The sequence below is a fragment of the Streptomyces sp. NPDC058375 genome (assembly GCF_042723425.1).
Lineage (GTDB): Bacteria > Actinomycetota > Actinomycetes > Streptomycetales > Streptomycetaceae > Streptomyces > Streptomyces durocortorensis.
This window is the reverse complement of sequence record NZ_JBHXJG010000011.1, coordinates 1-55,179: the sequence shown is the minus strand read 5'-3', so window position 1 is coordinate 55,179 and position 55,179 is coordinate 1. Positions and strand designations below refer to the sequence as shown.

The 55,179-nt window shown below is 71.3% G+C and carries 47 protein-coding genes and 3 pseudogenes; 30 read left to right on the top strand and 20 right to left on the bottom strand.

Translation table 11 applies throughout. The features are described 5' to 3' along the window. The first annotated feature begins 126 nt into the window (after window positions 1–126). Together ACFWM7_RS03915 and ACFWM7_RS03910 are read left to right on the top strand one after the other, a co-directional pair. Window positions 127–1,962 carry a glycoside hydrolase family 3 protein gene (locus ACFWM7_RS03915; protein WP_383254704.1) on the top strand — a complete coding sequence of 612 codons (1,836 nt, stop codon included), beginning with the start codon at window positions 127–129 and terminating at the stop codon, window positions 1,960–1,962. Between the two features lie 125 nt (window positions 1,963–2,087). After that, a complete protein-coding gene (locus tag ACFWM7_RS03910; protein WP_383254701.1) occupies window positions 2,088–2,792 on the top strand; it encodes a hypothetical protein in 705 nt (234 codons plus the stop codon). Window positions 2,793–2,841: 49 nt separating this feature from the next. Here ACFWM7_RS03910 and ACFWM7_RS03905 read toward each other — a convergent pair whose 3' ends face one another. From ACFWM7_RS03905 to ACFWM7_RS03895, 3 genes are all read right to left on the bottom strand, one after another. Next, window positions 2,842–4,326, bottom strand: coding sequence for a S28 family serine protease (locus tag ACFWM7_RS03905; protein ID WP_383254697.1), 1,485 nt, complete (start codon window positions 4,324–4,326; stop codon window positions 2,842–2,844). A gap of 116 nt (window positions 4,327–4,442) precedes the next feature. Then, on the bottom strand, window positions 4,443–4,808 hold the full coding sequence (locus tag ACFWM7_RS03900; protein ID WP_383254709.1) for a hypothetical protein: 366 nt from the start codon (window positions 4,806–4,808) through the stop codon (window positions 4,443–4,445). 215 nt (window positions 4,809–5,023) lie between these two features. Beyond that, window positions 5,024–8,755, bottom strand: coding sequence for an ABC transporter ATP-binding protein (locus ACFWM7_RS03895; protein ID WP_383254695.1), 3,732 nt, complete (start codon window positions 8,753–8,755; stop codon window positions 5,024–5,026). Window positions 8,756–8,940: 185 nt separating this feature from the next. Here ACFWM7_RS03895 and ACFWM7_RS03890 point away from each other — a divergent pair. The 3 genes and pseudogenes from ACFWM7_RS03890 (at window position 8,941) to ACFWM7_RS03880 (ending at window position 9,769) form a co-directional block, all read left to right on the top strand. After that, window positions 8,941–9,326, top strand: a pseudogene (locus ACFWM7_RS03890) (type II toxin-antitoxin system RelE/ParE family toxin). Then, window positions 9,326–9,484, top strand: coding sequence for a hypothetical protein (locus ACFWM7_RS03885; RefSeq protein ID WP_383254692.1), 159 nt, complete (start codon window positions 9,326–9,328; stop codon window positions 9,482–9,484). Before ACFWM7_RS03890 ends, ACFWM7_RS03885 begins: the two are co-directional and overlap by 1 nt. A gap of 24 nt (window positions 9,485–9,508) precedes the next feature. Beyond that, window positions 9,509–9,769, top strand: a complete 261-nt coding sequence (locus ACFWM7_RS03880) for a helix-turn-helix domain-containing protein (protein ID WP_383254690.1) — start codon at window positions 9,509–9,511, stop codon at window positions 9,767–9,769. A 14-nt stretch (window positions 9,770–9,783) separates the two neighbouring features. Here ACFWM7_RS03880 and ACFWM7_RS03875 read toward each other — a convergent pair whose 3' ends face one another. The 3 genes from ACFWM7_RS03875 to ACFWM7_RS03865 all read right to left on the bottom strand — a co-directional run bounded on the left by ACFWM7_RS03875 (window position 9,784) and on the right by ACFWM7_RS03865 (window position 14,340). Beyond that, window positions 9,784–11,466 carry a thiamine pyrophosphate-binding protein gene (locus ACFWM7_RS03875; protein ID WP_383254688.1) on the bottom strand — a complete coding sequence of 561 codons (1,683 nt, stop codon included), beginning with the start codon at window positions 11,464–11,466 and terminating at the stop codon, window positions 9,784–9,786. Continuing rightward, window positions 11,463–12,452 carry an agmatinase gene (speB, locus tag ACFWM7_RS03870; RefSeq protein WP_010062894.1) on the bottom strand — a complete coding sequence of 330 codons (990 nt, stop codon included), beginning with the start codon at window positions 12,450–12,452 and terminating at the stop codon, window positions 11,463–11,465. The genes ACFWM7_RS03875 and speB overlap by 4 nt, the downstream gene beginning before the upstream one ends. A gap of 394 nt (window positions 12,453–12,846) precedes the next feature. After that, window positions 12,847–14,340: a sodium:solute symporter gene (locus ACFWM7_RS03865; RefSeq protein ID WP_383254684.1), complete on the bottom strand. Its 1,494-nt coding sequence runs from the start codon at window positions 14,338–14,340 to the stop codon at window positions 12,847–12,849. Window positions 14,341–14,444: 104 nt separating this feature from the next. Here ACFWM7_RS03865 and ACFWM7_RS03860 point away from each other — a divergent pair, with 104 nt between their 5' ends. The 13 genes from ACFWM7_RS03860 to ACFWM7_RS03800 all read left to right on the top strand — a co-directional run bounded on the left by ACFWM7_RS03860 (window position 14,445) and on the right by ACFWM7_RS03800 (window position 30,450). Next, window positions 14,445–16,004: a PucR family transcriptional regulator gene (locus tag ACFWM7_RS03860; RefSeq protein ID WP_383254682.1), complete on the top strand. Its 1,560-nt coding sequence runs from the start codon at window positions 14,445–14,447 to the stop codon at window positions 16,002–16,004. A 53-nt stretch (window positions 16,005–16,057) separates the two neighbouring features. Next, window positions 16,058–16,909 (top strand): GNAT family N-acetyltransferase, encoded by an 852-nt coding sequence (locus ACFWM7_RS03855; protein ID WP_383254679.1) that lies wholly within the window; start codon window positions 16,058–16,060, stop codon window positions 16,907–16,909. A gap of 85 nt (window positions 16,910–16,994) precedes the next feature. Continuing rightward, window positions 16,995–17,288: a hypothetical protein gene (locus ACFWM7_RS03850; protein ID WP_383254677.1), complete on the top strand. Its 294-nt coding sequence runs from the start codon at window positions 16,995–16,997 to the stop codon at window positions 17,286–17,288. Window positions 17,289–17,456: 168 nt separating this feature from the next. Then, window positions 17,457–18,800, top strand: a complete 1,344-nt coding sequence (eccD, locus tag ACFWM7_RS03845; RefSeq protein ID WP_383254706.1) for a type VII secretion integral membrane protein EccD — start codon at window positions 17,457–17,459, stop codon at window positions 18,798–18,800. Window positions 18,801–18,858: 58 nt separating this feature from the next. After that, window positions 18,859–20,001: a MinD/ParA family protein gene (locus tag ACFWM7_RS03840; RefSeq protein ID WP_383254675.1), complete on the top strand. Its 1,143-nt coding sequence runs from the start codon at window positions 18,859–18,861 to the stop codon at window positions 19,999–20,001. Next, window positions 19,998–23,990, top strand: coding sequence for a type VII secretion protein EccCa (gene eccCa, locus ACFWM7_RS03835; RefSeq protein ID WP_383254673.1), 3,993 nt, complete (start codon window positions 19,998–20,000; stop codon window positions 23,988–23,990). The genes ACFWM7_RS03840 and eccCa overlap by 4 nt, the downstream gene beginning before the upstream one ends. 67 nt (window positions 23,991–24,057) lie before the next feature. After that, window positions 24,058–25,482, top strand: a complete 1,425-nt coding sequence (locus ACFWM7_RS03830) for a DUF6177 family protein (protein WP_383254670.1) — start codon at window positions 24,058–24,060, stop codon at window positions 25,480–25,482. A 134-nt stretch (window positions 25,483–25,616) separates the two neighbouring features. Next, a complete protein-coding gene (locus ACFWM7_RS03825; protein ID WP_383254669.1) occupies window positions 25,617–25,949 on the top strand; it encodes a hypothetical protein in 333 nt (110 codons plus the stop codon). A 56-nt stretch (window positions 25,950–26,005) separates the two neighbouring features. Continuing rightward, complete coding sequence (locus ACFWM7_RS03820; protein WP_200718665.1) at window positions 26,006–26,317, top strand: pore-forming ESAT-6 family protein; 312 nt, start codon at window positions 26,006–26,008, stop codon at window positions 26,315–26,317. Between the two features lie 76 nt (window positions 26,318–26,393). Further along, on the top strand, window positions 26,394–26,819 hold the full coding sequence (locus ACFWM7_RS03815) for a DUF6507 family protein (RefSeq protein WP_383254667.1): 426 nt from the start codon (window positions 26,394–26,396) through the stop codon (window positions 26,817–26,819). Further along, window positions 26,816–29,335 (top strand): hypothetical protein, encoded by a 2,520-nt coding sequence (locus ACFWM7_RS03810; protein ID WP_383254665.1) that lies wholly within the window; start codon window positions 26,816–26,818, stop codon window positions 29,333–29,335. The genes ACFWM7_RS03815 and ACFWM7_RS03810 overlap by 4 nt, the downstream gene beginning before the upstream one ends. Then, a complete protein-coding gene (locus tag ACFWM7_RS03805; protein ID WP_383254663.1) occupies window positions 29,332–30,084 on the top strand; it encodes a hypothetical protein in 753 nt (250 codons plus the stop codon). The genes ACFWM7_RS03810 and ACFWM7_RS03805 overlap by 4 nt, the downstream gene beginning before the upstream one ends. 51 nt (window positions 30,085–30,135) lie before the next feature. Beyond that, on the top strand, window positions 30,136–30,450 hold the full coding sequence (locus ACFWM7_RS03800; RefSeq protein WP_383254661.1) for a hypothetical protein: 315 nt from the start codon (window positions 30,136–30,138) through the stop codon (window positions 30,448–30,450). 9 nt (window positions 30,451–30,459) lie between these two features. Here the strand turns inward: ACFWM7_RS03800 and ACFWM7_RS03795 are convergent. Both ACFWM7_RS03795 and ACFWM7_RS03790 read right to left on the bottom strand, forming a co-directional pair. Beyond that, window positions 30,460–31,046, bottom strand: a pseudogene (locus ACFWM7_RS03795) (DUF1707 domain-containing protein). Window positions 31,047–31,179: 133 nt separating this feature from the next. Beyond that, window positions 31,180–32,604 carry an FG-GAP and VCBS repeat-containing protein gene (locus ACFWM7_RS03790; RefSeq protein WP_383254659.1) on the bottom strand — a complete coding sequence of 475 codons (1,425 nt, stop codon included), beginning with the start codon at window positions 32,602–32,604 and terminating at the stop codon, window positions 31,180–31,182. Between the two features lie 199 nt (window positions 32,605–32,803). Here ACFWM7_RS03790 and ACFWM7_RS03785 point away from each other — a divergent pair, with 199 nt between their 5' ends. Then, window positions 32,804–33,709 (top strand): class I SAM-dependent methyltransferase, encoded by a 906-nt coding sequence (locus tag ACFWM7_RS03785; protein WP_383254657.1) that lies wholly within the window; start codon window positions 32,804–32,806, stop codon window positions 33,707–33,709. A 42-nt stretch (window positions 33,710–33,751) separates the two neighbouring features. Here ACFWM7_RS03785 and ACFWM7_RS03780 read toward each other — a convergent pair whose 3' ends face one another. Next, the gene (locus ACFWM7_RS03780; protein WP_383254655.1) at window positions 33,752–34,453 is read right to left on the bottom strand and encodes a GPP34 family phosphoprotein; all 702 of its coding nucleotides are present in this window, start codon (window positions 34,451–34,453) and stop codon (window positions 33,752–33,754) included. Between the two features lie 194 nt (window positions 34,454–34,647). On the opposite strand from ACFWM7_RS03780, the gene ACFWM7_RS03775 reads away from it, so the two are divergent. Further along, a complete protein-coding gene (locus ACFWM7_RS03775) occupies window positions 34,648–35,574 on the top strand; it encodes an alpha/beta hydrolase (RefSeq protein WP_383254652.1) in 927 nt (308 codons plus the stop codon). Here the strand turns inward: ACFWM7_RS03775 and ACFWM7_RS03770 are convergent. Further along, window positions 35,534–35,761: pseudogene (locus ACFWM7_RS03770) on the bottom strand (GNAT family N-acetyltransferase); the annotation flags it as partial. The gene ACFWM7_RS03775 and the pseudogene ACFWM7_RS03770 sit on opposite strands and share 41 nt — an antisense overlap. 225 nt (window positions 35,762–35,986) lie before the next feature. After that, window positions 35,987–36,652 (bottom strand): NIPSNAP family protein, encoded by a 666-nt coding sequence (locus ACFWM7_RS03765; RefSeq protein WP_383254650.1) that lies wholly within the window; start codon window positions 36,650–36,652, stop codon window positions 35,987–35,989. A 72-nt stretch (window positions 36,653–36,724) separates the two neighbouring features. On the opposite strand from ACFWM7_RS03765, the gene ACFWM7_RS03760 reads away from it, so the two are divergent. Next, window positions 36,725–37,756 carry a helix-turn-helix transcriptional regulator gene (locus ACFWM7_RS03760; RefSeq protein ID WP_383254647.1) on the top strand — a complete coding sequence of 344 codons (1,032 nt, stop codon included), beginning with the start codon at window positions 36,725–36,727 and terminating at the stop codon, window positions 37,754–37,756. Here ACFWM7_RS03760 and ACFWM7_RS03755 read toward each other — a convergent pair. Next, window positions 37,717–38,061, bottom strand: a complete 345-nt coding sequence (locus ACFWM7_RS03755) for a hypothetical protein (RefSeq protein ID WP_383254645.1) — start codon at window positions 38,059–38,061, stop codon at window positions 37,717–37,719. The genes ACFWM7_RS03760 and ACFWM7_RS03755 overlap by 40 nt on opposite strands. A 133-nt stretch (window positions 38,062–38,194) precedes the next feature. Here ACFWM7_RS03755 and ACFWM7_RS03750 point away from each other — a divergent pair, with 133 nt between their 5' ends. Together ACFWM7_RS03750 and ACFWM7_RS03745 are read left to right on the top strand one after the other, a co-directional pair. Continuing rightward, entirely contained in the window at window positions 38,195–38,995 is an 801-nt protein-coding gene (locus ACFWM7_RS03750; protein ID WP_383254640.1) for a helix-turn-helix domain-containing protein, read from the top strand. Beyond that, window positions 38,988–39,209 carry a DUF397 domain-containing protein gene (locus tag ACFWM7_RS03745; RefSeq protein ID WP_383254638.1) on the top strand — a complete coding sequence of 74 codons (222 nt, stop codon included), beginning with the start codon at window positions 38,988–38,990 and terminating at the stop codon, window positions 39,207–39,209. The genes ACFWM7_RS03750 and ACFWM7_RS03745 overlap by 8 nt, the downstream gene beginning before the upstream one ends. Window positions 39,210–39,254: 45 nt before the next feature. Here the strand turns inward: ACFWM7_RS03745 and ACFWM7_RS03740 are convergent, their stop codons facing one another. The 4 genes from ACFWM7_RS03740 to ACFWM7_RS03725 all read right to left on the bottom strand — a co-directional run bounded on the left by ACFWM7_RS03740 (window position 39,255) and on the right by ACFWM7_RS03725 (window position 42,895). Then, a complete protein-coding gene (locus ACFWM7_RS03740) occupies window positions 39,255–41,645 on the bottom strand; it encodes an excinuclease ABC subunit UvrA (protein WP_383254635.1) in 2,391 nt (796 codons plus the stop codon). 128 nt (window positions 41,646–41,773) lie between these two features. Beyond that, entirely contained in the window at window positions 41,774–42,187 is a 414-nt protein-coding gene (locus ACFWM7_RS03735) for a VOC family protein (RefSeq protein ID WP_383254633.1), read from the bottom strand. Window positions 42,188–42,197: 10 nt separating this feature from the next. Further along, the gene (locus ACFWM7_RS03730) at window positions 42,198–42,617 is read right to left on the bottom strand and encodes a helix-turn-helix transcriptional regulator (protein ID WP_383254631.1); all 420 of its coding nucleotides are present in this window, start codon (window positions 42,615–42,617) and stop codon (window positions 42,198–42,200) included. 65 nt (window positions 42,618–42,682) lie between these two features. Next, window positions 42,683–42,895: a hypothetical protein gene (locus tag ACFWM7_RS03725; protein ID WP_383254629.1), complete on the bottom strand. Its 213-nt coding sequence runs from the start codon at window positions 42,893–42,895 to the stop codon at window positions 42,683–42,685. 225 nt (window positions 42,896–43,120) lie between these two features. Here ACFWM7_RS03725 and ACFWM7_RS03720 point away from each other — a divergent pair, with 225 nt between their 5' ends. The 3 genes from ACFWM7_RS03720 to ACFWM7_RS03710 all read left to right on the top strand — a co-directional run bounded on the left by ACFWM7_RS03720 (window position 43,121) and on the right by ACFWM7_RS03710 (window position 46,239). After that, window positions 43,121–44,278 (top strand): acyl-CoA dehydrogenase family protein, encoded by a 1,158-nt coding sequence (locus tag ACFWM7_RS03720; protein ID WP_383254627.1) that lies wholly within the window; start codon window positions 43,121–43,123, stop codon window positions 44,276–44,278. 17 nt (window positions 44,279–44,295) lie between these two features. After that, entirely contained in the window at window positions 44,296–45,180 is an 885-nt protein-coding gene (locus ACFWM7_RS03715; RefSeq protein ID WP_383254625.1) for an acyl-CoA thioesterase, read from the top strand. A 90-nt stretch (window positions 45,181–45,270) separates the two neighbouring features. Beyond that, window positions 45,271–46,239, top strand: a complete 969-nt coding sequence (locus ACFWM7_RS03710; RefSeq protein ID WP_383254624.1) for a cation diffusion facilitator family transporter — start codon at window positions 45,271–45,273, stop codon at window positions 46,237–46,239. 84 nt (window positions 46,240–46,323) lie between these two features. Here ACFWM7_RS03710 and ACFWM7_RS03705 read toward each other — a convergent pair whose 3' ends face one another. The 4 genes from ACFWM7_RS03705 to ACFWM7_RS03690 all read right to left on the bottom strand — a co-directional run bounded on the left by ACFWM7_RS03705 (window position 46,324) and on the right by ACFWM7_RS03690 (window position 49,298). Continuing rightward, window positions 46,324–46,758 carry a YdeI/OmpD-associated family protein gene (locus ACFWM7_RS03705; protein ID WP_383254622.1) on the bottom strand — a complete coding sequence of 145 codons (435 nt, stop codon included), beginning with the start codon at window positions 46,756–46,758 and terminating at the stop codon, window positions 46,324–46,326. A 75-nt stretch (window positions 46,759–46,833) separates the two neighbouring features. Further along, a complete protein-coding gene (locus ACFWM7_RS03700; RefSeq protein WP_383254620.1) occupies window positions 46,834–47,634 on the bottom strand; it encodes a phosphatase in 801 nt (266 codons plus the stop codon). A 281-nt stretch (window positions 47,635–47,915) separates the two neighbouring features. Further along, the gene (locus ACFWM7_RS03695) at window positions 47,916–48,581 is read right to left on the bottom strand and encodes a GPP34 family phosphoprotein (RefSeq protein ID WP_383254618.1); all 666 of its coding nucleotides are present in this window, start codon (window positions 48,579–48,581) and stop codon (window positions 47,916–47,918) included. A gap of 99 nt (window positions 48,582–48,680) precedes the next feature. Further along, window positions 48,681–49,298 carry a TetR/AcrR family transcriptional regulator gene (locus ACFWM7_RS03690; RefSeq protein ID WP_383254616.1) on the bottom strand — a complete coding sequence of 206 codons (618 nt, stop codon included), beginning with the start codon at window positions 49,296–49,298 and terminating at the stop codon, window positions 48,681–48,683. 118 nt (window positions 49,299–49,416) lie between these two features. Between ACFWM7_RS03690 and ACFWM7_RS03685 the strand changes: the two genes are divergently transcribed. The 4 genes from ACFWM7_RS03685 to ACFWM7_RS03670 are packed head-to-tail and all read left to right on the top strand — an operon-like array spanning window position 49,417 to window position 55,145. After that, the gene (locus ACFWM7_RS03685) at window positions 49,417–51,039 is read left to right on the top strand and encodes a carboxyl transferase domain-containing protein (RefSeq protein WP_383254614.1); all 1,623 of its coding nucleotides are present in this window, start codon (window positions 49,417–49,419) and stop codon (window positions 51,037–51,039) included. 7 nt (window positions 51,040–51,046) lie between these two features. After that, complete coding sequence (locus ACFWM7_RS03680) at window positions 51,047–53,002, top strand: acetyl-CoA carboxylase biotin carboxylase subunit (protein ID WP_383254613.1); 1,956 nt, start codon at window positions 51,047–51,049, stop codon at window positions 53,000–53,002. Beyond that, window positions 52,999–53,970 (top strand): hydroxymethylglutaryl-CoA lyase, encoded by a 972-nt coding sequence (locus ACFWM7_RS03675; protein ID WP_383254612.1) that lies wholly within the window; start codon window positions 52,999–53,001, stop codon window positions 53,968–53,970. The genes ACFWM7_RS03680 and ACFWM7_RS03675 overlap by 4 nt, the downstream gene beginning before the upstream one ends. 8 nt (window positions 53,971–53,978) lie before the next feature. Beyond that, window positions 53,979–55,145 (top strand): acyl-CoA dehydrogenase family protein, encoded by a 1,167-nt coding sequence (locus ACFWM7_RS03670; protein WP_383254610.1) that lies wholly within the window; start codon window positions 53,979–53,981, stop codon window positions 55,143–55,145. The last annotated feature ends 34 nt before the right edge of the window (window positions 55,146–55,179 follow it).

Here is a 55,179-nt window from a genome sequence, read left to right as displayed (position 1 = left end):
GGTCCGGCCCCCTCCGCCCGTTCGCGTACGGGTCGTGACGCGGGCGGCCCGGACTCTTGACCGGAAGTTACTTTCCCTATAAGCGTACTTCCTTGGAAGTTTCTTTCACCCCGGGAAGGAGCTCACGTGCCCCACCGCACCTCAAGACGCACCCTCCTCACCGCCACCGCCGCCGCCACGGCGGCCGCGGCGACCGGCGCCCTCGCCGCCGCCCCCTCCGTCGCATCCGCGCACTCCACGAACGCCTCCACCGACCGCCGGCTGCGGCAGATCATCGCCGGGATGAGCCTGGAGGAGAAGGTCGGCCAGCTCTTCGTGATGCGGGTCTACGGGCACTCCGCCACCGACCCCGACCAGGCCGACATCGACGCGAACCTCAAGGAGATCGGGGTCCGTACGGGCGCCGAGCTGATCTCCACGTACCACGTCGGCGGGATCATCTACTTCACCTGGGCACGCAACACCCGCGACCCGCACCAGATCGCCGACCTCTCCAACGGCCTCCAGCGCGCCGCGCTCGCCGGGCGTCCCCGGGTGCCGCTGCTCGTCTCCACCGACCAGGAGCACGGCATCGTCTGCCGGGTCGGCGAACCCGCCACGCTGCTGCCCGGCGCGATGGCGCTCGGCGCGGGCGGCTCGCGCTCCGACACCCGGCGGGCGGCCTGGATCGCGGGCGCGGAGCTGGCCGCGCTCGGCATCAACCAGAACTACGCGCCGGACGCCGACGTCAACGTCAACCCGGCCAACCCGGTCATCGGCGTACGGTCCTTCGGCTCGGACCCCGACGCGGTGGCCGACCTGGTCGCAGCGCAGGTGAAGGGCTATCAGGGCGCGGGGGTCGCGTCGACCGCCAAGCACTTCCCCGGCCACGGCGACACGAACACCGACAGCCACACCGGGCTGCCCGTCATCAACCACACCCGCGAACAGTGGGAGGAGCTGGACGCCCCGCCGTTCCGCGCCGCGATCCGGGCCCGTATCGACTCGATCATGACCGCGCACATCGTGGTCCCCGCCCTCGACCCGTCCGAGGACCCGGCCACGCTCTCCCGGCCGATCCTCACCGGCATCCTCCGCGAGGAGCTGGGCTACGACGGAGTGGTGGTCACCGACTCGCTCGGCATGGAGGGGGTGCGCACGAAGTACGGCGACGACCGGGTGCCGGTCCTCGCACTGCTGGCGGGCGTGGACCAGCTGCTGAACCCGCCGAGTCTCTCCGTGGCCTGGAACGCGGTGCTGGAGGCGGTCCGGGGCGGCGAGATCAGCGAGGCACGGGTCGATGAATCGATCCTGCGGATCCTGCGGCTGAAGAGCGGTCTCGGCCTGTTCCGGGATCCGTTCGTCGGTCACCGCGACGTCGAGCGTACGGTCGGCAGCCGCGCCCACCGGGCCGCCGCCGACCGGATCGCCGAGCGCACGACGACCCTGCTCGCCGACCCGGGCGCGCTGCTGCCGCTCTCCCGGCGCACCCATCGCAACCTGCTGGTGGTGGGGGCCGATCCGGCATCGCCCTCCGGGACGACGGGCCCGCCGACCGGCACCCTGGCCCATGCCTTCGGCGAACTGGGCTTCACCGCACGGGCGTTGTCCACCGGTACAGCCCCGAACCAGGCGAAGATCGACGAGGCGGTCGCCGCCGCCGCGGGCAAGGACGCGGTGGTCGTGGCGACGTACAACGTCACGGCGAGCAGCTCGCAGCGCACTCTGGTGACCGCGCTCGTGGCGACCGGCGTCCCCGTCGTCACCGTCGCGATCCGCAACCCGTACGACATCGCCCACCTCACCGGGGCCGGTGTCGCGGCGAGCCTCGCCGCGTACTCCTGGACCGATGTCGAACTGCGCGCCGCCGCCCGGGTGATCGCGGGCCGCGCCGAACCGGAGGGCACCCTGCCGGTCCCGGTGCAGCGCGCGGACGATCCGACGCAGGTGCTGTACCCGGTGGGCCACGGACTGTCGTACTAGCCCTACGGCGACCGGGCGGCCCGCCATCCGGCCGCCGACGCAAAGCACCCCCGCACCTGGCGTGGCCCCCGCTCCGGCGGGCCGCGCCGGGTGTACGTCTTTACTGACGTATTGGGGGGTTTCTCATGGATGAGCACATGTCCTCGGGGGCCCGGAGCCGGCGGCCCACCCCGTTACCGGCCCGGCCCCCGGCCGGGGTGCCGGTCCGCGTCGCCGTACCGGCCCGGGTCGCCGTCCTGGCCGTGGCCGCCGCCGCGGCCGCGCTCCTGCTGACGGCCTGCTCGGCCCCGGGCGGCGGAACGGTCAGCGACGACCGGGGGCCCGTCCCCGCCCAGCCCGGCCCGTCACCGTACGGGGTGGTGTTCCTCGGGCCCGGGGACTGCAGCTCGCGGGGCCCCGTGATCCGGGAGGTGTTCTGCCGCAGCGAGAAGGCCGCGGCCACCGTCCTCGCCCGGCACCTCGGCACCCCGTCGTCGGGGCCGCCCTGCCCTGACCCCACCGACTTCGTCCTGCACGTCTCCGAGACGGGCGCCGGGGCCCGTTCCCGGCTCACCACCGGTTACGCCTGCATGCGGAACCTTGAGCCCCCGCACCCGGGCGACCCAGGGCAGGGCGGCGGCCCGCTGACCGTCGTCGGCGACTGCGTCACGGCCTCCCGCGCGGGCGAGGTCACGGAGACCGCCTGCGCGGACGCGGGCGGCCGCGCCCCGCGCTACCGGGTGGAGTCGGCGGTGCAGCGGCGGGACCGGTGCCCGGGCGACACAGACCTGTTCGTCTCCCTGCGCGGGGACAAGCCGGTGGGCTGCGCCCGCCGGGCCACCGGATGGTGACGGTGACCGACGGGCACAGCCGACGGGAGCGACCGGCCGAAGGGAGCGGCTACGGGCGCAGCGTCGCCTCGCCGCGCTCGATCTCGCCGTTGCGCTGGTCCAGCTTCGTGTCGAACTTCGCCAGCGGCTTCGCCTTCGCCGGGTCGTCCTGGACGGCCGCCGGGGCGACGCCCGCCCAGCGCAGGATGTCGGCGGTGGCCTTCGCCTTCTGGGCCTCGGGGAGACCGGAGACCTTCGAGCCGTGGTTGCCGCCGGGGACGGTGTGGACCGCGCTGTCCTTCGCGCCGCGGCCGAGGCGGAACGGCTCCGCGCTCCACGGGTCGTTCTGGCCGTTGACGTACATCATCTGCCGGGCGTTGTGCTTGACCCAGCGGTCGATGTCCCGCATCGCGCCCCGGTCGAACTTCATCGGGATGGAGCGGGGCACGAAGTTGCGCGGCGGCTGGTAGCCGTAGCGGCTCAGGTTGCCGAGCCAGGGCTGCTTGATGTCCGGCGACCCGAGCTGCGTACCCGCCTGGTAGTAGTACGGGGTGTACGTCTCCAGGCCCTGGTCGACGTAGGCGGAGAAGCCGGAGATGGCGTCGACGGAGTTCCAGATGTCATCGTCCGTGGCCTTCTTCGCGTCGGCCGGAATGTCCACGCAGTCGGCGAGCAGGCTGTACTGCCAGAAGGCCCACCCGTAGTCCATGACCGTGGCCTCGTAGGCGCGGTCCATGGAGCCGATGGTGTTGAAGGTCCAGCCGTTGGCGGCGGCCTGTTCCTTGTACTTCTTCTGGAGCGGGGCCCGGCGGATCAGCGCCTCGCGCTGCACCCCGGCGAGCTTGTCGCGGCACTCCTTGGTGCCGACCTTGCGGAAGAACCGGTCGTACGCCGAGTCCTCGTCGTTGTTCACGTCGTTGGGCGCGACGTAGGCGACGACGCCGTCCATGTCCTTCGGGTAGAAGCGCTCGAAGTACGTGGCGGTCATGCCGCCCTTGGACCCGCCGGTGGCCAGCCACTTCTTGTCGTAGATCTTCTTCAGCGCCGTGAACACCCGGTGCTGGTCGCTGGCGGCCTGCCAGATGTCCAGCTTGGACCAGTCGGCCGGGGCCGGGCGGGACGGGGTGAAGTAGCGGTACTCCAGGGAGACCTGGTTGCCGTCGATGATCTGCGTCGGTTCGCTGCGGCTGGGGTTGGTGGAGACGTTGTAGCCGCTGGTGAAGAAGACCGTCGGGCGGCTCACGTCCTTGTGCAGCAGGGTCAGGCGCTGCTGGAACGTGCCCTTCGACGGGCGCCGGTGGTCGACCGGCTGGGTGTAGTCGAGGACGAAGTAGCGGTAGCCGGCGTACGGCTTCTCCTCGATCAGGCTCATGCCCGGGATCGCCAGGATGCGGTCCTTGATGTCCTCGGTGCTCGCTTCGCTGCCGAGGGCGGCTCCGCTGCTCCGCTTCGCGGCCGGTTCCGCGGCGGTGGCCGCACCGGCCGAGGCCCCCGTGGCTCCGACCGTGCCTATGAGCACGGCGAGCGAGAGAACCCCTGTGAGTGACTTGCGCATGCACGCTCCCCTTGATTCACAACAGTCGCCGTGAACTTATCGGGGCAACACACGCCACGCCAGACCCGGTTGTCCGTGTGAGTGGTCAATGTCGGCAAACGGGGCCGACGGAGGTGTCAGCAGAGGATCCAGCCGGTGGAGACGGATTTCCTGCCGATCGCGCCGCCGGCCCGGACGCAGCGGTTCAGCGCGTTGACCGTGACCGGGCCCGCCATCTTCGTGTACGAGCCCTTGTCGGAGACCGCACGACCGCCGCGCGCCTGGAGCGTGACGCTCATCGTCCGCCGTTTGCCGGGCTTCTTGGCGACGGTCACCGCGCAGACGTGGGCGCGGCTCTTGTAGACGCGCAGCTCTCCCGTGGAGAACCCGACCGTCTTCGCGGGCCGGCCGGAGCAGCCGGAGGCGGCCTGCGCGGTGCCGGGGACGGCGAGGAGGGGGACGAGTCCGGCCAGCAGGGGCAGGACGAGGAGGCCGACCAGCAGCAGCCGTCGCCGGCGCCGCACCGGTTTCACCGCTCCGGCCGGTCCCGCGGCCCCGTCCGGACCCACCGGCCCCACAGTCCTGTCGAACACGTTCGCCCCCACCTGACATCTGTACGCCCATGCGTCCCTGGCTACGACGCAGCAGACCCGCGAGAGGTTGCACGGCACGGGTGTCCGGCCCCGGCGGGCTCGGTGGGCCGCCCCGGGTGCCCCGATCAGGCCGCCGCCGGCTCGTCCTCCCCTATGCCCTCGCCGATGAAGGTGCGCCACAGCCGGGCGTACTGCCCGTCCAGGGCGAGCAGCTCGTCGTGCGTGCCGTCCTCGGCGACGCGTCCGTGGTCCATCACCACGACCCGGTCGGCGCGGGCGGCCGTCGTCAGCCGGTGGGCGACCACCAGCGTGGTCCGGCGGCCGGTGAGCCGGTCGGTGGCCTGGTTGACCAGGGCCTCGGTGGCGAGGTCGAGGGCGGCGGTCGCCTCGTCGAGGAGCAGGACGTCCGGGTCGACCAGCTCGGCGCGGGCCAGGGCGATGAGCTGGCGCTGTCCGGCGGAGAGGTTACGGCCGCGCTCGGCGACCTCGTGGAGGTAGCCGTCCTCCAGCGTGGCGATCATCTCGTGCGCGCCGACCGCGCGGGCCGCGGCCTCCACCTGGGCGTCGGTGGCGTCGGGCAGCCCGTAGGCGATGGCGTCGCGGACCGTACCGGCGAAGAGGTACGCCTCCTGCGGGACGACGCCGAGACGGTGCCGGTAGGCGGTCATGTCGAGCCGGCGCAGGTCGGTGCCGTCGGCGGTGACCCGGCCGCCCGTGGGGTCGTAGAACCGGGCGACCAGCTTGACCAGGGTCGACTTGCCCGCCCCCGTCTCCCCGACGAAGGCGACGGTCTGCCCGGCCGGGATGTGCAGGTCGATCCCGGTGAGGGCCTCCTCCTCGTCCCCGTAGGCGAAAGAGACGTCCTCGAACGCGATCTCGCCGCGCAGCGAGAGCACGTCGAGCGGCTCGTCCGGGTCGGCGGTCGAGGTGGGCTCGCGCAGCAGCTCCTGGATGCGGCCGAGGGAGACGGTGGCCTGCTGGTAGCCGTCGAAGACCTGGGAGAGCTGCTGGACGGGGGCGAAGAACAGGTCGATGTAGAGGAGGTAGGCGACCAGGGCGCCGACGGTCAGCGTGCCGTTGTCGATACGGCCCGCGCCCACGATCATCACCGCGGCGGCGGCGACCGAGGCCAGCAGCTGGACGAAGGGGAAGTAGACGGAGATCAGCCACTGGCCGCGTACCCGGGCCTGGCGGTAGCTGCCGCTGCGCTCGGCGAAGCGGGCGGCTCCGTCGCGCTCGCGGCCGAAGGCCTGGACGATACGGAGACCGGCGACGGACTCCTGGAGGTCGGCGTTGACGCCGCTGATGCGGGTCCGGGCCAGTTCGTACGCCTTGACGCTGCTGCGCCGGAAGAAGACGGTGCCGATGATCAGGACGGGCAGGGTGGCGAAGACGACCAGGGCGAGCTGGATGTCCAGGACGAGCAGCGCCACCATGATCCCGAAGAAGGTGACCACGGAGACGAACGCGGTGACGAGCCCGGTCTGCAGGAACGTGGAGAGCGCGTCCACGTCCGTCGTCATCCGGGTCATGATCCGGCCGGTCAGCTCGCGCTCGTAGTAGTCGAGGCCGAGGCGCTGGAGCTGGGCGAAGATCTTCAGGCGGAGCGAGTAGAGGATCCGTTCGCCGGTCCGGCCGGTCATTCGGATCTCGCCGGTCTGTGCCACCCACTGCACGAGCACGACGACCAGCGCGATCGCGGAGGCCGCCCACACCGCGCCGATCGAGATCTGGCTCACGCCCTCGTCGATGCCGTGCCGGATCAGGACCGGCAGCAGCAGCCCCATGCCGGCGTCGACGGCGACGAGCCCGAGGCTGATGAGCAGGGCCGCGCCGAAGCCGCGCAGCAGCCGGCGCAGCCCGTACGAATCCTCCGGGCGCACGGCGGCGGCCTCGTCGACCTCGGGGGTGTCCGTGGCGGGCGGCAGCGCCTCGACCTGGGCGAGCAGTTCGGGGGTGGCGGGCATGCCGGCGACGGTGGTGTCCCGCTCCTCCTCCTTGCGGATCCACAGCTCGGGGGTGATGCCGCGTTCCGCGTCGGACTCGGCGTCCAGCTCCTCCTGGAGGGCACGGTCGTCCTCGGGGCCGGCCTCGGCGCGCGGCGGCCGGTGGCCGGGCGAGGTGGCGCCCAGCTCGTCGGGGTCGGTGAGGAGGCGGCGGTAGAGGGCGGAGGTGCGCTCCAGCTCCTCGTGGGTGCCGATCGCGGCGAGCTTCCCGCCGTCGAGGACGGCGATGCGGTCGGCGAGCTGGAGGGTGGAGCGGCGGTGGGCGATGAGGAGGGTGGTCCGCCCCGCCATCACCTGCTTGAGCGCCTCGTGGATCTCGTGCTCGACGCGGGCGTCCACGGCGGAGGTGGCGTCGTCGAGGAGGAGGAGCCGGGGGTCGGTGAGGATGGCGCGGGCGAGGGCGACGCGCTGGCGCTGGCCGCCGGAGAGGGTGAGCCCGTGCTCGCCGACGGTGGTGTCGTACCCGTTCGGCAGGTCGGAGATGAACCCGTGGGCCTGGGCGGCGCGGGCGGCCGTCTCGATCTGCTCCTGGGTGGCGTCGGGAAGGCCGTAGGCGATGTTGGCGCGGACAGTGTCGGAGAAGAGGAAGCTGTCCTCGGGGACGAGCCCGATGGCGGCGCGCAGGGAGGACTGGGTCAGCTCGCGGACGTCGTGGCCGCCGATGAGGACGGCCCCGTGGGAGACGTCGTAGAAGCGGGGCAGCAGGAGCGAGACGGTGGACTTGCCGCTGCCGGAGGCGCCGACGACGGCGACGGTCTCGCCGGGTTCGACGGTGAGCGAGAAGCCGTCGAGGACGGGCCGCTCCTCGTCGTAGCCGAACGTGACGTCGTCGAACTCGATCCCCGCCGGGGCGTCGGCGGGCAGCTCCTTGGTCCCGTCCGTCATGGAGGGCTCGGTGTCGATCAGCTCCAGGACGCGTTCCACACCGGCCCGGGCCTGCTGGCCGACGGTGAGGACCATGGCGAGCATCCGGACCGGGCCGACGAGCTGGGCGAGGTAGGTGGAGAAGGCGACGAACGTGCCGAGCGTGATCTCGCCCCGGGTGGCCAGCCAGCCGCCGAGGGCGAGCATGGCGACCTGGCCGAGGGCGGGCACGGCCTGGAGCGCGGGGGTGTAGCGGGAGTTCAGCCGGATGGTGCGCAGCCGCCCGGCGAACAGCCGTCGCCCGACCTCGCGGAGCTTGCCGGTCTCCTGGTCCTCCTGGCCGAACCCCTTGACGACCCGGACCCCGGAGACGGCCCCGTCGACGACTCCGGCGACGGCGGCGGCCTGGCTCTGGGCGTACCAGGTGGCGGGGAAGAGGCGGGTGCGGGAGCGGCGGGCGATGAACCAGAGGGCGGGGGCGACGGCGAGGGCGACGAGGGTGAGCGGGACGGAGAGCCACGCCATGATCACCAGGGAGATGAGGAAGAGCAGCACGTTCCCGATCGTCATCGGGAGCATGAACAGCAAGCCCTGGATCAGCTGGAGGTCGCTGGTGGCCCGGCCGACGACCTGCCCGGTGGACAGTTCGTCCTGGCGCTTCCCGTCGAGCCGGGTGATCGTCGCGTACATGTCCGTACGCAGGTCGTGCTGGACGTCCAGGGCGAGCCGGCCGCCGTAGTAGCGGCGGATGTAGGTGGCGATGTAGACGAGGACGGCCGCGCCGATGAGCAGCCCGGTCCAGACGGCGAGGGAGCGGGTGTGGTCGGTGACCACGTCGTCGATGATCACCTTGGTGATGAGCGGCACGAGAGCCATGACGGCCATGCCGGCGAGCGACGAGCCGAGGGCGAGTACGACGTTGCGCCGGTACCGCCACGCGTACCCGGTCAGCCGCCGGCCCCACCCCTGTTGCTCTGCGCCCGTCACGCGTCGCCTCCTGCTTCCCAGCTCTCCGACCTGATCTTCCGGAAGGCACCAACACGGTGGGGAGCGGATTTCATCCCTCCGCAACAAAAGGGGGCCGTGGCAACCGTCCGGGCGGGACCACTCTTCCGGATGACTGCGCGAAGAAGGCGGCCGCCATACGCTGAAGCGTCTATACGTTCCGATATATAAATACGCCCTATGTGATCGAGATCGAACCGAGGTTCGGCTGTGGCTGATGAATCTGCCGTACCACGACTTCCTTGTGGTCGAGCACGTCGCCGAGCTGGTGCGGGAGCGCCCGACGACGCTCGGGGAGCCGTACTCCCGGCACCTCGGCGACGGCGTCCGCGAGCTGCGGTTCAGCCTCGGCCGCCGGGGTGCGACCCGGATTCCCTACTGGCTCGCGCCGGATCGCCGGATCGTTCTGCTTACCGTCTTCCGCAAGACCCGACAGCGGGAGACGGCCGAGGTCGCCCGCGCCAAGCGCGCCAAGGTGCTCTGCGAGACCCAGCACCCACCGGCTCATGATGTGTACACGCGCACAGCCGACGAGGGGAAGGAGAAGCGGTAATGGCCAGCCACGCACGCTGGAAGCTCGCCCGCGACGGGAAGGCCGCCCAGGGGATCGCCGAGGACCCCGAGGTGGAGCGGCGGCGCGAGGAGATCTCTCTCGCGTTTGACCTCGGACAGGCCGTGTACGACCGCCGGGTCGCCCTCGGCCTCTCATAGACCGAGCTGGCCCGGCGCGCCGGTATGACGCAGCCGCAGGTCTCCAAGCTGGAGCTCGGCGGCACGGTTCCCACGGTGCCTCTGCTGGCTCGGCTGGCCCGTGCCATGGAAGCGATGTTCCGGATGGAGCTGTTCGGGAGCAGCATCCGCGTGACGTTCAACGATCTCGACGGGAACACGCCGGAGAAGGCCGGCGCGGCGCCGCCCTCCACGGAGCACGGGTCCACCACCGAAGCGGAGGCGGACACGGGCACGGGCACGGAGAGGGCGGCGGCCACGGGCTGATGGGTCTGACCCGCCTACAGGTGCGTCGGCTCGAACATCCGCAGCAGCGCCGGGAGCACCACGACCGAAGGCCCCGGGGCCGCCAGGGCCTTCGACAGGTCGGCGGCCAGCGACTCCGGGCTGGTCCGGACGGCGGGCACGCCGAAGGACTCGGCGAGGGCGACGAAGTCCGGGCGGGACAGCTCGGTGCCGGTGGTCTCGCCGAAGGTTCCCGTCATGTACTCGCGCAGGATGCCGTAGCCCCCGTCGTCGACGATCAGCCAGGTCAGCGGCAGGTCGTACTGGCGCGCGGTGGCCAGCTCCGCGATGGAGTACATCGCACCGCCGTCGCCGGAGACCGCGAGCACGGGCTTCGTCGGGTCGGCGGCAGCGGCCCCGATGGCCGCCGGGAAGCCGTAGCCGAGGCCGCCCGCTCCCTGGGCGGAGTGCATGGTGTTGGGAAGCCGGGCGTCGAACGCGGACCAGGCCCAGTACGCCAGGATCGTCATGTCCCAGAAGCTGGGCGCGGCGTCGGGCAGCGCCTCGCGGACGGCGGCCAGGACCTGCTGTTCCAGGGTGAGTTCCTGGGCCTCGATCCGGACCCGTACCTTCTCCAGCACCGTACGTACGCGCTCGGCGGCGTCCGGGTCCTCGCGGCGCTCGACGGCCTCCAGGAGGTCGGACAGCGCCTCGCGGGCGTCGGAGTGGATGCCGAGGGCGGGGTGGTTGGACTCCAGCTTCCCGGCGTCCGCCTCGATCTGGATGACCCGGCCGCGCGGGCGGAAGGTGTGGTAGTTCGAGGAGAGTTCCCCGAGGCCGGAGCCGACGACGAGCAGGACGTCCGCGTCCTCCAGGAAGTCGGTGGTGTGCCGGTCCTCCAGCCAGGAGCGCAGCGAGAGCGGGTGCTCCCAGGGGAACGCGCCCTTGCCGCCGAAGGTGGTGACGACGGGGGCGTCGAGCTTCTCGGCCAGCGCGCGCAGCTTGCCTGAGGCGTCGGAGCGTACGACTCCACCGCCCGCGATGATCACGGGGCGCTCGGCGTTCGACAGCAGGTGCGCGGCGGCGATCGTCAGCTCGGGGCGCGGGTAGAGCTCGCGCGGGGTGGCGTCCATGGCGCTGACGGCGGGGAGAGTCGTCTCGGCGAGCAGCACGTCCTGCGGGATCTCCACCCAGACCGGCCCGTGCGGGGCGGTCAGCGCGGACTCCCAGGCGGCGGCGATCGCGGACGGGATCTGCGAGGCCGCGCGCACGGTGTGCACGGACTTCACGATGTCCCGGACGGAGGCCTGCTGGTCACGCAGCTCGTGGAGGTAGCCGTGCCGTCCGCCGCCGAGCCCGGCCGTGGGGATCTGGCTGGAGATGGCGAGGACGGGCGCGGAGGCGGCGGCGGCCTCCTGGAGCGCGGCGAGCGAGGTGAGCGCGCCGGGCCCGGTGGAGAGGAGGAGCGGCGCGACCTCGCCGGTGATCCGGCCGTACGCGTCGGCGGCGAACCCGGCGTTGTTCTCGACGCGGAGTCCGACGTACCGGAGGGAGGAGCGGCGCAGCGCGTCGAACATGCCGAGCGCGTGCTGACCGGGCAGCCCGAACACGGTGGTCGCGCCGAGGCCCTGGAGGGACTCGACGACGAGGTCACCGCCGTTGCGGCCGGCCGGCGGGTCCAGTGCGGCGGCGGCCTGGGCGGCGGTGAGCTGCGGCCGGTCGTCGTGGTCGTGGCTCACTTGGCGTCCTCGGCTTCCTTTGCTTCCTTCTCCGCCGCGATCTGCCGGGACATGATCGTCGTCAGCTCGTACGCGGCGTGGGAGGCGGCCACGGAGGTGATCTCGGCGTGGTCGTACGCGGGGGCGACCTCGACCAGGTCGGCGGAGACCAGGTGGCAGGAGGAGAGCCCGCGCAGGATCTCCAGCAGCTCGCGGGAGGTGAGGCCGCCGGCCTCGGGGGTGCCGGTGCCGGGGGCGTGCGCCGGGTCCAGGACGTCGATGTCGATGGAGATGTACAGCGGCCGGTCGCCGATGCGCTGACGCAGCTGGTCGGCGATCTCGTCGACGCCGCGCCGCATGACGTCGGCGGAGGTGACGATGCCGAAGCCCATCTTCTCGTCGTCGGTCAGGTCCTGCTTGCCGTAGAGCGGGCCCCGGGTGCCGACGTGGGAGAGGGCGGAGGTGTCGAGGATGCCCTCCTCGACGGCCCGGCGGAACGGGGTGCCGTGGGTGTACTCGGCGCCGAAGTACGTGTCCCAGGTGTCCAGGTGTGCGTCGAAGTGGAGCAGGGCGACGGGCCCGTGCTTCTTGGCGACGGAGCGCAGAAGGGGCAGGGCGATGGTGTGGTCGCCGCCGAGGGTCATCAGGCGTGCGCCGGTGCCCAGGAGGTCGTCGGCCGCGCCCTCGATGGTCTCGACGGCCTCGTTGATGTTGAACGGGTTCGCCGCGATGTCGCCGGCGTCGGCGACCTGGGCGAGGGCGAACGGGGAGGCGTCCTGGGCCGGGTTGTACGGGCGCAGCAGCCGGGAGGCCTCACGGATGGCGTTGCCGCCGAAGCGGGCGCCGGGCCGGTAGGAGACCCCGGTGTCGAAGGGCACGCCGACCACGGCGACGTCGGTACGCCCGACCTCGTCGAGCCGGGGCAGCCGGGCGAACGTCGCGGGCCCGGCGTACCGGGGGACGCGGGAGGAGTCGATGGGGCCGCGCGGCGCGTCGGTGCTGCTCATGGGGGTGTGCCTTTCCTTCGGTTTCGTACGGGTCAAGTGTGCGGGGTGCGGTGAGGTGCCGGGGTCGTCCGGCGGCCGCTTCGCCCTCAATCGCCGGGCGGGCTGATGTGCTCGGCCCCTCGGCCACTTCCAGCCAGTCCGGCCACATCAAGCCCGTCCGGCGATTGAGGACATCTTTGGGCCTGGCCAAACTCAGCCCGTCCGGCGATTGAGGACATCGGTGGGCTCGGCCGGATCCCGCGCAAGGGTTCCGTCCTCAAACGCCGGACGGGCTGGGGTGGCCCGGCGCGAGGCCTCCGTCCTCAAACGCCGGACGGGCTGGGGTGGCCCGGCGCGAGGCCTCCGTGCTCAGACGGCGGACCGGCTGGGGTGGCCCGGCGCGAGGCCTCCGTGCTCAGACGGCGGACCGGCTGGGGTGGCCCGGCGCGAGGGCCTCGTCCTCGGGCGCCGGACCGTCGGGGCGGCCCGCCAGGCGTTCGCGCCACGCGGCCAGCACAGCCGCATCCGTAGGCGGCGTAGCCAGCGACACGACCACGTACACGGCCAACGACGCCAGCAGCCCGTAGTAGATCGGCTGGTTGGCGAGGATCCCGTAGTACGCCATCAGCCCGATTACCGCGGCACCCCCCACGCACACCGCCGACAGCGCCCCCGCCGCCGTCCCGCGCCGCCACAGCAGTCCGCCGAGGATCGGCACGAGCAGCCCGCCGACCAGCAGGTTGTAGGCGACGGTCAGCGCCTCCACCACGTCGTTCAGCGCGATGGCGATGAGGATGACCGCGATGCCCATGATCAGGATGAACGCCCGGTTCCCCTTCACCTCGTCGTGCGGCTCGTCCCCGCCCCCGCCCCGGACCACGGCCCCACGCAGCCGGGACCAGATGTCGTTGTTGGCGACCGTGGCGCAGGCGATCAGCGCGCCGGAGGACGTCGACATCACGGCGGCCAGCGCGGCGGCGAGCACCAGGCCGCGCACGCCGACCGGCAGTTCGTCCTTGACGATCGTCGCGAAGGCCGCGTCCGCGCTCGCCAGGTTCGGGTACATCACCTTGGCGGCGGTGCCGATGACGGCCCCGGCGATGGCGTAGACGAGACAGTACGTACCGGCGACCGTCCCGCCCCACCGCGCCGTCGTGTCGCTGCGCGCGGTGAACACGCGCTGCCAGATGTCCTGCCCGATCAGCATGCCGAAGGTGTAGATCAGGACGTACGTGAAGATCGTCTCGCCGCCGATGCCGAGCGGATCGAAGTATTCGGTCGGCAGCTGCGCCTTCATCTCGCTGAAGCCGCCCGCCTTGACGACGGCGATCGGCAGCAGGAGCAGCAGCACCCCGATGGTCTTGACGACGAACTGGACCATGTCGGTGAGGGTGATCGACCACATGCCGCCGAGCGTCGAGTACGCGACGACGATCGCGCCGCCGAGGACGATCGCGACGGTCCGGTTCACGTCGAAGAGGACGTCGAAGATGGTGGCGTACGCGATGGTGGAGGTGACCGCGAGCATCAGGGTGTACGCCCACATCACGACGCCGGAGATGATCCCGGCCCGTCCGCCGTAGCGCAGGTCGAGCATCTCGGAGACGGTGTAGACCTTCAGCCGGGCGATCCGCGCGGAGAAGAAGACGGAGAGCGCGAGGAGCCCGAGGCCGATGGTGAAGACCATCCACGCGCCGGAGAGGCCGTACTGGTAGCCGAGCCCGACGCCGCCGATGGTGGACGCGCCGCCGAGGACGATCGCGGCCATGGTGCCGGAGTACATGCCCGGCCCGAGGCGGCGGCCCGCGACCAGGAACTCGCTCTTGGACTTGGCGCGGCGCATGCCCCACCAGCCCATGGCGAGCATGCCGGCCAGGTAGACGACGATCACGGCGTAGTCGACAGCCATGGGCTTCCCTCCGTCTCGCGCAAACAGATGTACGTGCGAGGAAGACGGTAGGTGGCCGAAAGCCGACGCTGAAGTGTACGTTTCCTCCACTCTCGCCGAGCTGAATGGATGAACCGTCCATGCCGATCCCTCCCGCAGGCACCACACCCCCACCACCCCCGTCCTCGCCTCCCGGCCCGCCGACCCCGCCCATCCCCCTGACGGAGCTGCTGGCGAGCAAGGACCTGGGCCTGCGCCGGATCGCGGGCCCGGCCGAGGCCGAGCTGCTCTGGGTGCACACCTCGGAGATGGCGGACCCGTATCCGTACCTGCTCGGCGGCGAGCTGCTGCTGAGCGCCGGGGTGCTGCTGACGGACCCGGACCACTACGTCGGCCGGCTGGTGAAGGCGGGGGCGGCGGCGCTGGGCTTCGGGGTGCGGCCGGTCCACGAGACGGTGCCGGCCGCGCTGATCGAGGCCTGCGAGCGGTACGGGCTGCCGCTGCTGGAGGTGCCGCCGGCGACCCCGTTCACCACGATCGCGCGGGCGGTGTGGCGGCTGATGGCCGAGGCGCGCCACCGCGAGCTGCGCCGGGTGACCCGCGCCCAGCAGGCACTGGCGACGGCGGCGGCCCGCCCCGACCCCGTACCGGCGGTGCTCCACCAGCTCGCGGCACAGCTCGGCGGCCGGGCGGTCCTGCTGACGGCGCGCGGCGAGGAGGTCCACGCGGCGGGCCGCCGCCTGCCCCCGGAGGCGGCGGGAGCCCTGACCCGCCTGGCCCGCGTAGTGGCCCGCGAACGCCCCGGCTCCCCCGCGTCGGCGACGGACACCCACGGCGACACGCACCTGTCGGCGTACGCGCTGGGCGGCGGCGACGGCCTGGTCCTGGCACTGGCCACCGGGCGGCGGGAGTCCGGCGACCACACGGTGGCGGGCATCGCGGTGGTCCTGCTGTCGCTGCTGGCCGCCCCGCACCAGGGCGCGGACGCGGCGGGCCGCTCCGCGGCCCTGGTCCGCATGCTCCTGGGCGCCTCCCCCGCCGAGGTCGCCCCGCTCCTCGGCTCCACCGGCCCCTGGACGGTGATCCACGCCCGCCGCACGGACGGCGCCCCGGCGGACGCCCTGACGGCCGGGGCCCTGGGCGCGTCGCTGGGCACGGCCCTGGTCGACGCGGGTCGCGGGGGCGGCGAGGCGGTACGGGTGCTGCTGCCGGGCGGCCCCGGAACGGAGCCCGCCGAGCCCGGCACGGATTCACGTAGCGCCACCGGCCGCGAACCGGCCCGGCTCACCCCCCAGCCCGGCTGGACGCTCGGCGCGTCCGCCCCCACCCCGGTCACCGGCCTCGACGCCGCCGACTCCCTGGCCGCCCGCGCCCTGGCCCACGCGCAGGCGACCCGCGCCCCGCTGACGGTGGACGCCCCGGTGAGCGGCCTCGCCGCCCTGGTCCCGCCCGAACAGGCGGCCGCCCACGCCCGCGCCCTCCTCGCCCCGCTCACCGCGCCGCTGGCCGACACCTTGCGCTGCTGGCTCTCCCTGCACGGCAGTTGGGACCGTACGGCGGTGGCCCTCGGCGTCCACCGCAACACCGTCCGCCAACGCATCGGGCGGTGCGGGGAGGTGCTGGACGCGGACCTGGACGACATGGACGTACGGGCGGAGTTGTGGTTCGCGCTGCGGCAGGGGTGAACCGCGGAAAAACCGTTCACGGCCCCCAGGTTCGGCACGCTAGCCTCGCGTCCATGCCCCCCGTCACACGGCACACCCTCTCACCCGCCGGGACCGCCCGGGCGCTGCGCGCGCTCAGCGCGTGGACACCGGCCGACGCCCCGGCCGGGGGTCTGCACCCCGGGGACGTGGGCTGGCTGCTGCGCCACGCGGACGCGACGGTCCACCTCTGGGTCGACGCGCGGGGCGACGGGCGGCCCGACCACCGGCTCGACCCCCGGTACGACGCCGCGGCACCCGTCGCGGTGGGCTTCCTCGACGGCCCCGTACTGCGGGTGACCGCCGCACCCGACGCCGATCTCGGGGCGCTCGCGGCGGACGCCGAGGAGCTGCTCGTGCCGGGCAACGACTGGTCCGACGGCCTGCCCGTACCGGGATGGGAACCCGACCGGGAGGAGACCTGGCTCGTCCTGTCCTGGACCCCGGAGCCGGTGACGACCCGTGCCGAGCGGGTCGACGAACCCGGCGCGGCCGACCGGGTGCTGGTGCACCGGTCGGCGTTCTCCGGTTCCACGTTCGCCCTGAAGCACTGGGAGACGATGCGGGCGTCCCCGGCGGGCCACCTGGCCGTGGAGACGCTCGTCCGCACACCCGCCGGAGACCCGGCGTCCGCGGCGACCGGCTGGTTCGCGGGCGCGGGCAGATGCGGACTGCTCGAACCGGTCGGCACCCACCAGGACCACCGCGGCCACGGCTACGGCCGCGACGCCGTCCTGGGCGCCTGCGCGGCCCTCGCCGACCGGGGCGCGAGCGCGGTGGCCGTCCTGACGCCGGCGAGCAACGAGGCGGCCGTGGCCCTCTACAAATCGGCCGGATTCACCGTCGTACGCGAGAACCACGACTGGACCCGCGCCCGCCGGGCGTGAACCCCGCCGAGCGTCGCTTCTCGGCCACCCTGGTGTGCACCCCACGGCCGCCTCTCGGTATGTTGCAGTGGCAAAGGGGGATCGGATGGCACGGGATTACGACAGTCAACTGCTGGAATCGGTGGGGGTACGCCGACGCAGGATGCGCGATGCCCTGCTCTTCGGTGCGGGGCGCGCACGGCGCAGCGCCGACGAGCGGCTCGGGAAGGTATTCGCGGGTATCGCCATCACCGCTGTGCTCTGCGCCGGTTGCGTCGGCTGGTCCTTCCTCCAGCACACGCTGGAGAAGCAGAAGGCCGAGCAGGAGAAGCAGCAACAGCGTCAGGCACAGCAGTACGAACCACCGGCACATTCTTCCGGCGCGGAGAAGGGGCCCTGATCAACTCCGGCCGGGAAACGATCCGGTGGCCGAAAATTCACCGGCAGGCGTTGCAGGCGATATTCCGCCGGGATCAGGAATGCGCCAACCGCACGACACACTTGGCCCCAGTGGCCCGAAATTCTGGAATATCACGATGATAGGTTTCCGTAAGTGGTGAGCACAGCAATGACGTCCCGCTCGGAACTGAGCCGAGTGACCCTGGTCGGCGAGCGGCGCCGGGCCGACATCGTGCTGCCCTCGGACACCCCGATCGGTCAACTACTGCCGGACATACTTCAGTTGCTCGACGACCGCGCGGCATCGCGGCCGTTGACCCGGCAGTTGATCACCTCCGACGGTTCCGCCCTGCCGCACGACAGCACCCTCGCCTCGGCCGGTGTCAGCGACGGCGCCGTGCTGCGCCTGGTCAGGACCCACGCGGCGCCGCCCGCCCCGGTGGTCCACGACGTCACTGACCAGGTGGCCGACCATCTCGACCTCCAGGCCTGGCGCTGGCGTCCGGCCGCGCGCAGGGTCGCCGCCGGGGCGTCGACCGTGGCCTTCGCGGTGGTCGCCGCCCTGCTGGCCCGGCGGGAGGTCCCCTTGGACACCCTGGCCGTCGCGCTGGCGGTCGCCACCGCGGTCCTTCTGGTGGGCGGCGCGCTGTGCGCCCGGATCAGGGCGGGCAACCGCGGACTGGCCACCGCGCTGCTGTTGGTCTCCGGCGGCCTCGGCGTCCTCACGGCCTGGACCGCCGCCGACGCGTACGGCTGGTCGGGCCCGGCCCGGCTCGCCGCGGTGGCGACGGCGGTGGCCATGGCCCTGCTGCTGCTCGGCTTCTTCTCACCGCTCGGCCGCGGCGGCCTGATCGGCGCGGGAGCCACGGCGGTCGTGGCCGCGGTGTGGGAGGCCGTCGCCGCGTTGGAATCGGATCCGGCCCGACTGGGCGCCGTGATGGCGGTGTTCTCCGTGGTCCTGCTCGGCATGCTGCCCCGGCTGGCCCTGATGGCGTCCGGCCTCACCGCGCTCGACGACCGGCGGTCGGGCGGGGCCTCGGTCAGCCGCCACGACGTCGCCGACGCGCTGGCCGCCACGCACCGCGGACTCGCCCTCGCAACCGTGGTCACCGCGGTCTCGGCGACCGCTGCGGGCTGGCTCCTCACACTGGCCGCCCGGCCGACCGTGTGGACGGTTCTCCTCCCCTCCCTGGTGGCGGTGGTGCTCCTGTCGAGGGCGCGTGCGTTTCCCTTGGTGGCCGAGGTGGTGGCCCTGTTCGCCGCTGCGGCGGTCCTTCTCGTCCGCCTCGTGATGCTGTGGATGGACCAGGGATCCGGGGGTGCGGGCCCCGTCGTCGTACTCGGCGCGGCGGCGCTGCTGCCGCTGCTCGCTCTGTCGGTGGAGCCTCCCGAGCATGTACGGGTGCGGCTGCGGCGCACCGCCGACCTCGTCGAGTCCATCGGCATGGTGGGGCTGTTCCCGCTCGCCATCGGTGTGTTCGGCGTGTACGGCCAGTTGCTCGACAAGTTCTGACATTCATGCGCGGGCGGCTCCGGTCGGGGGATCGGAGCGGCGGAGGAGAAGGGCAGACATGCCGAACGCGAACAACTGGCAGGGTGACGTGCTCCGCGACCTGAGGGGTACGCCTCCGCAGCAGCATGCGACGAGTCACGACCCGGCGCAGGAGCAACAACAGCAGCCCCCACCCCAGCGACAGGAACCTTCAGGGACAGAGGCACAGCCACCGAGCCGGAACACCGCCGCCTCGCCCGGGCCCGCCGCTCCCCCGCCCCGTACGCAACGCCCCGCCCGCTCCCCCGACTCACGGCCCGTCGTGGACAGCGCGCTGACCGGTACCGCACGACGCCCCCAGCGAGGCGAGTCGGCCACCGCCCGAATATCGCGCGCCGTACGCCGGATCGTTTCCTCGTCCACGGCGCGCGAGGTCGCCGAGCTGACCCGGACCGCCGAGCAGATCCAGCAGCCGGTGACGACCGGCCGGCAGATCGCCGTCACCTCCATCCGGGGCGGTGCGGGCAAGACGACGGTGGCCGCTCTGCTCGGCACGGCGTACGCGCACTACCGCCACGACCCGGTCCTCCTCGTCGAGGCCGACCCGGCGCTCGGTTCGCTGCCGCTGCGCCTCGGCGCCGACTCCCTGCGCTGGACCACCGCCGATCTGGCGGACATCGTGGAGCCGCAGATGTCGCTGCTCGACGTCACCGGCTATCTCGTCCAGCTCCCCGACAACGCCTGGCTGCTGCCCGGCAGTCAGGGCCGGATCGGGGCGATGCTGGACACGGCGGCGTACGAGCGGGTCATGGTCGCGCTGCGCCGCTACTTCGGAGTGACCGTGGTCGACTGCGAGACCCTGCCTGCCGAGGTCGCCCGCGTAGCGCTCTCGGCCGCCCAGGCCCGGGTGCTGGCCGTCCCCGCCACACTGGACGGCATCACCAGTACGTACGCGGTCCTGCAGTGGATGCAGGGGCTGCCCCGCCACATGATCGCCGGGACCGTGGTCGCGCTCACCAGCACGACGTCCCGCCCCGGGATCGACGTCGAGGCGGCCGCCGAGAAACTCCGGTCCACCGGTGCGGCCGTCCATGTCCTCCCCCACGACCGGCACCTGGCGGCGGGCGGAGAACTCCGCACCGAACTGCTCGCCCGGCCCACGCGGCTGGCAGCCGCCCGGCTGGCCGCCGAGGTCTTCCAGCTCTCCCAGAAGCGCCGATGAGTACCCGCCTGATCCACCGCCCCGCCCGGACCACCCGTCCGCCGGCCGCGCCCGCGCCCCGCACCATCGAGGCCCCGCCCAACCTCCCCGAGGGCAAGGCGGGCAACATCGCCATGTCGCTGCTGCCGGTCGCCGGGGTCATGTCGTCCGTCGTGATGATGACGGTCGTCCGCAACAGCCAGTTCGCCGCCCTCGGCGCGATCATCCTCGTGGTCACCGTCATCGGCTCCGTGGCCCTGCTCTTCTCGCAGCGGGGCAAGGCCCAGCGCACCCGCCGCACCCAGCGCGAGGCGTATCTCGCCTATGCGGAGGACCTGCGGGAGGAGCTCTCGGGCGAGGAGCGCGAGCGGCGTGAGCACGCCGACGTCCTGAATCCTCCGCCGTACGCCCTGTACGACATCGTGCGGGACCCGGCGCGCCTCTGGGAGCGGCGCAGGGTCGACGACGACTTCCTGCGGGTACGGGTCGGCACCGGCGAGATGCCCGTCCGGGATCTGCAGATCGCCGAGCCGGGGTCGACGGTGCTCACCCCGCCGGACCTGTTCATGCTCAACGAGGCGTCGGCGCTGGTGAACCGGTTCCGCAACGGCACCGAACTGCCGCTCACCGTCCCGCTGGACCGGATCGGCAACGTCAGTGTGATCGGCCCCCGCGAGGACTGTCTGCGGGTGGCCCGCGCCCTGCTGGTCCAGACGGCCGCTCTGCACGCCCCCGACGACGTGGCCATCGCCCTCGCCGCACCGGGGGATCGCATGGCCGACTGGGAGTGGGCCAAGTGGCTGCCGCATCTGCTCGACACCGAGCAGTTCGACGGTCCGGTCGCCGCCCGTCGCATCGCCCCCTCCGCCCCGCAGCTCGCCCGGCAGATCGGGGCGGAGCTGCGCCGCCGGGCCTCGTACGCGGCCGAGGTCCGCCGGGGCCTGGCCGGCCGGGACGCGCTGTCCATGAACTCCCGGCTGCTCGTCGTCACCGACGGGCACGGCGAGGACGCCGTCGATCTGCCGCGCCCGGACGACGCCGTCGGCCTGCGGGAGATGGGCGTCACCGTGCTGCACCTGCTGGATCAGCGGGTGCAGGAGCCGGGGCACGTCAGCGTACGGATCACGGTCGACGGCACGGACGTGACCATCGAGGACCTGCGTACCCCGGAGCCGGTGGAGGCGCACGGCACGGTGGACGAGGCGGGCATCCCGTTCGCCGAGGGGCTGGCCCGGATGCTCGCGCCGCTGCGGCTGTCCGCGGAGTCCGTGGGGGACGCGCCGCTGTCCGGTCCGGTGGAGTTCGCGGCGATGCTCGGTATCGACGACGTGGCCCGGCTCGACCTGGGGCGGCTGTGGGCGCCGCGCGGCGAACGCGCCTTCCTGCGCGTGCCGATCGGCATCAGCGACTCCCACGAGCCGGTGCTGCTGGACCTCAAGGAGTCCTCGGAGCTGGGGATGGGCCCGCACGGGCTGTGCGTGGGCGCGACGGGTTCGGGCAAGTCGGAGCTGCTGCGCACCCTGGTCCTCGCCCTGGTGGCCACCCATCCGCCGGAGGATCTGGCGCTCGTACTGGTCGACTACAAGGGCGGGGCGACGTTCGCGCCGTTCGCGGAGCTTCCGCATGTGGCCGGGGTCATCACCAACCTGGAGAACCAGGCGGGGCTCGTCGAGCGGGTCCACTCCTCCCTCGCCGGTGAGGTCAAGCGCCGCCAGCAGGCCCTCAAGGACGCGGGGAACGTCGCGGACATCGGCGACTACGCGGCTCTGCGCGCCGAGAAGCGGCCCGATCTGGACCCGCTGCCGCACCTGTTCGTGGTGATCGACGAGTTCGGCGAACTCCTCACCGCGAAGCCGGACTTCATCGATCTGTTCCTCTCCATCGGCCGCATCGGCCGTTCCATCGGCGTCCACCTCCTGCTCTCCAGCCAGCGCATCGAGGGCGGCAAGCTCAAGGGCCTGGACACCTACCTCTCCTACCGGCTCGGCCTGCGCACCTTCTCCGCCGACGAGTCCCGTACGGTCCTGGAGACCACGGACGCCTTCCACCTGCCGCCACTGCCGGGATTCGGCTATCTGAAGGTCGACACGAGCCACTACACCCGCTTCAAGGCGGGTTATGTGTCGGGCGGTTACCGAGGCCCGGTCCGCCGGCACGACGAGGAGGAGACCGGCCCGCTGGCGCTGCTGTACGAAGCGTTCAACACCCTGGCCGGGGCGGACGAGGCGCGCCAGTCCCCCGAGCCGGCGTCCCGTCGTCGCGAAACAGGGCCGACGGAACTCGGCGTCATGGTCGGCCAGTTGACCGGAGCCGCCGCTGCCGTACGGAGCATCTGGCTGCCGCCGCTGCCCGCGGCCACGGCGCTGGACACCGTCGCCGGTCCGCTGGACATCGGGCCGGACGGGATGCGGCTGACGGGAGCGGACACGGAAGGACGCCGGACGCCTCTCCGCGTTCCCGTCGGCCTGCTCGACGACCCGGCCAGACAGTGGCAGGGCCAGTGGTTCCTGGACCTGACCGTGGCCGGCGGTCACGCGGCGGTGATCGGCGGACCGCAGTCGGGCAAGACGACCCTGCTGCGCACGCTCGTCCTCTCCCTCGCCCTCACCCACACCCCGCGCGAGATCGGCGTCTACGGACTCGACCTCGTCGGCGGCGGGCTGCAGGCTCTGTCGGGTCTGCCGCACGTCGGCGGCATCGCCGGCCGTGCCGACCGGGAACGGGCCGCGCGCACCGTCGAGGAGGTCCGCACGATGCTCGCGTTGCGCGAGGACCTCTTCCGCGAGCACGGCATCGACTCGGTCGATCACCTGCGCACCCTGCACGCGGCCGGCCGGCTGCCCGAACTCGCGTCGGCCGAGATCCTCCTCGTCATCGACGGATTCGGCGCGCTCCGCGACGACTTCGACGAGCTGGACGACGCGATCGCCGACATCCTCAAGCGCGGCGGCGGCTACGGCATCCACGTCGTCGCGGGCATGCTGCGCTGGAACGACGTGCGCATCGCCATCCAGTCCAACTTCGGCACGCGCGTCGAGCTGCGCCTCAACGACCCCGGCGAGTCCGGCATCGACCGCAAGCTCGCGGAGACCCTGTCGGCGGACGAGCCCGGCCGTGTCCTCACCGACGGGAAGCTCTTCGCCCAGGTGGCGCTCCCCCGTACGGACGGGGTCGACGACACGACGGACCTCGGTGCGGTCCTGGAACGCACCGCCCGCACGGTGCGGGCCACCTGGAGCGGCGAAGTGGCCCAGCCGGTGCGCGTGTTGCCGCAGATCCTGGAGCCCCACTCGCTGCCGGGCCCGGCGGCCGAGCCCACGCGCGTACCGATCGGGCTCGACCAGTCGGCGCTCGCGCCCGTACTGCTCGACCTGTTCCACCACGACCAGCACCTGCTGGTCCTGGGGGACAGCGAATGCGGCAAGACGAACCTGCTGCGGACCGTCGCGCACGGCCTGGTCGACCGCTACGGCGAGGACGATCTGGTGTTCGCCGTGATGGATCCGCGGCGTTCGCTCCGCGGTGTGGTCCCCGAGGAGTTCAACGGCGGCTACGCGTACAACTCGAAGCTGTGCGCGGGACTTTCGACGGCCATCACGACCGAGCTGGAGAAGCGGCTGCCCGACGAGAACGCGCGTCTGGAGGACCTGGAGCCCGGCAACTGGGGCAAGGGCCCTCGCATCGTGGTGCTGGTCGACGACTACGACGTCCTCACAACCGCCGGGCAGTCCCCGTTGTCGCCCTTCCTCCCGTACATCCCCTCGGCGGTCGACATCGGCCTTCACTTCGTCCTGACGCGGCGGGTCGCCGGTGCGTCGCGCGGCATGTACGAGCAGCTGGTGCAGGGTCTGCGGGAGTCGGGGGCCTCGGCACTGCTGATGGCGGGCGACCGCAGCGAGGGCCAGCTCTTCCCCGGCGTGTACGCCTCTCAACAAGCGCCCGGCCGGGGCGTGTTCATCCGCAGGGGTCAGCCGAACCGCCTGATCCAGACGGTGTACGCGCCGATGTGAGACCACGGCGCGGCGCACTGCCCTCGCACACCCACCACCGATCGACGAAGGACCGGACGACCACGCCATGACCAAGGACGTCATCGCCCTCACTCCCCGGATGCCCGACCCCTGGGCCGTACTGGCGGGTCTGCTCTCCGGCGGCCCGGACAAGCTGGTGGGCACCCGGCGCGAGGGGGCCGTGATCCAGCTCTGCGACGCGGAGGGCCGCCCGCTCGTCTCCGTGGAGGCGCCGCTGCTGGTCTCCGTCGAGGGCGAGGCCGAGCGGCTGCTCGGGGCCACGGCGCCCCCGGTCCCGTACTGGTGGACGGAGGCGCGCGCCACAACGGGCGTCGCGGAGGCGGAAGCGCTCGCGGGCACGTTCGCGGCCCGGCTGGCCACGCTGGTGGGCGGCTCCGCCTGGCCGCCGGACGCGGCCGGCTCGATCGCCGTGGTGAAGACCGACGGCGTGAGGGTGGCCCCCGAACCGGCGGCGGACCGGCCCGCCATCGACGTGCTCACCGGCAAGGTCGCTGTCGTCATCCAGGACCGCCCGGTGGTGGCCATGACGGCCTGGCTCTCGGACGCGTTCCGCGCGGCGGCAGAGGCCGGTCTCGGCCTCCAGATCGTCAGCCCGGCGGGCACCACGCTCTCCCCTGCCGTACGGGACGCGCTGGGCGGCTGGCCGTCCCGCTGGATCGTCCAGGACGAACGGGACGGCTACTACGACGGCCTGACGGGCGCCGTACTGCGCTGGCAGGACGGCGCGTTCGACCCGGTCCTCTCCCCCGACGCCACCGAGGACGACCCACGCACGCCGGTGGCGGCCGCCTACCAGGAGGTTCACGACACCGGCGACCGCCAACTGGGCCTGACCTTCCGTATGGTGCACCCGGCGGACGAGCGGCTGGTGCTGGGGGGCGGCCTGGAGACGGTGTGGCGGGAACTGACCGGCGAACCTCCGGCCGGCTGGGGCACATCGGAACCGGCGAACCTCCCCTGGTCGCTGCGCCGGCTGACCGACGTCGCGTACGAGCGGTCACCCGAACCGACCTGGCTGGTGGTGGTCGGGAATCGCGCGCGACCGGGAATCGCGACCATACGCATCACGCGGACGCAGGCGGGCGTGGAGGAGGAGGTGACCCTGGCGTTCGGCTACGGCACCGGCCCCGGCGAGGAGCCTCCGCTGGACGCCCTGCCCGCGGCCGCCGAGGCGCTCGCCACACGCCACCACCTCCAGTCGATGCTCGTACAACTTCGCAAAGCGCGCCGCGATGTGGCCGTGCCGCCGCGCTTCGAGGGCCCGGGGGTCCCGCTGGCCTTCGTGCTGGGTGCGGAGGAGGTCCGCGCCATGCCGGGAGACCGGGCACGCCGCACGCCGCTGGCCGAACAGCCGGTGCCGCTCGGCCCGAAGACCAGGCAGGCGCTGTACTACCCGTTGCCGGGGGACCCTTCGGACCTGTCGGGGTGGCAGGACTTCGAGAGGCTGGTGCGGCACCTGAAGGGAGCGTAGGTCTTCGTCGGCCGCAATCTGGCCGATTGCAGATTGCAGTAGCGATGTCGGGGTTGATAGACAGAGACATACGCGTACGTTCGTTCGACGTATGCGATGTGTTTCGGTGGAACGTCGGTGGAACGGGGGATGTCATGAAGTTCGACATGGGGGCGTCGGTCCTTTCGAGGCTGTTGTCGGATTCGCAGGGTGCGAGTACGGATCTGGGGACGCTGATCCAGCAGCTGATCGCGGCGGCGGAGCCGTTGGAGGGGAAGTTCAACGGGGCGGGGAAGGTCGCGTTCGACGACTTCAAGTCGCGTTCGGACGAGATCACGAAGGCGTTGAACGCGTCGCTGTCGGGGATTCTGGGCGGTCAGGCGGGGATGGACGCGGCGTTCGGTTCGGGTGATCAGGAGCAGGACGAGAACGCGAAGTCGCAGATGGCGTCGGCGAATTTCGACGCGGCGCGTTTCGGCGGTCGCTGACACCGAGCGCGGCAACCGGCTCATACAGGCATTGTCCAACGGGGAGTTGAGGATTGATGGCAGGCAGCACGGACCGGCGTTCGTACGACACGGGTGCTTCGACGGAGGTTCAGGCGGCGCTTCAGTCGGTGATCAGCCGGTTGGAGCAGGTGATCACGGCGCGGGACACGCAGGTGAAGGCTGCGATGAACGACTTCGCGGCTGACGGGGTGGCGGACGAGTACCACGGCAAGGAGCTGCGGTGGTACGCGACGTCGCAGGAGGTGCGGAACATCATCCGGCTGCTGCGGACGACGTTGGAGAAGAACGACGGGACGGCCGCGCAGACGCTGGCGCGTGCGAAGGCCGCGGTCGACAGCATCGGCTGACCGCCTGACCGCTTCGTGTTGTGGCCCGTCGTGCGGGTGGGCGGCTCGGCTGTGTTGTACGTACGGGGGATGTGGAATGACCGGGTGGGATATCAAGCCGCAGGGTGTGCAGGGCCAGTTGAAGGTCGTCGGGGTGCATGCCGGTGAGCTGGAGAAGGCGCTGAACGCGCTGATGAAGGACCTCGGGGAGGCCGCACGGTGGGCGGGGACCGCGGTTCCGGGAACTGCTGCGAGTACGCCGTTGCACGGTCCGGTGGCACCGGGGCAGGCGCCGTTGTCGCGGGCGGCGTCGGGGCCGGTGGCGGCGGCGCTGGGTGAGTACGTGACGGCGCGGCAGGCGCAGCTGAAGTCGATGTCGGAGCGGATCCAGGCGGCTGTGCTGGGTGCGGCGACGGCGACGAATGAGTATGTGGAGGGCGACCTCGACACGGCGAAGCAGGCGCAGAACGCGGCGAAGTCGGTGCGTCTGGACGTGCTGAAGGACCTGCGGGGTGCGAAGTGAGTGATGACCAGCCGGTGGTCCTGGAGGGCATCCCGGTCTTCACGGGCGACCTCGCCCTGCTGGACGCCACGGTCAAGGAGCTGACCAAGGACGGGGCGAAGATCGCCACGGCCGCGGGCGACATCCACAGCAGCTTCGGCGGTCTACAGGCCTTCTACCAGGCCCCCGAGGCCGATCAGCTGTTCGCGACGACGAAGCCGGTCGCCGACCGGGGGGCGGCGCTGAAGTCCGACCTGGCCACGATCACCGGTGCGCTGAGCGCCTACTCGGACGAGGCGCACCCGCTGGTCGAGAAGCTGAGGCAGCTCAAGCGGGACGCGGGGGCGTTCCTCGTCAAGGTCAACGCGGACGACAAGTGGCGCGAGGACGGCGACCTGATCGAGGAGAACAATCGCCGCCGCGACGAGATCATCGAGACCTGGACCGCGTTCCAGGCGGTGGAGCGCGCCTGCTACAGCAAGATCATCGCCCTGGTCCCCGGCGGCAAGCCGCTCACGACGAATGACGGCTCCAACGGCAAGCACATGTACGGGTACGACGCCGAGGCCCTGAAGCAGGCCAAGGGGCTGCCCTGGGGCGACCCGGTCAAGGAGTCGACCCGCTGGTACCAGTTCTACGAACACGTCTGGGACTTCGGCAAGGGCTTCGTCGTCGACGGGGTGTGGGGCACGGTCAAGGGCCTGGGCACCCTGTTCGGCACCGAGGGCTGGGACACGGCCAAGCAGGCCTGGACGGGCCTGGGGAACCTCGCCACGGGTGTGATCCTCACCGTCGCCGCACCGCACGCGTTGTGGCTGACTCCGGAGAAGGACCTGCCGGGCTTCGCCCGGGACGCGCGCAACGCGATGAAGGAGACCGGCAAGGCGCTGATCGCCTACGACCAGTGGGGCGAGAACCCGGCGCGCGCCGGGGGCGCGGTCACGTTCAACGTCCTGACAACGGTCTTCACCGGCGGCGCCGGAGGCGGCGCCTCGGGCGCCGGCAAGGCGGCCGCCGCGGCGAAGGCCCTCTCCTTCGCGAACAAGGCGGGCCGGGTCGTCGACCCGACGACGTACCTCTTTAAGGGCGCCGGCGCGGGCCTCACCAAGATCAGCGATGTGATGGCCGGCCTGAAGGGCAGCGGCGCCGTCGAGATCCCGCCACTGCCGGACAACATCTACACCCTGCCCGAGGGTGGCATCCGCCTCTCCGACGGCACCGTGCACCTCCCGGCGGGCACGGCGATACCGGACGGTGCGATCCGCCTGACCGACGGCACCGTCAAACTCCCGGAGGGAACCGTGGCCCTGCCGGAAGGCACGGTCAGGAACCCGTTCGACCAGGGCGCGCCCTACATGAGCCGCGAAGGCCACCTCTACAACGAAGACGGCAGCATCGCCCAACTCGCCGACCAAGCCAAAAACGAAAAGACTCCCGAAAGGATCGACACCACCCCACCCCGCATCGAAACCCCGGAATCTGCCCTGGTCGGCGCAGGACGAACCGTCGATCCGGAATTCCCACTCCGCGCCGACAGCAGCCTCAGCAACCGGATTAGTGGCCTGGAACCTGCAGTAGTCAACCGCCCTGGTCACCTGGCATCCCAAAACTCGGTGGGTGGCAGCGGGCGGGGTCAGGGCTCCAGCGGTGACCCCTTTGAGCCGCCATCAACCCTCGGGCGATCAAGCGAACCGGTGACAGGACAGCCAGGCTTCCCAGCCAACGACATCGGCGGCGGCCCCACCGGGAGTTCTCACCATGCGGCCGGTGCTTCAGACGCGCCCATTGGCGGGTTCGTGGACGAACCGGCAGTTGGCCGCCCAAACGACCAGCCTCAAGATCACGGCGGCGGCTTGCCCGAGGATCCAAACAGTACGCATGTGAACAGTCTGGACCACCCGCCGCTGGAAGCGGCATCTACGGTCAGGCCGGACGGCGCTCGGTATATTGATGAGCCTAGCGAATACTCGGGAAGGATCTTCGATGAGATCCGCGCTACGCCTGACTCAGCGGATCTCCCCTATATTTCCGAACGAACAGGCATCAGTGAGAGTGTATTGCAGCGCGTAAAAACCCACATGTTCCGCACGGAGCACGTAGTCGTCGCAGAAAAGGGCGTGGCCAGGGAAGGTCTCTTCACGCCACGTGACGACATCGCCGATCTGTGGCAAGCGGCACGAAATCGTGAGCTTGACGGAAACGAAGCCGTGAAGTTTCAGCGGCTGATAGCTCATGAGTACGTTGAGAGTCACCTCATGGAGGCTGGCCTTCCCTACCTCTTCGATCATCCGAGATCTTGGACAGTCGACATGGTCAACGGTGTCGCTGACGGCCACTACCGCGCCTGGCCCAAAACCTGGCGGGATGCTGGTGCCCACGAACTCACCATCAGTGAGCGTAGAGGCGGGTTCGCACAGTGGCAAGGGCTCGGGCTGCAAGCGCCTAAGGTTGAGCTGGCATCAGACCTCTCCAATATTGACGAGGTCATGGAAGCCGCCTTCCAAGTACTGCGATCGAATGGAATTGAACTAAAGTGACCGATGCGCAAGGTGCTGCCGTACTGCGAAGGCTGGAGTCAATCGACTGGGTCGACAGCTGGGACTCCGCTCTCACACATGCCCAATCTCGCCGCCTGTTGATGCACGAATACCTCAGGCGATCCGCGTTGTGGGCCAAACGCTTCCACGCCGAGACTTCGTGGCCATTTTTCGATATCACCGAGTCGATCAACCCGTCTTTTCTTCTGCCATCAGATATGGGTCATGAACTTGAGAGCTTCCTCAGGGAGGTTCCCTACGGCGCCCGGAGAACGTGCAAGGGTGCCGTTCAGCTAACCGCAATGGGCCCGCTAGAGATCGACAGGAGCGAACCTCTTCCAGACCTTTACGATCCCCTGATTCTTTTTTATGAGAGAGGGGGGGAGTTCCTGCAGGACGGAGCAGGATTCATCGACCTAACTGGGATCTCAATCAGATTGAAGAGTCTCGCAGTCCATTTGGAATCTGCGCCCTTCCTGTCGTTGCGCACGACCACCCTGGACGCCATGGATGCCGAGGGGGAGATCTCCTACTACAAGGCGACAGGGGAATCATTGTCGGGGATCATTCGCCGCAGGATTACGGGCACAGGAGAGAGTCTGGACGAGGCTATCCGCGATAAGAGCTTGTGGCAGCAGACCGGACAACTCGAGCTCGCAGAGAGCGGTGCCTCGAGTATCACATACGTGCAAATCGGCGACATCGAAGCCGCCAGAATGATCGAGCGAATCATCGAGGTTTCACCCTAGTTCGCCAGGCGGACACGGAGCGATGTCCGGTTGGGGATGGATAGTTCTAAGGTGAGGCAGGAGCTCACGAAGAAGAGGCAGGCTCCCTTTGGCATGCCCAAGGGCGTCGCCCTTCTCGCGACGCCGGAAGGCTGGCGCCACAGTGTTCTCACCGAGGGGGGCGGGACGCTCTGCGGGCGCCTTACCGGCCTGCCGCCCGATACCGACCCCGCCGAGGCACGGGCCGCCGTGACCGCGATAGTGGTTGGACTGGCGCACGACGTGAACGAAGCCGACGTCGACGTGTTCTGGGATCAGCCTCGGGAACCCGCGTTCTGGACAGCCCGAGTCAGCATTGTGGAGCCCCCGCCGAGCGCCCGAGCTTGAGCGACAGGCTCAGTCCCGCGTCGCGTTGCCGTTCAGCTTGCGACGTTCCCGCTTGTTGGGGTGGCGGATGACCACGCCGGCCATGCCGCCGGAACCGGTGAGCCGGATCAGTGGCGTTCCCGGGAGGCGGTCGGGCGTGGCCTTGTCCTTGATCCCGCCGAATCCGGGGTCCATGCCGGTGGTGTCCGTGGCCCAGGCGTCGGGGATGACGATCGTGACGCCGGAGGTCTCCCCGTACGCCTCCACCACGACCTCGGAGAGGCGGCACTCGGCCCGGGTGAAGTCGAGGCTCACCCCTCCCAGCGGCCGGGGCCCCGGGACGCGCCGTACATGCCGCCCTTGAGTACCAGCGGCGGCAGGTTCTCCGCTGCCGACGAAGGTGACTGCGGCAAGTCGGCCGTGAGGAGCGCCAGTTCGCCGTACGTCTTGGACGTCAGCGCCTGCTCCAGGCGGGAGTCCAGCTCATCGAGGTCGATGCGCCCCTCGGCCGCCGCATCGCGGAGCTGCTCCACCACTGCTTCCCGGTCGTCGTGAGAAGCGCGGAGCTCTCCTGATGGGACGGGGCGCGGAGAGGGCTCCGGGGGCTGGGCAGTCATGATCCCAAGAATAGGCAGTCGGCGGACGGGGCGAACAGGGGCAGCGCATCGCGAGCGCCGCCCCCTGCGACGTCCTCACACCGGCGTATTGAGTAAATGTCCGCAACATCCCGGTTGCTCGTGAACGGCCGCCTCAGCCCAGCCGGTTGCCGAAGCGGGCCGCCGACGGCGTCACGCCCAGGCTCGACTCGCCGAAGGAGACCGAGCCCTTGGTGACCGGGCCCGTGGAGCTGCCCTTGAAGAGCCAGACGCCGCCCTGGTTCGTGTTCTCGCCGGGGGCCGACACCGTCAGCGTGGCCGGTACGCCCTTGGCGGCGGCCACCACGTGGACCTCACCGCCGAACGCGTCGCCCTGCTCGTCGACGCCGGGGACGTTCGCCGTGGACTGGCCGATCACCTTCGTGTCCGCGCCCGTGATGCCCGAGGCGCGGCCCTTGAAGATCAGGGCCCCGCCGGCGTCCTTGGCCGTGTCCACGTCCTCGCCCGGCACGCCCACGACGACCTCGCCGTAGCCGTCACCGTCCAGGTCCCCCACCGCCGCGCTCGCGCCCATCGCGTCGCCCGCCTCGTCCGCGCCCGGCACCCCGGCAGTGGCCTGGGTGATCCACTTCGGCTTCACGGACGTGTTCTGGCCGTTGGGGCCGCCGAGGACGACCGCCACCGCGCCGCCCTTGCTCGGGAAGTCCAGGTCGCTGTCCATGCCGGTCGGCTGACGGGTGAAGACCAGGTCGGGATAGGCGTCCCCGTTGATCGAACCGACCGTCACCGAGTCGTGCGTGAGGTACGTTCCCGGCGCGGTGGCGATCGGCGTGTAGGTGAAGCCCGTGCCGGTCGACAGGTACAGCGACGTCCCGCCGCAGTCCGGCTCGTCGGTGCAGCCGGTACGGACGAGCAGGTCGTCCTTGCCGTCGTTGTTGATGTCCGCGGCCTGCACGCCCTCGAAGTCGGTGACCCCGTCGTCGGCGGTGAGTGCCGTGCGCGTGCTGCCGACCGAGCCGTCCGCGCCGATCTTCTCGTCCAGCACGATCTTCCCGGCCCATTCGGTGCGGTCGATCCCGGCCGCGTCCGTCCGGCCGTCCCCGTCGAAGTCGCCCAGGGCGTACCCCTGGCCCTGGAACTCCACGGCGCGGGTGCCGAGGCCGTTCACGCCGCCGAACAGGATGATCCGCGGGCCCTGGCCGGCCGAGACCAGCAGGTCGGTGTAGCCGTCGCGGTCGATGTCGGCGGGCGTCGCCGTGCCGAACCCGGCGTTGGCGGTGGCCGAGCCGGGGACTTCGGGCGTGTTCTGGTGGATCACCTGGTGACGGGCCGGGTCGATGCCCTTCGCGTCGCCCGGATACGCCGCCACGTACCCGGCCTTCTTGATGCCGGACACGGTCCCGTCGGGCACCGAGGCGAACATGTCCGCGTACCCGTCCCCGTTGAAGTCGACCTGCTGACGTGCGGCGGAGGCCGGCGCGGCCGCCACCGCCGTACCGGAGAGGGCCGGTGCGGCGGTCGCCGTGGCCGCGAGCGTCACGAAGATCGCCGAAGCGGTACGGAGTCGAGAAGTCTTCATCGGTTCATCCCCCGGATGTGCACTGGCGGTTGCCAGGTGGGCCTGCCGCCCTACCCGCCAAGAAAGACCATCACCACGGCGAATGGTTGTGCGCTCTGGGCTCCACCCCTTTGCGTACGAGGCTGGCTCCAGCGCCACCTTCTTGCGTTATCGGCAACATCGCATGCATCAGGCGCAAGCTCCTCGTACGCTCGCATACATGGCTCACACACACCAGCACCAGCACCAGCACCAGCACCAGCACGGACCTGCGGCCCACTCCGCCCACGCCCACACCCACGGCTCCGACGCGACGCCCAACGGTCTCCCCGAGATCCTCGACCTCGACGCCGCCCTCTTCGCGCCCCACCTGACCGCGCTCACCGGCCGTATCGCCTGTCTGGCCGGGGACGACGTCCGGCACATCGTCGACCTCGGCGCCGGTACCGGGACCGGCACCTTCGCCCTGCTGGAACAGTTCCCCACCGCCCGGGTGACCGCCGTCGACAGCTCCCCCGCGATGCTGGAGCGGCTGGTTTCGGCGGCCCGGGACCGTGGGCTGGGCGAGCGCGTACGCACGCTGGAGGCCGACGCCGGTGCGGGGCTGCCCGGGGTGGCCGACGCCGACCTCGTCTGGGCATCGGCGTCCCTGCACCACCTGGACGACCCCGCGACCGCCCTCGCGGGCATCCGCGCCGCGCTGCGCCCCGGAGGGCTGCTGGCCGTCGCGGAGGTGGACGGGATGCCTACCTTCCTACCCGCGGACGGGGAGGCGGGTGAGCTGGAGGCCCGCTGCCGGGCTGCGCTCGACGGGCTGCATGCCGAGCGGATGCCGCACCGGGGCGCCGACTGGGGCTCCCTGCTGGCGGCCGCCGGCTTCTCCGTCGAGCAGGAACGCGCCGAGCCGTGGGAGCTGCGCGCCCCGCTGCCCGAGGGGGCGGGCCGGTACGCCTTCCTGGTCTTCGAGCGGATCCGCGGCTCGCTCGACGGGCGCGTCGGCGCCGACGACCTGGCCGCGCTCGACCGGCTGATCGACGGCGGACCCGAGGACGTACGCCACCGCGACGACCTCGTCGTACGGTCCGCCCGCCGGACGTGGATGGCCCGCCCCGTCGAGGGCGGCTGAGCCGGAGCCCTGCGGCCGCGCCGCCCCGGCGCAACGCTCGTCCTACGTGCTGCTGACCGCGACGGCGGTCCCCGCGGACACCGCCGCCACCGTCCGCAGCACCGCCGCGTTCACCGCCTCCGCGCCCCAACTGCTCCGCTCCAGCTCCTTCGCCCGCTTGTAGACCTTGCCGGACCACGGGATGGAGCGGTGCAGCGTCGGGAGCGTGCCGCTCGCGGAGAGCAGTCCGGTCAGCGCCGCCGTACGGTCGTCGGGCTCGGCACCGTCGACCAGGACGGCCCGGACCTTCTCCACCAGGGCCTTCTTGTACCCGGTGTCCGCCACCGTCATAGACGTCGTACGGAACAGGCCCAGCGTCTTCTTCGTCTCCCGGCGCAGCACACCCCGCTCCACGAGCCGGTCGAGCACCGCCTCCCGCTTCCCCACCCCCGTACCGATCTCGATCAGCAGGGTCTGTACGCCGCGCACGCGCTCCCCCACCTTCGCGTGGGCGGCCCGGAGCAGCGGATCCGACGGCGTACGACCGGCGACGGCGTGCACCTTCACGCCGTTCAGGCCGGTGTCGTTCTCGTCGGCCCTGATGTGACCGCCGAGGCCCAGCTCGACGAGGAGCGCGCCGCCCAGCGTGTAGTACAGCGTGCCCGCCCCCGCGATGGCCCCCGACGCGTCGTCCATCATCAACAGCGTCAGGTCTTCGACGATGAGCATGTCGTTGTCGATCTCGTTCTCGTTCTGCTTCTGCATGGCCTCTGTCCAACCGTCGGCGTCCGGTGCGCGGGTCTCCGTCCAGCCTGCCCCACCCGGGCGAGTGGTTCGGTGTGCCCTGTCACCACTGTTCATGACAGACGTCATGTCCGGGCCCACGGCGAGGCCGACCGGCCGGGCGGCGGGACCGGTAGCATCCGGGCGAGACCCGATCGGACGACGAGGAGCGACGCGTGCGATTCGCGCTGGAAGCACTGTTCGCCGACGTACCGGCCGAGCAGATCGCCGAAGCTCGCGCCTTCTACCGGTCGAGGGCGGCGGGCCGCGGGCCCGCCTCCATCGAGGAGCTCAAGGAGGCGCGAGCGAAGAAGCCCGCGCCCCGTGCCGCCGTACCGCCTGCCCTCGAAGAGACCATCGAGGCCGCCGGAGTGCGCGTCCCGGTCCGCGTCTTCCTGCCCGCCGACGGTCCGCCCCAGGGGGTCTACCTGGGCATCCACGGCGGCGGCTTCTACATGGGCACCGCCGCGCAGGGCGACGAACGGCACCGTGCGCTCGCGGACGCCCTGCGCGTCGCCGTCGTCGGCGTCGACTACCGGCTCGCGCCCGAACACCCCTGGCCGGCCGCACCCGACGACTGCGAGGCGGTGGCGCTCTGGCTCGTCGAGGAGGCCGAGGCCCGCTTCGGGACCTCGCGGCTCGCGATCGGCGGAAGCTCGGCGGGAGCCACCCTCGCCCTGGCGACCCTGCTCCGGCTGCGGGACCGGGGTGTCGTCGACCGGTTCACCGGGGCCGCGCTCCGCTTCGGCACGTACGACCTGAGCGCGCGAACCCCGAGCGGCCGCCTCATCGCGGACGAGTACTTCATCCAGGCGTACGTCGGCCACGTGCCGGACCGCGACCGCACCCTTCCCGACATCTCGCCCCTCTACGCCGACCTCACCGGGCTTCCCCCGGCCCTGCTGGTCGTGGGCGCCGAGGACATCCTGCTGGAGGACAACCTGGCGCTGGCGGGCCGGCTGTCGGCAGCAGGCAACGACGTCGAGCTGCGCGTCTACCCCGCCTCGCCCCACGGCTTCACCGGCCACCCCACCGCTCTGGCCGCCACCGCGATCAGCGGCGTCAACTCCTGGCTGCGCGAGCGGATCCGCGATCACCTCTAACGCGAGCGTGCAGATGCATGTCGTGCCGCCCGTCGTCGTGCACGGCCGCGCTGCGCTTGGTGCCCTCCAGCAGGTAGCCGGCCTTGGTCGCGACCCGGCAGGAGGCGTCGTTACGCGTCGAGTGGTCCAACTCCAGCCGGTGGAAGCCGATGTCGTCCAGAGCCCAGGCGCTAACCGCCGCGAGTGCTCCCACGGACGCAGCAACACGCCGTCGGCCACGGGGAGCACGGGTTGCGGGGCGGCGGCCAGGCAGCCGGATGTCAGGGTGGGAGGTGTCGACAACGTACGGGTCATGGCCTCATGGTCACAGCCGGGGTCTGAGGGGGTCGCTCGGCCCCCATGCGCACCCCGGCCGTGCAGCACACGCGGCGCCGCCACAGACGCGGCGCCGTCTCATACACGCGGCACCGTTTCACACACGCGGCACCGTACACACACGCGGCACCGTCGGCAGCAGGCGCAGCCTCTGCGGCGGGCGGCTCAGGTGCTGCGCCAGGTCCGGAAGCGGGGCCGGCTCCCCCGGCGTGAACCAGACGACGACGTCCTCGCCGGTCCGCACGGGCAGAGCCGGGAAGGTGTTCTCCGCGTGCTCGGTACGCAGGACCTGCTGCGGCACCGCCCCGGCGGGCAGCTCCGGACGCAGCCGCCGTTCCACGTGGTCCGCGAAGGCCGCCGGGTCGAGTGGGTGGCAGATGGTCGCGACGACCGTCCCCGCCCCGGCCGGACCGGACACCGTCGGAACGGGCACGGCCGGGCCGCGCAGCAGCAGTACGTCGTCCGAGTCCACCATCGTCGCGGTGGCCGCGTCGCGGTGCGCCCGCCAGACCGGGCCACAGTAGAAGGCGTGCAGGGCCCGGGCCCGTTCCGCCATGTCGGGGAAGCTGCGCAGCCAGACGAAACGGTCCGGGTCGTCCAGGTCCCGGAACCGGCCGCCGACGCGGATGCCCGCCTCTTCCTGACCGGTCACGAACTGCCTCTCGAAGAGCTCGATCAGGGTGTCCCGGGCTCCGGGATGCAGCGTGTACTGCCGGAGTTCGACGACGGACGAACGGTTCTTGGCCAAGGCTTCGGGGTTCATGGCCGGAGGCTAGGTCCGGTTCGCTGTCATCTCCTGTCAGCAATCCCCTCGGGGCCGGGGATAATCCCGGGCATGCGCGCCGGACGGCTCATCTCCCTCCTCCTGCTCCTCCAGAACCGTGGCCGCATGACGGCCCACGAACTGGCCGGGGAGCTGGAGGTGTCGGTCCGGACCGTCTACCGCGATGTCGAGGCCCTGGGCGCGGCCGGCATCCCGCTGTACGGCGACGCCGGGCACGGCGGCGGCTACCGCCTCCTCGACGGCTACCGCACCCGTCTGACCGGACTCACCACCGACGAGGCCCGGGCCGTCTTCCTCGCCGGACTCCCCGGACCCGCCGCCGATCTCGGTCTCGGCGAGGTGCTGGCCGGGGCCCAGCTCAAGCTGCGGGCCGCCCTCCCCGGTGAGCTGCGGGAGCAGGCGGTGCGCGTCCAGGAGCGGTTCCACCTCGACACACCGGGCTGGTACGGGAACGCGGACGAGACGCCCCACCTGACCGCCGTCGCCGCCGCCGTCTGGAACCGGTACGCGATACGCGTCCGCTACCGCCGCTGGAAGGCCCCTACGGACGTCGAACGCCGGCTGGAACCGTGCGGGTTGGTCCTCAAGGCCGGACGCTGGTACCTGGTCGCGATCGCGGACGGCGGCTCCCCGCGTACGTACCGGGTCGACCAGATCCTCGAACTCCACGCCCTGGGCGAGCCGTTCGAGCCTCCCGCCGCCTTCGACCTGGCTGCCTACTGGCGCGACCACCTCACCGGCTTTCACGCCCGGCTGCACACGGGCGTGGCCGTCGTGCGCCTGTCGCCGCGCGGTGTCGCCCTGGTCCGCGAGCGGCTGGGCCATGTGACGGACCGGGCTGTCACGGAAAGCGGGACGGCCGAGGCGGACGGCTGGACCCGGGCCACCGTGCCCGTCGAGTCGCTCGACCACGCCCACGCGGACTTCCTGAAACTCGCCGCCGACCTGGAGGTCGTCGAGCCGGCCGAACTACGCGACCGCCTCGCCGCCACGGCCCGCGAACTGGCCGCCCTCTACGGTACGGGGGCAGCCCCCGTACCGCCTCAGGGGCGCAGCCGGACCAGCCCCGGGCCCGACGGATGACCGGGCTCGAAGGCGTCCGGAATACCCAGCCTCAGGCCACGGCTCCGGGCGACCCGGTGGACATCCCGCAGCGAGTGCGCCAGCGCGGCGGCGACATGGCGGAGCTGGACGGTGGTGGACGTGTCGTCGGCGACCATGTCGTCGGCGTGGTCGAGGAGTTCGTACGCCATGCCGAGTTGCATCGCCTCGACCTTGTCGGCCTCCCGCGAGACCTTGCCGTCGCCGTTGCCGACGACGTAACACGGCCTGCCTGCCGTGCCGGCCCAGGGGAGCAGGCGGACGGTGTTCAGCGGCTGTTCTTTCATGAGGGCGTCAACTCCGTGTGCGATAGGGGTGAATTCTTCGCTGCGTAGCGATCCATTCACAGGGTGCGAGCGGCGCGGCTAGGCTCGCCAGAGGGTTTGTGGTGACACCGCATTCGTCGCACGGGAGTTGGCTGTGAGTAATACCTATGGCGAATGGTTGAAGGCTCAGCGAGAGGCGGCCGGGCTGACACAGCAGCAGCTCGCGGACCTGGCGTTGATGACGCGGTCGCATATCTCGCACATCGAGGCGGGACGTCGCATGCCGAGCGAGGAGGATGCCCAACGGTTGGATTTGGCACTGGGCACGGGAAATGTGCTGACGAGTTTCCGGCCGGGAGCGGAGGACGACGGAGTCCTCGCGGATTACTTCGGCGCGGCGCGGCATCTCGAACAGCAGGCGACGATGATCCGCGAATTCGCCCTGTCATTTCTCCCGGGCATCCTCCAGACCGAGGCGTACGCACGCACCGTCCTCGGCATGGCGTTCCCACCGTTGAGCCCGACGGAGTGTGACAAGGCCGTCGTCGCACGGCTGAATCGCGCGAAGATCTTCCAAGGCGCCAAGCCACCGGTGGTATGGGCGATCCTGGACGAAGCATCGCTCCGACGTCCGATCGGTGGGCCGAAGGTCATGGCGGAGCAGCTGGACCACATCGTTGAGCTCACCGAAGCGAAGCTCATCCGCACGCACGTGCTCCCCATATCGCTCGGGTTCCACTCGTTGCTGGAAAGCATGCTGACGTTGATGTGGTTCGACGACCAGCCGCCGGTCGCCTACAGCGAAGGAGTGCGGGTAGGGAAGCTGCACGACTCTCCGGCCGTAGTCGAGGCACTCCAGAGCCGTTACGCTCTTGCCCTGAGCGACTCCCTGTCACGAGACGACTCTCTGACAGTGGTGAAGGCAACAGCGAAGGGCTACAGAGAACATGGCTAGGCGGATCACCCCGACCACCTCCTCGGCCCTTCGCTGGCGCAAGTCCTCCTACAGCGGCAGCGAGTCGGGCAGCTGCCTGGAGGTCCACGACCACCACCCCACCGCCGTCCCCGTCCGCGACTCCAAGGTCCCCGGCGGGCCCGCCCTGCTCATCCCCGCCGCCGGGTGGACCTCCTTCGTGGACGCGGTCAAGCGTGGGGCCCTCTCCGCCTGACCCGGAAGACCGGCGGAAAGGGCCCCGTGGGCTGACGCCCTCGCCTCACTCCCCCACGTACTCCGCAAGGTGCTCGCCCGTCAGCGTCGAGCGGGCGGCGACCAGGTCGGCCGGGGTGCCCTCGAAGACGATCTTGCCGCCGTCGTGGCCCGCGCCGGGGCCGAGGTCGATGATCCAGTCGGCGTGGGCCATGACCGCCTGGTGATGCTCGATGACGATCACCGACTTTCCGGAGTCGACCAGGCGGTCCAGCAGACCGAGGAGCTGCTCCACGTCCGCGAGATGCAGGCCGGTGGTCGGCTCGTCGAGGACGTAGGTACCGCCCTTGTCGCCCATGTGCGTCGCCAGCTTCAGGCGCTGGCGTTCGCCGCCGGACAGGGTGGTGAGCGGCTGGCCGAGGCTCAGATAGCCGAGGCCGACGTCCGCGAGGCGGTCGAGGATCTTGTGTGCGGCGGGGAGAGGCGCCTCGCTGGAGGAGCCGAAGAACTCCTTGGCCTCGGTGACCGACATCGCCAGGACCTCGCTGATGTCCCGGCCGCCTAGGTGGTAGTCCAGGACCAAGGGCTGGAACCGCTTGCCCTCGCAGTCCTCGCAGGGGCTGGAGACGCCGGCCATGACGCCGAGGTCGGTGAAGATGACGCCCGCGCCGTTGCAGGTGGGGCAGGCGCCCTCGGAGTTGGCGCTGAACAGGGCGGGCTTCACGCCGTTGGCCTTGGCGAAGGCCTTGCGGATCGGCTCCAGGAGACCGGTGTACGTCGCCGGGTTGCTGCGGCGGGAACCCTTGATGGGGCTCTGGTCCACCGAGATGACGTTCTCGCCCGGCGGGATCGAGGCGTGGACGAGCGAGCTCTTTCCGGAGCCTGCGACGCCCGTGATGACGGTGAGGACGCCGAGCGGGATGTCGACGTCGACGTCCTGGAGGTTGTGCGCCGTCGCACCGCGGATCTCCAGCGCGCCGGTGGACTTGCGGACCTCGTCCTTGAGGACGGCCCGGTCGTCGAGGTGGCGGCCGGTGACGGTGTCGGAGGCGCGGAGCCCTTCCAGGGTGCCTTCGAAGCAGACGGTGCCGCCCGCCGTACCGGCCCCGGGGCCGAGGTCGACCACGTGGTCCGCGATCGCGATGGCCTCCGGCTTGTGCTCGACGACCAGGACCGTGTTGCCCTTGTCGCGCAGGCGCAGCAGCAGGTCGTTCATGCGCTGGATGTCGTGCGGGTGCAGGCCGATGGTCGGCTCGTCGAAGACGTACGTGACGTCGGTGAGCGAGGAGCCGAGGTGGCGGATCATCTTGACGCGCTGGGCCTCGCCGCCGGACAGGGTGCCGGAGGGACGGTCCAGGGCGAGGTAGCCGAGGCCGATCTCCACGAAGGAGTCCAGCGTCTGCTGGAGCGCTTCGAGCAGCGGCGCGACGGAGGGTTCCTTCAGACCGCGGACCCACTCCGCCAGGTCCCTGATCTCCATCGCGCAGGCGTCCGCGATGCTGACCTTCTTGATCTTCGAGGAGCGGGCGCCCTCGGTCAGTCGCGTTCCCTCGCACTCGGGGCAGGTGGCGAAGGTGACCGCGCGGTCGACGAACTCCCGGATGTGGGGCTGCATCGCCTCGCGGTCCTTGGACAGGAACGACTTCTGGATCTTGGGGATCAACCCCTCGAAGGTGAGGGTGGAGCCCTCGACCTTCACCTTGGTCGGCTCCTTGTAGAGGAAGTCCTGCATCTCCCTCTTGGTGAACTTGGCGATCGGCTTGTTCGGGTCGAGGAAGCCGGACTCGGCGTAGATCCGCACGGTCCACCAGCTGTCCGACTTCCAGCCGGGGATGGTGAACGCGCCCTCGGCGATCGACTTGGAGTCGTCGTAGAGCTGGGTGAGGTCGATGTCGGAGACCGATCCGCGGCCCTCGCAGCGCGGGCACATGCCGCCGGTGCGGCTGAAGGTCGCCTTCTCCGTCTTCTTGTTGCCGCGCTCGACGGTGATCGCGCCGCTGGCCGTCACCGAGGGGACGTTGAAGGCGAACGCGCCGGGCGGGCCGATGTGCGGCTTGCCGAGCCGGCTGAAGAGGATGCGGAGCATGGCGTTGGCGTCGGTGGCGGTGCCGACGGTGGAGCGGGGGTCGCTGCCCATGCGCTGCTGGTCGACGATGATCGCGGTCGTCAGCCCGTCGAGCACGTCGACGTCGGGGCGCGCCTGCGAGGGCATGAAACCCTGGACGAACGCGCTGTACGTCTCGTTGATCAGCCGCTGGGACTCGGCGGCGATGGTGGCGAAGACCAGCGAGCTCTTGCCCGAGCCGGAGACCCCGGTGAACACCGTCAGCCGGCGCTTCGGCAGCTCGATGCTGACGTCCTTCAGGTTGTTCTCGCGCGCGCCGTGCACGCGGATCAGGTCGTGGCTGTCGGCAGCGTGCGGCGCGGGCGGCTGCGGGGTCTTCGTTCTCGGAGCCATGCTCGTCGTCTCTCCATCACTGGATTACTGGTGCCACTGGATTACTGGTGCGCGGAGCCTAGTGTCCGTGCACGGGGGCCGAGGCCCGAATTGCCGGGCTCCGGCCCCTGGGGCGGGTGGGGCGGGTACTACTTCTTGGCCTGGGTGATGCGGAGCATGTTGCCGGAGGGGTCGCGGAAGGCGCAGTCGCGGACGCCGTACGGCTGGTCGATCGGCTCCTGGAGCACCTCGCCGCCTGCGGCGCGGACCTTCTCGAAGGCCGCGTCCACGTCCCCGGCGGAGAGGATGACGCCGCGGAGCATGCCCTTGGCGAGCAGCTCGTCCATGGTCCGGCGGTCGGCTTCCGGGGCGTTCGGGTCCGCGAGCGGGGGCTCCAGGACGATCTCGACGTCCGGCTGTGCGGGGGATCCGACGGTCACCCAGCGCATGCCTTCGAATCCGACATCGTTGCGCACCTCCATTCCCAGGGCGTCGCGGTAGAAGGCGAGCGCCTTGTCGTGGTCGTCGACGGCGATGAAGCACTGCGAGAGCTTGATGTCCATGGATTTCACGCTACGGGCGGGGCCTTTGATCCGCTTCTCCATTCCTGACCGGTCGCGTGAGCATCTTGGCGACGCATGCCGGGATGGTCTCGCCCGCGTCGTGGGGGCGGGCCCGGTAGGCGCTCGGGGTCTCCCCGACCAGCTCCGTGAAGCGGGAGCTGAAGGAGCCCAGCGACGTACAGCCGACGGCGAAGCAGACGTCCGTGACCGACAGGTCGCCCCGGCGCAGCAGCGCCTTGGCCCGCTCGATGCGGCGGGTCATGAGATAGCTGTACGGGGTTTCGCCGAAGGCGGCGCGGAAGCTGCGGGAGAAGTGGCCCGCCGACATCAGGGCGTCGCGGGCCAGCGAGGGGACGTCGAGCGGTTCGGCGTACTCGCGGTCCATACGGTCACGGGCCCGACGCAGCCGGACCAGGTCCTCCAGCCTCACTCCCACACCTTCCTCCTCTCACCGTCCCACGGCCGCCGACGCCGGGCCCGTCAGCCGGGAACGGGTCACCAATCACGCCGGGCGATCAGCTCCTTTGGATCCGCGTCCGTCAAAGCCGTACGCCGTGGCGATGGTCCAGAAGGCCTCGCCCATCTCCTCGCGGGCCGGGCGTCCAGGACCGCCGTGCCCTTGTCCAGGACGTGGTCCGGGAAGCAGTCGTCCTCGTACAGCAGGGCCAGGAGGGTATGGCCCGCCAGCTGCTCGTTCGTGATCGTCATCGTGCCCCCCGATACGTACCGTCGCCGTCTGCATCCGATAGTCCCCCACGCCACTGACAATCGGACCCGACCGCCGACCCCACCGGCCTCCGCGTGCCGAGCATCACCCTGGACAGCGACCACAACCGGCGGGTAACTTCGAAGGAAGTCTGAGCAAGCGCTTAGCCAAGTTCCGCGAGTTTCCGCGAGTTACCGCGAATCGACCGCCGACCTAGGAGGCATCCCGTGCGCCGTACGGTATTCAACGAGGACCACGAGGCGTTCCGGGAGACCATCCGCGCCTTCATCGCGGCCGAGGTCGTGCCGGTCTACGACGAGTGGTTCGCCGCCGGCCAGGCGCCGCGCGACTTCTACCTCAAGCTCGGTGAGCTGGGCATCTTCGGCATCGAGGTCGACGAGGAGTACGGCGGCGCGGGCATCGACTCGCACAAGTACGAAGCCGTCATCTACGAGGAGACCGCTCGCGCGGGCGTCTCCTTCGGCGGCTCCGGCGTGCACACGCTGCTCGGCCTCCCGTACATCAAGATGCTGGCCACCGGCGAGCAGAAGAAGCGCTGGCTGCCCAAGTTCGCGAGCGGCGAGGAGATGTGGGCCCTCGCGATGACCGAGCCGGGCACCGGCTCCGACGTCGCGGGGATGAAGACCACCGCCAAGCTCTCCGAGGACGGCACGCACTACGTCCTCAACGGGTCGAAGACCTTCATCACCGGCGGTGTCCACGCCGACCGCGTCATCGTCTGCGCCCGTACCGCCGCCCCGCGCGAGGACGACCGCCGCTTCGGCATCTCCCTCTTCGCCGTCGACACGAAGTCCGAGGGCTACTCGGTCGGCCGCAAGCTCGACAAGCTGGGCCTGAAGGTCTCCGACACCGCCGAGCTGGCGTTCGTCGACGTCAAGGTCCCGGTCGAGGACCTCATGGGCGAGGAGAACAAGGGCTTCGGCTACCTCGGCACCAACCTGGCCTCCGAGCGCTGGGGCATCGCCTTCGGCGCGTACGCCCAGGCCGCGGCCGCCGTCCGGTTCGCCAAGGAGTACGTCCAGGACCGCACGGTCTTCGGCAAGACCGTCGCCTCGTTCCAGAACACCAAGTTCGAGCTGGCCGCCTGCCAGGCCGAGGTGGACGCGGCCCAGGCCGTCGCCGACCGCGCGCTGGAGGCCCTGGACGCCGGCGAGCTGACGGCAGCCGAGGCCGCCTCCGCCAAGCTGTTCTGCACCGAGGTCGCCCACCGCGTCATCGACCGCTGCCTCCAGCTGCACGGCGGCTACGGCTTCATGAACGAGTACCCGATCGCCCGCCTGTACGCGGACAACCGGGTCAACCGCATCTACGGCGGCACCAGCGAGGTCATGAAGTCGATCATCGCCAAGTCCATGGGCCTGTAAGGGATTACCTTCCCTCCATGAACGAGAGTCCCGATCCCCTGCTCGATCTGCTCCACCTGCTCGACCTGGAGCAGATCGAGCGGGACATCTTCCGGGGCGTGAGCCGCAGCGCGGTCGTGCCCCGGGTGTTCGGCGGCCAGGTCGCGGCCCAGGCGCTCGTCGCCGCGGGCCGCACCGTCCCCGCCGAACGGGGAGCCCACTCCCTGCACTCCTACTTCCTGCGGGCCGGCGACCCGGGCGCGCCCATCGTCTACACCGTCGACCGCATCCGCGACGGGCGGTCCTTCACCACCCGCCGCGTCGTCGCCGTCCAGCACGGGCAGCCGATCTTCCACCTCTCCGCGTCCTTCCAGAGTCACGAGGAGGGCCTGGAGCACCAAGCGCCCATGCCCGCCGCCCCGGACCCGGAGACCCTGCCGACGGCCGCCGAGATGCTGCCCCGGTATGCGGACCGCTTCAGCGATCCGGGGGTCGTGGACCGGCTGATCGAGGCGCGGGCGGCGGTGGACCTGCGGTATGTGGACGCGCCGCCGTTCGGCACGGTGGGCGAGGCGCGTGAACCGCGTTCCCAGGTGTGGTTCCGGACGAACGGCAAGCTCGCCGACGACCCGCTGCTGCACGTCTGCATGGCGACGTACGTCTCCGACATGACCCTGCTGGACTCGGTGCTGCTGGCCCACGGGCGGGGCGGCTGGGCGGTCGGGGACGTGGTCGGGGCGAGCCTGGACCACGCGATGTGGTTCCACCGGCCGTTCCGGGCGGACGAGTGGCTGCTGTACGACCAGGAGTCGCCCTCGGCCTCCGGTGGCCGCGGCCTGGGCCAGGCCCGTATCTACACCGCCGACGGACGCCTCGCGATCACCGTCATCCAGGAAGGCGTCGTCCGCGTTCCCCGGGGATGACGCGTTCCCCGGGGATGACGCGTTCCCGGGGATGACGCGTTCCCGGGGATGAGCACCATCTGAAGTCTCATCTCGGACATACTCCCCACCATGAGTGACGCGAAAGCGGGCAGTGAAACGGATGGTGGGGAGTCCACCTTCACGGTGATCGTGGCGGCCGTCGCCAACCTCGGCATCGCCGTGGCGAAGGCCGTCGCCGGGCTGATCAGCGGCTCCAGCGCGATGCTCTCCGAGGCGGCCCACTCGGTCGCCGACACCGTCACCGAGGTCATGCTCCTCGCCGCGCTCAAGCGGAGCGAGAAGCCGGCCGACGAGGACCATCCCCTCGGTTACGGCCCCGAGCGCTACATCTGGGCGATGCTCGCCTCGATCGCCACCTTCGTCGGCGGGGCCGTCTTCTCGATCTACGACGGGGTGCACACGCTGGTCGCGGGCGAGGAGCTGGGCGATCCGCTCATCTCCTACATCGTCCTGGCCGTCGCCTTCCTCCTGGAGGGCTACTCCCTGCGCACCGGGGTCAAGCAGGTGCGGCGCGAGGCGTCACGGCTGCGGGTGCCGGACACGTACTACCTGCGCCACACCCCCGACACGGCGGTGAAGGCCGTCGTGATGGAGGATTCGGCGGCCCTGACCGGCCTGCTGCTGGCCGCGGGCGGCCTCCTGGGCGGGCAGCTCACCGGCTCGGGCGTCTGGGACGGGATCGCGTCCTGCCTGATCGGGCTGCTGCTCGTCTACGTGGCCTGGGTGCTGGGCCGCTCCAACGCGCAGCTCCTCATCGGCCGGCCGCTGCCCCCGGCGATGCGCACGGGCGTGCGCGAGGAGCTGCTGTCGGTGCCGCACATCGTGGAGGTCCTGGAGCTGACCACGCTGATCCAGGGGCCGGACGAGATCCTCATCGCCGCGAAGATCGACTTCCGGGACATGGCCACCGCCGCGGAGGTCGAGTGGGCCTGCGAGGCGGCGGAGGCCCAGTTGCGCGAGCGGTTCCCGTCCATCCGGCGGGTCTATCTGGACCCGACGCCGGGGCGGGCGCAGCGGCTGCGGCGCCCCGGCCCCTGACGTCCTACGGTGGCTCCTGACGTCCTACGGTGGCTCCTGACGTCCTGCGGCGGCCCCTGACGTCCTACGGTGGCCCCCGACCTCCTACGGCGTCAGCTCCGCCACCGTCTTCGCGATCCGCCGCTCCCGCGTCTCCTGCGCCTTCGCGCCCTCGATGGAGGTCACGTGCGCCTTCTGGCGGCTGGACGAGAGGGCCGCGAACGCCTCCGCCGCGCCGGGGGCCGCCGCCAGCGCCGCCGCGAGGTCCTCGGGCGGCTCCACCGTGCGGGGCGCGGTGTCGACGGTCAGCTCCACCTCGATGGCGTCCCCGCCGCCGATGCCGGTCTCCTTGCGCTTGTCGGAGCTGAACGGGATGAGGTACTGCCCGCCCATCGGGGCGATCGTCGAGCGGTACGCGTATCCGTTCACGGTCACGTTCACCGGGGGGCGCTTTCCCGCGCCGAGGGCCTCTACCACGTCCTCGGGCACCTGGATGCCCGTGTTGTTCCCGGCCTGGAACATCGTCGTGCTGAACTTCATGACCCTCACCCTTCGTCTCCGCCGACTGTTGTCAGGGCAGACGCCCGCCGCGCCGGAAACTCATCGCCGAAGCCTCTACGCGGCGGGCTCTTCGTCCTCCAGCAGCCCCGCCGCGTGCAGCAGGTAGTCCGTCATCGGGTCGTAGAAGCGCGGGTCGGTGACGTGGTCGTCCAGCGGGACCGTGACCTGGAGGGTGCCCTCCGACTCGCCGAGGAAGAGGGCCGGGTCGTTGCAGTCGGCGTAACCGATCGCGTCCAGCCCCCGCTGTCCCGCGCAGCCCGCCCAGCCGTGGTCGGCGACGACCAGGTCGGGCAGCGGGCGGCCCAGATGGGCCGTGGCGTCCAGGATGGCGGCCATCGGGGCCGGGGAGTGGGTGTGCCAGAGGGTCGCCCCGCGTTCCAGCATCGCGACGTCGGCGAACTGGACGACCAGCCCCTCGTCCGCGATCAGCCCGGACGGGATGCGGACGATCTCGCAGCCGGCCCGGCGCAGCGCGTCGGCCGTCTGCCGGTGCACGTCCAGCAGGCCGCCGGGGTGCCCGGTGGCGAAGAGGACCCGCTCGCGCGCGTCGGCGGCCTTGCGCAGGCGGGCCGCCATCCGCTCCAGGGCGTCGACCGTCAGCTCGGGGTCGATGGTGTCCTGGCCCTGCCGGTGCGCGGGGTCGTCGATGACACCGCAGCGCTCGGCCATCACGGCGAGCACGTCCTGCTCGTCGGTCCAGCGGTCGCCGAGCTCCAGGCCCAGCCAGTAGTGGCGGTCGCCGTTGGCGAGCTTGCGGTAGTGGGAGAGGTTGTTGTCGCGGGGCGTGGCGACGTCCCCCGCGATACGCGTACGGACGAGGTGGTCGACGAGGGCGGCGCGGCTGGGTATCGGCATGGGCCCATTGTGCCGTCCGGTGTGCGGACTCTGCTCGGTTCCTGATCAACGGACGGCGCTCGCGCGTGAACTCGGCATTCCGGCGACCTCGTTCGCGACCTGGGCGCACCGGCGCCTGACGCAGACGACCTGAGGGACGGCGACCTGAGGGACGGTGACGTGAGGGGACGGTGACGTGAGGGGACGGTGACGTAAGGGGACGGTGGCGTAAGAGACGGTGACTGGAGGGGCAACGACGCGGGGCACGTCGACGCGGGAGGCAGCGGCCCGGGAGCCGGGTCCTACGGGACCACCGAGAGCACCGTCACCACGGTCACCGTGGTGATCGCCGCCTGGAGGTTCCGGATCGCCTCGCGCACGCTCGCGCCCGCCCAGTGGCCGTCGGCGATCTCGTCCATGCGCGGGGCAAGCTGCTTCTTCGGCAGGCCGGGGAACGCCTGTGGGTGCATCCCCGTGGCGTGCACCAGGGCGACGAGCGCGCTGGTGCGGGCGTCCGGCTCGGCCCCGTGCAGCACCGCGGCGGCGAGCCGGGCGCGCAGCTCCCGTTCGACGGTCCCGTCTGCCTCCGGGTAGCGGCGCACGGGGAAGACGCCGAGGGCCCGGTGCTTCTCCTCGGTCACCAGGCCGCGGGCGACGAGGCTGTCCACCACGTCCTGCGAGCCCTTGGCGTGGTCCCGGGTCAGCCAGGCCACCACCTTGCGGCTGCTGGAGGTCTCGTGGACCCAGCGCGCCAGCCGGTCGAGCCGTCCGTCCAGGAGCGGGTCACCCGTCGGGGACGGGTCGAAGACCTCGACGCGGCCGCCCTTCACCGTGACGCGGCCCGCCATGACCAGCTCCAGGAGCATGCCGGCCGCGACGCCCCAGCGGGCGGCGGACTCCCCCTTCGCCGCGCCGGTCGTGTCGTCCAGCGACAGCAGCATGATCTCTTCGCCCAGTGAGACGGCCATCGTTCGGCTCCCCGATTCGTTGCGTGTTGACCGGACAGACGTACGTACCGCGTCCGTGGTTGCCCGGAACCGGAGGTCACCCGGAAGAGAAGCCGCTGCTCAGGAGGGTTCCGCGGCGGCGAAGGCGCCCCGGGCCAGTCGGTGCAGCAGGGCGGCGGTCGCCGCGCGGCCGGGCAGGGTGTCGGGGCGGGCCAGGTGCGGGGTGGAGTTCAGCAGGCCGAAGACGGCGTGCACGGTGACGCGGGCCCGGTTCTCGGGCAGCGACGGGTAGAGAGCGCGGACGACGCCGACCCAGACCTCGACGTACTCCCGCTGGAGTCGCCGCACCCGCTTGCGGTCCGTGTCGCGCAGCCGGTCCAGCTCGCGGTCGTGGAGGGTGATCAGGGGGCGGTCGTCGAGGGCGAAGTCGATGTGGCCCTCGATGAGCGCGTCCAGGAGGGCCTCCGGGGAGCCGTCGCCCCGGGCCGCGTCCTCCGTGACCCGCAGCCGGCCGCCCTCCAGCAGGCGTTCGCTGATGCCCACCAGCAGTTCGGCGAGCATCGCGTCCTTGCCGGGGAAGTGGCGGTAGAGGCCGGGGCCGCTGATCCCGACGGCGGCGCCTATCTCGTCGACGCCGACACCGTGGAAGCCGCGCTCGGCGAAGAGGCGGGCGGCCTCCCGCAGGATCTGCTCGCGGCGGGTGGGGGCCGCGACGCGGGCGGCGGCATGGGTGCTCATGAGGATTCATTCTAGACAGGGTCGTTAGCGCTCGTTAACCTGAGGGAAACGCGTTAACGCTCATTAACAGCACGTCAACGCTTTCACCACTGCGGTACGGGCAAGGGGGCTCGACACGATGCAGCAGGCACCGGTCCTGGTGAGCGCGGCCGATCCCGTCTCGGAGGCCTGGCAGGCCAACGAGGCGGCGCATCGCGCGCTCTCCGACGACCTGGCGGGACGCCTCGCCACGGCGCGGCTGGGCGGGGGTGAGAAGGCGCGGGCCCGCCATGAGGCGCGCGGCAAGCTGCTCCCCCGGGACCGGGTGGACGCCCTCCTCGACCCGGGTTCGCCGTTCCTGGAGCTGGCCCCCCTGGCGGCGAACGGGATGTACGGGGACCAGGCCCCCGCCGCCGGCGTCATCGCGGGCATCGGGCGGGTATCCGGCCGTGAGTGCGTGATCGTCGCCAATGACGCGACCGTCAAGGGCGGCACGTACTACCCGATGACCGTGAAGAAGCACCTGCGCGCGCAGGAGGTGGCGCTGGAGAACCGTCTCCCCTGCCTCTACCTGGTCGACTCGGGCGGCGCCTTCCTGCCGATGCAGGACGAGGTCTTCCCCGACCGGGACCACTTCGGGCGGATCTTCTACAACCAGGCCCGCATGTCGGCGGCCGGCATTCCGCAGATCGCGGCGGTGCTGGGCTCCTGCACGGCGGGCGGGGCGTACGTCCCGGCGATGAGCGACGAGGCCGTCATCGTCCGCAACCAGGGCACGATCTTCCTCGGCGGCCCGCCGCTGGTGAAGGCCGCGACCGGTGAGGTCGTCACGGCGGAGGAGCTGGGCGGCGGCGAGGTCCACTCCCGTATCTCCGGCGTCACCGACCACCTCGCGGAGGACGACGCGCACGCCCTGCGGATCGTCCGCAACATCGTCGCGACCCTCCCGGACCGCGCCCCGCTCCCCTGGCCGGTCGAGCCGGCCGAGGAGCCGAAGGTGGACCAGGCGGGCCTCTACGGGGCGGTGCCGGTCGATTCCCGGACGCCGTACGACGTACGCGAGGTCATCGCCCGCGTGGTCGACGGCTCACGCTTCCAGGAGTTCAAAGCGGAGTACGGTACGACGCTGATCACCGGCTTCGCCCGCATCCACGGCCACCCCGTCGGCGTCGTCGCGAACAACGGGATCCTCTTCGCCGAGTCGGCCCAGAAGGGCGCGCACTTCATCGAGCTGTGCGACCAGCGCGGCATCCCGCTCGTCTTCCTCCAGAACATCTCCGGCTTCATGGTCGGCAAGGACTACGAGCACGGGGGCATCGCCAAGCACGGCGCCAAGATGGTCACCGCGGTCGCCACGACCCGCGTGCCGAAGCTGACGGTCGTGGTCGGCGGTTCGTACGGCGCGGGCAACTACTCGATGTGCGGCCGGGCCTACAGCCCGCGCTTCCTCTGGATGTGGCCCAACGCCAAGATCTCCGTCATGGGCGGCGAGCAGGCGGCCTCCGTGCTGGCCACCGTCAAGCGCGACCAGCTCGGCGACGACTGGAGCGCCGAGGACGAAGAAACGTTCAAGGCCCCGATCCGCGCCCAGTACGAGACCCAGGGCAACGCGTACTACGCCACCGCCCGGCTCTGGGACGACGGCGTGATCGACCCCGTGGACACCCGCCAGGTGCTGGGCCTCGCCCTCACGGCCTGCGCCAACGCCCCGCTGCCGCAGAAGGACCCGGCCGGTCCCGGCTTCGGCGTCTTCCGGATGTGAGGAACAGATGACGACGATGTTCGACACCGTGCTGGTCGCCAACCGCGGCGAGATCGCCGTCCGGGTGATCCGGACCCTGCGAGAGCTGGGAGTGCGCTCGGTCGCGGTCTTCAGCGACGCGGACGCGGACGCCCGGCACGTACGGGAGGCGGACACGGCGGTACGGATCGGCCCGCCGCCGGCCGCCGAGAGCTACTTGAACGTGCCGGCGCTCCTGGAGGCGGCCCGCCGCACGGGCGCGCAGGCGGTCCATCCGGGGTACGGATTCCTGGCGGAGAACGCGGAGTTCGCGCAGGCGTGCGCGGAAGCGGGCCTTGTCTTCATCGGCCCGCCCGCCTCCGCGATCTCGCTGATGGGCGACAAGATCCGGGCGAAGGAGACGGTCTCGGCGGCCGGGGTTCCGGTGGTCCCGGGCTCGTCCGGCAGCGGGCTGACCGACGCCCAACTGGAGTCGGCAGCACGGGAGATCGGCACCCCGGTCCTGCTGAAGCCCTCCGCGGGCGGCGGCGGCAAGGGCATGCGCCTGGTCCGGGACGCGGCGGTGCTGGGCGAGGAGATCGCGGCGGCGCGACGGGAGGCCCGCGCCTCCTTCGGCGACGACACCCTCCTCGTCGAGCGGTGGATCGACCGCCCGCGCCACATCGAGATCCAGGTGCTGGCGGACGCCCACGGCAACGTGATCCACCTGGGCGAGCGCGAGTGCTCGCTCCAGCGCCGCCACCAGAAGATCATCGAGGAGGCGCCGAGCGTCCTGCTGGATGCGGAGACCCGGGCGGCGATGGGCGAGGCGGCCGTGCAGGCGGCGCGCTCCTGCGGGTATGCGGGCGCGGGGACGGTGGAGTTCATCGTCCCGGGCAACGACCCGTCCTCGTACTACTTCATGGAGATGAACACCCGCCTCCAGGTCGAGCACCCGGTGACCGAGCTGATCACCGGCCTGGACCTGGTGGAGTGGCAGCTGAGAGTGGCGGCGGGCGAGCAACTCCCGTACGCACAGCAGGACATCACACTCACCGGCTGGGCGATCGAGGCGAGGGTCTGCGCCGAGGACCCGTCCCGTGGCTTCCTGCCCTCCGGCGGTACGGTGCTGGCGCTGCGCGAGCCCCAGGGCGGCGGGGTGCGGACGGACTCGGGGCTCAGCGAGGGCGTGCCGGTGGGCAGCCTGTACGACCCGATGCTGTCGAAGGTCATCGCGTACGGCCCCGACCGCGCGACCGCCATCCGCAAGCTGCGGGCGGCGCTCGCGGACACGGTGATCCTGGGCGTCTCGACCAACGCGGGCTTCCTGCGCCGCCTGTTGGCCCACCCGGACGTGGTCTCCGGCAACCTGGACACGGGGTTGGTGGAGCGCGAGGCGGAGGGCCTGGTGCCGGACGGCGTACCGGACGAGGTGTACGCGGCGGCTGCGGCGGTGCGGAGTGAGGCGCTGGCGCCCCGGCCGGACGCGGGGGGCTGGACGGACCCGTTCTCGGTACCGAGCGGGTGGCGGACGGGGGGTGTGCGGGTGCCGCTGGTGTTCCCGCTGCGGGTACCGGGCGCGGACCCGGTGACGTACGGGGCCCCGGCGGGCGCGACGGTCACGGCCGACCGGGTCACCGTCGAACTCGACGGAATGGTAGGCCACTTCCACCGCTCCGGCGACTGGCTCGGCCGCGACGGCGACGCCTGGCACGTCCAGGACCACGACCCCGTGGAGGCGTCCCTGAGCGGCGCGGGCCGGAGCGGGGCGGACACGCTGGCGGCGCCGATGCCGGGCACGGTCACGGTGGTGAAGGTGGCCGTCGGGGACGAGGTCGAGGCAGGTCAGAGCCTGCTCGTGGTGGAGGCGATGAAGATGGAGCACGTGATCTCCGCGCCGCACGCGGGGACGGTCACGGAGCTGGACGTCACGGCGGGCGCGACGGTGGCGATGGACCAGATCCTGGCGGTCGTGGTCCCGGCGGCCGAGGGGGAGGACGCATGAGCGCACACGGACTCCCCATGAAGGTGCCGGCCCCCGGCCTGCCCTCCCGGGTCCGCATCCACGAGGTGGGCGCACGTGACGGCCTCCAGAACGAGAAGGAGACCGTCCCGACCGAGGTGAAGGCGGAGTTCATCCGCCGCCTGGCGGTGGCGGGCCTCACCACCATCGAGGCGACGAGCTTCGTTCACCCGAAGTGGGTGCCTCAACTGGCGGACGCGGAGGCGCTGTTCCCGCTCCTCGGCGACATCGCGGACGTGGGCGACGTGTCCCTCCCCGTCCTGGTCCCGAACGAGCGCGGGCTGGACCGGGCGCTGGCGCTCGGGGCGCGGTCGATCGCGGTGTTCGGCTCGGCGACGGAGACGTTCGCGGCCCGCAACCTGAACCGTACGGTCGACGAGTCGCTGGCCATGTTCGAACCGGTGGTGGCCCGGGCGAAGGCCGACAAGGTGCACGTTCGCGGGTACCTGTCGATGTGCTTCGGCGACCCCTGGGAAGGCGCGGTGCCGGTGGCGCAGGTGGTGAAGGTGGCCAAGGCGCTGATGGACCTGGGCTGCGACGAGCTGTCGCTGGGCGACACGATCGGGGTGGCGACGCCGGGCCACGTAACGGCGCTGCTGACCGCCTTGAACGATTCCGCCGTCCCGACGCCCGCGATCGGCGTCCACTTCCACGACACGTACGGCCAGGCCCTGTCGAACACCCTGGCGGCGCTCCAGCACGGGGTGAGCACGGTCGACGCGTCGGCGGGCGGCCTGGGCGGCTGCCCGTACGCGAAGAGCGCCACGGGCAACCTGGCCACCGAGGACCTGGTCTGGATGCTCGACGGCCTGGGCATCGAGACGGGCGTCGACCTGGCCGAACTGACCGCCACCAGCGTCTGGCTGGCCGAACACCTGGGCCGGCCGAGCCCATCCCGCACGGTCCGCGCCCTGACCCCTCCCCCTTCTTCCGCCTCCCACAAGGAGTGAGCAGACCCATGCCTTTGGACCACCGGCTGACCGCCGAACACGAGGAACTGCGCCGCACGGTCGAGGCGTTCGCGCACGACGTGGTCGCGCCGAAGATCGGCGACTTCTACGAGCGCCACGAATTCCCGTACGAGATCGTGCGCGAGATGGGCCGGATGGGCCTGTTCGGGCTGCCGTTCCCGGAGGAGTACGGCGGCATGGGCGGCGACTATCTCGCGCTCGGGATCGCCCTGGAGGAGCTGGCCCGGGTCGACTCGTCGGTGGCGATCACCCTGGAGGCCGGGGTCTCGCTGGGCGCGATGCCGCTCCACCTCTTCGGCACGGAGGAGCAGAAGCGCCAGTGGCTGCCGAAGCTGTGCGCGGGAGAGGCGCTGGGCGCGTTCGGCCTGACCGAGCCGGACGGCGGCTCGGACGCGGGCGGCACGCGGACGACAGCGGTGCTGGACGAGGCGACGGACGAGTGGGTGATCAACGGCTCGAAGTGCTTCATCACCAACTCGGGCACGGACATTACGGAGTTGGTGACGGTCACGGCGGTGACGGGCCGCAAGGAGGACGGCCGCCCCCTGATCTCCGCGATCATCGTCCCATCCGGCACCCCCGGCTTCACGGTCGCCGCCCCGTACTCGAAGGTCGGCTGGAACGCCTCCGACACCCGCGAGCTGTCGTTCTCCGACGTCCGCGTCCCGGCGGCGAACCTCCTGGGCGAACAGGGCCGGGGCTACGCCCAGTTCCTCCGCATCCTGGACGAGGGCCGCATCGCGATCTCGGCCCTGGCGACGGGCCTGGCGCAGGGCTGCGTGGACGAGTCGGTGAAGTACGCGGCCGAGCGCCACGCGTTCGGCAGGCCGATCGGCGCGAACCAGTCGATCCAGTTCAAGATCGCCGACATGGAGATGCGCGCCCACATGGCCCGCGTGGGCTGGCGTGACGCGGCCTCGCGGCTGGTGGCGGGCGAGCCGTTCAAGAAGGAGGCGGCGATCGCGAAGCTGTACTCCTCGACGGTCGCGGTGGACAACGCGCGCGAGGCGACGCAGATCCACGGCGGGTACGGATTCATGAACGAGTACCCGGTGGCGCGGATGTGGCGCGACTCGAAGATCCTGGAGATCGGCGAGGGGACGAGCGAGGTGCAGCGGATGCTGATCGCCCGGGAGCTGGGGCTGCCGGGCTGAGCCGCCGGCCGATGCGCTGACTGCTGCGTTGACT

Coding starts and splice junctions, on each gene's coding strand:
- ACFWM7_RS03715 (WP_383254625.1), top strand. CDS start 44,296: ATGAACGAGAGTCCCGATCCCCTGCTCGATCTGCTCCACCTGCTCGAC.
- eccCa (WP_383254673.1), top strand. CDS start 19,998: ATGAGTACCCGCCTGATCCACCGCCCCGCCCGGACCACCCGTCCGCCG.
- ACFWM7_RS03705 (WP_383254622.1), bottom strand. CDS start 46,758: ATGAAGTTCAGCACGACGATGTTCCAGGCCGGGAACAACACGGGCATC.
- ACFWM7_RS03675 (WP_383254612.1), top strand. CDS start 52,999: ATGAGCGCACACGGACTCCCCATGAAGGTGCCGGCCCCCGGCCTGCCC.
- ACFWM7_RS03690 (WP_383254616.1), bottom strand. CDS start 49,298: ATGAGCACCCATGCCGCCGCCCGCGTCGCGGCCCCCACCCGCCGCGAG.
- ACFWM7_RS03700 (WP_383254620.1), bottom strand. CDS start 47,634: ATGCCGATACCCAGCCGCGCCGCCCTCGTCGACCACCTCGTCCGTACG.
- ACFWM7_RS03695 (WP_383254618.1), bottom strand. CDS start 48,581: ATGGCCGTCTCACTGGGCGAAGAGATCATGCTGCTGTCGCTGGACGAC.
- eccD (WP_383254706.1), top strand. CDS start 17,457: ATGACGTCCCGCTCGGAACTGAGCCGAGTGACCCTGGTCGGCGAGCGG.
- ACFWM7_RS03860 (WP_383254682.1), top strand. CDS start 14,445: ATGGATGAACCGTCCATGCCGATCCCTCCCGCAGGCACCACACCCCCA.
- ACFWM7_RS03755 (WP_383254645.1), bottom strand. CDS start 38,061: ATGAAAGAACAGCCGCTGAACACCGTCCGCCTGCTCCCCTGGGCCGGC.
- ACFWM7_RS03880 (WP_383254690.1), top strand. CDS start 9,509: ATGACGCAGCCGCAGGTCTCCAAGCTGGAGCTCGGCGGCACGGTTCCC.
- ACFWM7_RS03830 (WP_383254670.1), top strand. CDS start 24,058: ATGACCAAGGACGTCATCGCCCTCACTCCCCGGATGCCCGACCCCTGG.
- ACFWM7_RS03725 (WP_383254629.1), bottom strand. CDS start 42,895: ATGACGATCACGAACGAGCAGCTGGCGGGCCATACCCTCCTGGCCCTG.
- ACFWM7_RS03785 (WP_383254657.1), top strand. CDS start 32,804: ATGGCTCACACACACCAGCACCAGCACCAGCACCAGCACCAGCACGGA.
- ACFWM7_RS03710 (WP_383254624.1), top strand. CDS start 45,271: ATGAGTGACGCGAAAGCGGGCAGTGAAACGGATGGTGGGGAGTCCACC.
- ACFWM7_RS03825 (WP_383254669.1), top strand. CDS start 25,617: ATGAAGTTCGACATGGGGGCGTCGGTCCTTTCGAGGCTGTTGTCGGAT.
- ACFWM7_RS03670 (WP_383254610.1), top strand. CDS start 53,979: ATGCCTTTGGACCACCGGCTGACCGCCGAACACGAGGAACTGCGCCGC.
- ACFWM7_RS03735 (WP_383254633.1), bottom strand. CDS start 42,187: ATGGACATCAAGCTCTCGCAGTGCTTCATCGCCGTCGACGACCACGAC.
- ACFWM7_RS03780 (WP_383254655.1), bottom strand. CDS start 34,453: ATGCAGAAGCAGAACGAGAACGAGATCGACAACGACATGCTCATCGTC.
- ACFWM7_RS03815 (WP_383254667.1), top strand. CDS start 26,394: ATGACCGGGTGGGATATCAAGCCGCAGGGTGTGCAGGGCCAGTTGAAG.
- ACFWM7_RS03820 (WP_200718665.1), top strand. CDS start 26,006: ATGGCAGGCAGCACGGACCGGCGTTCGTACGACACGGGTGCTTCGACG.
- ACFWM7_RS03855 (WP_383254679.1), top strand. CDS start 16,058: ATGCCCCCCGTCACACGGCACACCCTCTCACCCGCCGGGACCGCCCGG.
- speB (WP_010062894.1), bottom strand. CDS start 12,452: ATGAGCAGCACCGACGCGCCGCGCGGCCCCATCGACTCCTCCCGCGTC.
- ACFWM7_RS03740 (WP_383254635.1), bottom strand. CDS start 41,645: ATGGCTCCGAGAACGAAGACCCCGCAGCCGCCCGCGCCGCACGCTGCC.
- ACFWM7_RS03850 (WP_383254677.1), top strand. CDS start 16,995: ATGGCACGGGATTACGACAGTCAACTGCTGGAATCGGTGGGGGTACGC.
- ACFWM7_RS03680 (WP_383254613.1), top strand. CDS start 51,047: ATGACGACGATGTTCGACACCGTGCTGGTCGCCAACCGCGGCGAGATC.
- ACFWM7_RS03765 (WP_383254650.1), bottom strand. CDS start 36,652: ATGAACCCCGAAGCCTTGGCCAAGAACCGTTCGTCCGTCGTCGAACTC.
- ACFWM7_RS03905 (WP_383254697.1), bottom strand. CDS start 4,326: ATGCGCAAGTCACTCACAGGGGTTCTCTCGCTCGCCGTGCTCATAGGC.
- ACFWM7_RS03745 (WP_383254638.1), top strand. CDS start 38,988: ATGGCTAGGCGGATCACCCCGACCACCTCCTCGGCCCTTCGCTGGCGC.
- ACFWM7_RS03760 (WP_383254647.1), top strand. CDS start 36,725: ATGCGCGCCGGACGGCTCATCTCCCTCCTCCTGCTCCTCCAGAACCGT.
- ACFWM7_RS03885 (WP_383254692.1), top strand. CDS start 9,326: ATGGCCAGCCACGCACGCTGGAAGCTCGCCCGCGACGGGAAGGCCGCC.
- ACFWM7_RS03840 (WP_383254675.1), top strand. CDS start 18,859: ATGCCGAACGCGAACAACTGGCAGGGTGACGTGCTCCGCGACCTGAGG.
- ACFWM7_RS03685 (WP_383254614.1), top strand. CDS start 49,417: ATGCAGCAGGCACCGGTCCTGGTGAGCGCGGCCGATCCCGTCTCGGAG.
- ACFWM7_RS03790 (WP_383254659.1), bottom strand. CDS start 32,604: ATGAAGACTTCTCGACTCCGTACCGCTTCGGCGATCTTCGTGACGCTC.
- ACFWM7_RS03910 (WP_383254701.1), top strand. CDS start 2,088: ATGGATGAGCACATGTCCTCGGGGGCCCGGAGCCGGCGGCCCACCCCG.
- ACFWM7_RS03865 (WP_383254684.1), bottom strand. CDS start 14,340: ATGGCTGTCGACTACGCCGTGATCGTCGTCTACCTGGCCGGCATGCTC.